General features: G+C 68.7%; 51 protein-coding genes and 1 pseudogene (2 of these 52 only partly in view). 26 read left to right on the forward strand and 26 right to left on the reverse strand.

Translation table 11 applies throughout. The features are described from left to right. Window positions 1-630, reverse strand: the 5' portion of a protein-coding gene (gene putA, locus WI697_RS12070; RefSeq protein WP_345958630.1) for a bifunctional proline dehydrogenase/L-glutamate gamma-semialdehyde dehydrogenase PutA. It extends 2,553 nt beyond the left edge of the window; 630 of the gene's 3,183 nt are visible here — the first part of the coding sequence; it begins with the start codon at window positions 628-630; its stop codon lies off the left edge, out of view. Between the two features lie 181 nt (window positions 631-811). On the opposite strand from putA, the gene WI697_RS12075 reads away from it, so the two are divergent. The 19 genes from WI697_RS12075 (at window position 812) to WI697_RS12165 (ending at window position 21,968) form a co-directional block, all read left to right on the forward strand. After that, window positions 812-1,294, forward strand: a complete 483-nt coding sequence (locus tag WI697_RS12075; RefSeq protein ID WP_062770337.1) for an Lrp/AsnC ligand binding domain-containing protein — start codon at window positions 812-814, stop codon at window positions 1,292-1,294. A gap of 196 nt (window positions 1,295-1,490) precedes the next feature. Next, window positions 1,491-2,606: an alkene reductase gene (locus tag WI697_RS12080; RefSeq protein ID WP_082828905.1), complete on the forward strand. Its 1,116-nt coding sequence runs from the start codon at window positions 1,491-1,493 to the stop codon at window positions 2,604-2,606. A gap of 321 nt (window positions 2,607-2,927) precedes the next feature. Beyond that, a complete protein-coding gene (locus WI697_RS12085; RefSeq protein WP_345958631.1) occupies window positions 2,928-4,406 on the forward strand; it encodes an aldehyde dehydrogenase family protein in 1,479 nt (492 codons plus the stop codon). A 45-nt stretch (window positions 4,407-4,451) separates the two neighbouring features. Beyond that, complete coding sequence (locus tag WI697_RS12090; protein WP_298644224.1) at window positions 4,452-4,919, forward strand: RidA family protein; 468 nt, start codon at window positions 4,452-4,454, stop codon at window positions 4,917-4,919. 74 nt (window positions 4,920-4,993) lie between these two features. Further along, window positions 4,994-6,718, forward strand: coding sequence for a thiamine pyrophosphate-dependent enzyme (locus WI697_RS12095; RefSeq protein WP_345958632.1), 1,725 nt, complete (start codon window positions 4,994-4,996; stop codon window positions 6,716-6,718). Window positions 6,719-6,841: 123 nt separating this feature from the next. Then, window positions 6,842-7,978, forward strand: a complete 1,137-nt coding sequence (locus WI697_RS12100) for a DUF898 family protein (RefSeq protein ID WP_345958633.1) — start codon at window positions 6,842-6,844, stop codon at window positions 7,976-7,978. A 2-nt stretch (window positions 7,979-7,980) separates the two neighbouring features. Beyond that, window positions 7,981-9,159 carry a M48 family metallopeptidase gene (locus WI697_RS12105; RefSeq protein WP_345958634.1) on the forward strand — a complete coding sequence of 393 codons (1,179 nt, stop codon included), beginning with the start codon at window positions 7,981-7,983 and terminating at the stop codon, window positions 9,157-9,159. Window positions 9,160-9,383: 224 nt separating this feature from the next. After that, entirely contained in the window at window positions 9,384-10,223 is an 840-nt protein-coding gene (locus tag WI697_RS12110; protein WP_345958635.1) for an SDR family NAD(P)-dependent oxidoreductase, read from the forward strand. Next, a complete protein-coding gene (locus WI697_RS12115) occupies window positions 10,220-11,596 on the forward strand; it encodes an ANL family adenylate-forming protein (RefSeq protein WP_345958636.1) in 1,377 nt (458 codons plus the stop codon). The genes WI697_RS12110 and WI697_RS12115 overlap by 4 nt, the downstream gene beginning before the upstream one ends. Beyond that, window positions 11,593-12,273 (forward strand): acetyltransferase, encoded by a 681-nt coding sequence (locus WI697_RS12120; protein WP_345958637.1) that lies wholly within the window; start codon window positions 11,593-11,595, stop codon window positions 12,271-12,273. Before WI697_RS12115 ends, WI697_RS12120 begins: the two co-directional genes overlap by 4 nt. Beyond that, complete coding sequence (locus tag WI697_RS12125) at window positions 12,270-13,994, forward strand: NAD(P)/FAD-dependent oxidoreductase (RefSeq protein WP_345958638.1); 1,725 nt, start codon at window positions 12,270-12,272, stop codon at window positions 13,992-13,994. Before WI697_RS12120 ends, WI697_RS12125 begins: the two co-directional genes overlap by 4 nt. Window positions 13,995-14,014: 20 nt before the next feature. Then, complete coding sequence (locus tag WI697_RS12130) at window positions 14,015-14,563, forward strand: RBBP9/YdeN family alpha/beta hydrolase (RefSeq protein ID WP_062770313.1); 549 nt, start codon at window positions 14,015-14,017, stop codon at window positions 14,561-14,563. Window positions 14,564-14,673: 110 nt separating this feature from the next. Continuing rightward, on the forward strand, window positions 14,674-18,528 hold the full coding sequence (locus WI697_RS12135; protein ID WP_345958639.1) for a non-ribosomal peptide synthetase: 3,855 nt from the start codon (window positions 14,674-14,676) through the stop codon (window positions 18,526-18,528). A 42-nt stretch (window positions 18,529-18,570) separates the two neighbouring features. Next, the gene (locus tag WI697_RS12140; RefSeq protein WP_062770307.1) at window positions 18,571-18,906 is read left to right on the forward strand and encodes a hypothetical protein; all 336 of its coding nucleotides are present in this window, start codon (window positions 18,571-18,573) and stop codon (window positions 18,904-18,906) included. Further along, window positions 18,903-19,301, forward strand: coding sequence for a hypothetical protein (locus WI697_RS12145; protein ID WP_062770304.1), 399 nt, complete (start codon window positions 18,903-18,905; stop codon window positions 19,299-19,301). The genes WI697_RS12140 and WI697_RS12145 overlap by 4 nt, the downstream gene beginning before the upstream one ends. 39 nt (window positions 19,302-19,340) lie before the next feature. Continuing rightward, the gene (locus tag WI697_RS12150) at window positions 19,341-20,537 is read left to right on the forward strand and encodes a GNAT family N-acetyltransferase (protein WP_345958640.1); all 1,197 of its coding nucleotides are present in this window, start codon (window positions 19,341-19,343) and stop codon (window positions 20,535-20,537) included. A gap of 121 nt (window positions 20,538-20,658) precedes the next feature. After that, on the forward strand, window positions 20,659-20,937 hold the full coding sequence (locus WI697_RS12155; protein WP_345958641.1) for a hypothetical protein: 279 nt from the start codon (window positions 20,659-20,661) through the stop codon (window positions 20,935-20,937). Between the two features lie 16 nt (window positions 20,938-20,953). Beyond that, window positions 20,954-21,223 carry a hypothetical protein gene (locus WI697_RS12160; RefSeq protein ID WP_014744109.1) on the forward strand — a complete coding sequence of 90 codons (270 nt, stop codon included), beginning with the start codon at window positions 20,954-20,956 and terminating at the stop codon, window positions 21,221-21,223. A 73-nt stretch (window positions 21,224-21,296) separates the two neighbouring features. Beyond that, complete coding sequence (locus WI697_RS12165; RefSeq protein ID WP_298648332.1) at window positions 21,297-21,968, forward strand: DUF6445 family protein; 672 nt, start codon at window positions 21,297-21,299, stop codon at window positions 21,966-21,968. Here the strand turns inward: WI697_RS12165 and WI697_RS12170 are convergent. The 5 genes from WI697_RS12170 to WI697_RS12190 form a co-directional block, all read right to left on the reverse strand. Beyond that, window positions 21,898-22,542, reverse strand: coding sequence for a hypothetical protein (locus WI697_RS12170; protein ID WP_345958642.1), 645 nt, complete (start codon window positions 22,540-22,542; stop codon window positions 21,898-21,900). The genes WI697_RS12165 and WI697_RS12170 overlap by 71 nt on opposite strands. A 249-nt stretch (window positions 22,543-22,791) precedes the next feature. Beyond that, on the reverse strand, window positions 22,792-25,197 hold the full coding sequence (clpA, locus tag WI697_RS12175; RefSeq protein WP_082828902.1) for an ATP-dependent Clp protease ATP-binding subunit ClpA: 2,406 nt from the start codon (window positions 25,195-25,197) through the stop codon (window positions 22,792-22,794). Continuing rightward, window positions 25,197-25,541 carry an ATP-dependent Clp protease adapter ClpS gene (gene clpS / locus WI697_RS12180; RefSeq protein WP_014744106.1) on the reverse strand — a complete coding sequence of 115 codons (345 nt, stop codon included), beginning with the start codon at window positions 25,539-25,541 and terminating at the stop codon, window positions 25,197-25,199. Before clpS ends, clpA begins: the two co-directional genes overlap by 1 nt. Window positions 25,542-25,819: 278 nt before the next feature. Beyond that, a complete protein-coding gene (locus WI697_RS12185) occupies window positions 25,820-26,710 on the reverse strand; it encodes a phasin family protein (protein WP_345958643.1) in 891 nt (296 codons plus the stop codon). 234 nt (window positions 26,711-26,944) lie between these two features. Then, on the reverse strand, window positions 26,945-27,688 hold the full coding sequence (locus WI697_RS12190; protein WP_345958644.1) for a hypothetical protein: 744 nt from the start codon (window positions 27,686-27,688) through the stop codon (window positions 26,945-26,947). A 391-nt stretch (window positions 27,689-28,079) separates the two neighbouring features. On the opposite strand from WI697_RS12190, the gene WI697_RS12195 reads away from it, so the two are divergent. From WI697_RS12195 to WI697_RS12205, 3 genes are all read left to right on the forward strand, one after another. Beyond that, complete coding sequence (locus tag WI697_RS12195) at window positions 28,080-29,654, forward strand: D-alanyl-D-alanine carboxypeptidase (RefSeq protein ID WP_345958645.1); 1,575 nt, start codon at window positions 28,080-28,082, stop codon at window positions 29,652-29,654. Between the two features lie 184 nt (window positions 29,655-29,838). Further along, window positions 29,839-29,994 carry a hypothetical protein gene (locus WI697_RS12200; protein WP_345958646.1) on the forward strand — a complete coding sequence of 52 codons (156 nt, stop codon included), beginning with the start codon at window positions 29,839-29,841 and terminating at the stop codon, window positions 29,992-29,994. 33 nt (window positions 29,995-30,027) lie between these two features. Beyond that, window positions 30,028-31,047: a PfkB family carbohydrate kinase gene (locus tag WI697_RS12205; protein ID WP_345958647.1), complete on the forward strand. Its 1,020-nt coding sequence runs from the start codon at window positions 30,028-30,030 to the stop codon at window positions 31,045-31,047. Here the strand turns inward: WI697_RS12205 and WI697_RS12210 are convergent, their stop codons facing one another. After that, window positions 31,048-32,472, reverse strand: coding sequence for a methyl-accepting chemotaxis protein (locus WI697_RS12210; RefSeq protein ID WP_345958648.1), 1,425 nt, complete (start codon window positions 32,470-32,472; stop codon window positions 31,048-31,050). A gap of 300 nt (window positions 32,473-32,772) precedes the next feature. On the opposite strand from WI697_RS12210, the gene WI697_RS12215 reads away from it, so the two are divergent. Next, window positions 32,773-33,453, forward strand: a complete 681-nt coding sequence (locus WI697_RS12215; RefSeq protein ID WP_345958649.1) for a TerC family protein — start codon at window positions 32,773-32,775, stop codon at window positions 33,451-33,453. A gap of 106 nt (window positions 33,454-33,559) precedes the next feature. Here WI697_RS12215 and pgmG read toward each other — a convergent pair whose 3' ends face one another. The 13 genes from pgmG to WI697_RS12280 all read right to left on the reverse strand — a co-directional run bounded on the left by pgmG (window position 33,560) and on the right by WI697_RS12280 (window position 47,296). Beyond that, complete coding sequence (gene pgmG, locus WI697_RS12220) at window positions 33,560-34,969, reverse strand: phosphoglucomutase/phosphomannomutase PgmG (RefSeq protein ID WP_345958650.1); 1,410 nt, start codon at window positions 34,967-34,969, stop codon at window positions 33,560-33,562. Between the two features lie 65 nt (window positions 34,970-35,034). Beyond that, window positions 35,035-36,354, reverse strand: coding sequence for a UDP-glucose dehydrogenase family protein (locus tag WI697_RS12225; RefSeq protein WP_062770271.1), 1,320 nt, complete (start codon window positions 36,352-36,354; stop codon window positions 35,035-35,037). 101 nt (window positions 36,355-36,455) lie between these two features. Then, the gene (gene galU / locus WI697_RS12230; protein ID WP_296715957.1) at window positions 36,456-37,355 is read right to left on the reverse strand and encodes a UTP--glucose-1-phosphate uridylyltransferase GalU; all 900 of its coding nucleotides are present in this window, start codon (window positions 37,353-37,355) and stop codon (window positions 36,456-36,458) included. Between the two features lie 349 nt (window positions 37,356-37,704). Next, window positions 37,705-38,481: a molecular chaperone DnaJ gene (locus WI697_RS12235; RefSeq protein ID WP_345958651.1), complete on the reverse strand. Its 777-nt coding sequence runs from the start codon at window positions 38,479-38,481 to the stop codon at window positions 37,705-37,707. A gap of 16 nt (window positions 38,482-38,497) precedes the next feature. Continuing rightward, window positions 38,498-39,226 carry a VWA domain-containing protein gene (locus tag WI697_RS12240; RefSeq protein ID WP_345958652.1) on the reverse strand — a complete coding sequence of 243 codons (729 nt, stop codon included), beginning with the start codon at window positions 39,224-39,226 and terminating at the stop codon, window positions 38,498-38,500. A 93-nt stretch (window positions 39,227-39,319) separates the two neighbouring features. Continuing rightward, window positions 39,320-40,156, reverse strand: a complete 837-nt coding sequence (locus WI697_RS12245) for a division plane positioning ATPase MipZ (RefSeq protein WP_014744093.1) — start codon at window positions 40,154-40,156, stop codon at window positions 39,320-39,322. Window positions 40,157-41,015: 859 nt separating this feature from the next. After that, window positions 41,016-41,771, reverse strand: a complete 756-nt coding sequence (locus WI697_RS12250) for a Phenylacetic acid catabolic protein (protein WP_062770262.1) — start codon at window positions 41,769-41,771, stop codon at window positions 41,016-41,018. A 94-nt stretch (window positions 41,772-41,865) separates the two neighbouring features. Beyond that, window positions 41,866-42,306 carry a PaaI family thioesterase gene (locus tag WI697_RS12255; RefSeq protein WP_062770260.1) on the reverse strand — a complete coding sequence of 147 codons (441 nt, stop codon included), beginning with the start codon at window positions 42,304-42,306 and terminating at the stop codon, window positions 41,866-41,868. A gap of 40 nt (window positions 42,307-42,346) precedes the next feature. Continuing rightward, on the reverse strand, window positions 42,347-43,573 hold the full coding sequence (locus WI697_RS12260) for a radical SAM protein (RefSeq protein ID WP_296715952.1): 1,227 nt from the start codon (window positions 43,571-43,573) through the stop codon (window positions 42,347-42,349). A 467-nt stretch (window positions 43,574-44,040) separates the two neighbouring features. Beyond that, window positions 44,041-45,480, reverse strand: a complete 1,440-nt coding sequence (locus WI697_RS12265) for an amidase (protein ID WP_231889523.1) — start codon at window positions 45,478-45,480, stop codon at window positions 44,041-44,043. Window positions 45,481-45,527: 47 nt separating this feature from the next. Further along, complete coding sequence (locus WI697_RS12270; protein WP_345958653.1) at window positions 45,528-45,914, reverse strand: OsmC family protein; 387 nt, start codon at window positions 45,912-45,914, stop codon at window positions 45,528-45,530. Window positions 45,915-46,036: 122 nt separating this feature from the next. Next, entirely contained in the window at window positions 46,037-46,828 is a 792-nt protein-coding gene (locus tag WI697_RS12275) for an aldolase (protein WP_345958654.1), read from the reverse strand. A 36-nt stretch (window positions 46,829-46,864) separates the two neighbouring features. Further along, complete coding sequence (locus WI697_RS12280; protein WP_296715948.1) at window positions 46,865-47,296, reverse strand: SufE family protein; 432 nt, start codon at window positions 47,294-47,296, stop codon at window positions 46,865-46,867. A gap of 201 nt (window positions 47,297-47,497) precedes the next feature. Between WI697_RS12280 and katG the strand changes: the two genes are divergently transcribed. After that, window positions 47,498-49,651: a catalase/peroxidase HPI gene (gene katG / locus WI697_RS12285; protein ID WP_345958746.1), complete on the forward strand. Its 2,154-nt coding sequence runs from the start codon at window positions 47,498-47,500 to the stop codon at window positions 49,649-49,651. A gap of 59 nt (window positions 49,652-49,710) precedes the next feature. On the opposite strand, the pseudogene WI697_RS12290 reads toward katG, so the two are convergent. Then, window positions 49,711-50,140: pseudogene (locus tag WI697_RS12290) on the reverse strand (DUF2442 domain-containing protein). A gap of 149 nt (window positions 50,141-50,289) precedes the next feature. Between WI697_RS12290 and WI697_RS12295 the strand changes: the two are divergent. Beyond that, window positions 50,290-51,108, forward strand: a complete 819-nt coding sequence (locus tag WI697_RS12295; RefSeq protein ID WP_345958655.1) for an alpha/beta family hydrolase — start codon at window positions 50,290-50,292, stop codon at window positions 51,106-51,108. A gap of 141 nt (window positions 51,109-51,249) precedes the next feature. After that, window positions 51,250-52,851, forward strand: coding sequence for a peptide chain release factor 3 (locus tag WI697_RS12300; RefSeq protein ID WP_156503342.1), 1,602 nt, complete (start codon window positions 51,250-51,252; stop codon window positions 52,849-52,851). Between the two features lie 116 nt (window positions 52,852-52,967). On the opposite strand, the gene WI697_RS12305 is transcribed toward WI697_RS12300, so the two are convergent. The 5 genes from WI697_RS12305 to WI697_RS12325 all read right to left on the reverse strand — a co-directional run. Then, complete coding sequence (locus tag WI697_RS12305; RefSeq protein WP_062768751.1) at window positions 52,968-53,555, reverse strand: AAA family ATPase; 588 nt, start codon at window positions 53,553-53,555, stop codon at window positions 52,968-52,970. Between the two features lie 99 nt (window positions 53,556-53,654). Continuing rightward, window positions 53,655-55,427: a thiamine pyrophosphate-binding protein gene (locus WI697_RS12310; RefSeq protein WP_345958656.1), complete on the reverse strand. Its 1,773-nt coding sequence runs from the start codon at window positions 55,425-55,427 to the stop codon at window positions 53,655-53,657. Window positions 55,428-55,580: 153 nt separating this feature from the next. After that, a complete protein-coding gene (locus WI697_RS12315) occupies window positions 55,581-56,885 on the reverse strand; it encodes a TRAP transporter large permease (RefSeq protein WP_345958747.1) in 1,305 nt (434 codons plus the stop codon). A 2-nt stretch (window positions 56,886-56,887) separates the two neighbouring features. Beyond that, window positions 56,888-57,499 (reverse strand): TRAP transporter small permease, encoded by a 612-nt coding sequence (locus WI697_RS12320; protein WP_345958657.1) that lies wholly within the window; start codon window positions 57,497-57,499, stop codon window positions 56,888-56,890. Between the two features lie 112 nt (window positions 57,500-57,611). Then, window positions 57,612-57,671 carry the final stretch of a DctP family TRAP transporter solute-binding subunit gene (locus WI697_RS12325; RefSeq protein ID WP_345958658.1) on the reverse strand. It continues 981 nt past the right edge of the window, so only the last 60 of its 1,041 coding nucleotides appear in the window; the start codon falls outside the window, past its right edge; its stop codon occupies window positions 57,612-57,614.

Here is a 57,671-nt window from a genome sequence, read left to right on the forward strand (position 1 = left end):
GAAAGAGTGGCGCCAGCCCTTCGCCCAGCCGGTGCGGGCGCGATCCAGCGCTTCCTGAATGTTTCGCCCCTGGACGAACTGCTTGCCCATCATGCGCATCGCGGCATGCAGGGCCTGGCGGATCACCGGCGCGCCCGACCGCGACACAAGCCGGCCGATGGCCGAAGAGGCACCGCCGGCCACGTCCTCGGGCGCCAGCCGGATCACCCGGCCGGTCAGCATCAACCCCCAGGTTGATGCATTCACGAACAGGCTGTCGGCGCGGCCCAGATGCGCATCCCAATCGGCCTCGCCCAACTTGTCGCGGATCAGCCGGTCGGCGGTCGCGGCATCGGGCACGCGCAGCAGGCTTTCGGCCAGGCACATCAGCACCACACCTTCGCGGGTGCCGAGCCCGTATTCCTTGAGGAAGGCCTCGACGCCGCGCGCCGGCTCGTCTCCGGCGCGGACCTTGGCGACCAGCGCCTCGGCGCGGCTGCGCACGGTCGCGGCCATGCCATCGGGCAGGCGGGCATCCTCGATCAGCCGGGCGGTGATCTCGGCCTCGGGGGCGAGGTTCAGCTCCGCGATCCGGCGGCGGCCGGCATCGGTGGTGAGAGCGAAGGGACGAGCGTCGGTATCGCGGATCATGATGTGTCGTCTCCGGAGGGGCGGCACGCGGTTGGGCGCCAGAGCCAGACCGGAAGAGATCGGGCGGATGGGGCGCAATCTCCGGAGATTACCCGTGAGCAGGCAGAATGTGCGGCTGTTCTGGCGGTTGCGGCGTTATATTCTTTGCCTGAACCCCGATCCGGCAGCATGAGATCCGCCAATGACCGATGACGCCACACAACGCCCGCTCGACCGCATCGACCGGCGCATCCTGACCGAGCTTCAGAGCGACGGCCGGCTGACCAATGTCGAGCTGTCGCGCCGGGTGCATCTCTCCCCCACACCCTGTCTCGAACGGGTCCGGCGGCTGGAGCGCGCGGGCTATATCCGCGGCTATCGCGCCGAACTCGACCCGGCCATGCTGGATCGCGCCCTGCTGGTCTATATCGAGGTCAGCCTGGACCGCACCGACGAGACGGTGTTCGAAGCCTTCAAGGCGGCGATCCGCCAGCAGCCGGATGTGCTGGAATGCCATATGGTCGCCGGTGGTTTCGACTATCTGGTCAAGGCGCGGCTGGCCGATATGGCGGCCTATCGCCGCTTCCTGGGCGACTGCCTGGTCAGCCTGCCGGGGGTGCGCACCACCCATACCTATGTGGTGATGGAAGAGGTGAAGACCGACGCGCGGTTGCCGGTGGATTGATCCCCGACCGCGAGATGTGACGTCTGTTATCACGCGCCGGAAACGGCCTGTTCACGAGAGCGGCCACTTCCGCACCGCAACAGGCCGCCCCATCTGGACGGATGCATGCCCGCGGCATCTGACGGGCCCACCCCGGCGCCTCGGCCGGCGGCCGGCCCGCCGCTCCGCATTTTTTCGTCCGAGGATACCTGACCCGATGACCGACCAGATTTCCGATGCCCGCCTGTTCCTGCCGGTGACGCTGGGCTCGCTGACGCTCGCCAATCGCATCGCCATGGCGCCGCTGACCCGCTCGCGCGCCGGCGCCGACGGCGTGCCCTCGCCGCTTGCCGCCACCTATTACGCCCAGCGCGCCGCGGCCGGCCTGCTGATCACCGAGGCGACCAATATCAGCGCCGAAGGCCGCGGCTATGCCTGGACCCCGGGCATCTTCACGCCCGCGCAGGTGGCCGGCTGGAAGGCGATCACCCAGGCCGTCCACGCCCAGGGTGGCCGGATCTTCATGCAGCTCTGGCATACCGGCCGGATCTCGCATCCCAGCCTGCAGCCGGGCGGCGTGCCGCCGGTGGCGCCCTCGGCCATCCGCCCGGAAGGCCAGGCCTTCACCGAAGCGGGCTTCGTGCCCTTCGAAACCCCGCGCGCCCTTTCCGCCGACGAGATGCCGCGGCTGATCGAGGATTATCGCAAGGCGGCGGAGAATGCCAAAGCCGCCGGGCTCGACGGCGTCGAGATCCACGGCGCCAACGGCTATCTGCTGGAACAGTTCCTGCGGGACGCCACCAACACCCGCACCGACGACTGGGGCGGCAGCATCGAGAACCGCGCCCGGCTGCTGCTGGCGGCGACCGATGCCGCGATCTCGGTGTTCGGCGCCGACCGGGTGGGCGTGCGGCTCTCGCCGGTGACCCCGGCCAATGATGCCGGCCAGGATTCCGACCCGGCCGCGCTTTATGGCCATGTCGCCACGGAACTCGGCCGGCGTGGCATCGCCTTCATCCATGTGATCGAAGGCGCGACCGGCGGCCCGCGCGACAATCAGCCCTTCGACTATGCCGCCCTGCGCAAGGCCTTCGGTCGCCATGGCTGGATCGTGAACAACGGCTATGACCGCGCGGCCGCGATCGCCGCGATCGACGAAGGCCGGGCCGATATGGTCGCCTTCGGCCGGCCGTTCATCTCCAACCCCGATCTGGTCGACCGGCTGCGCCGAAACGCGCCGCTGGCACCGCTCGATCGCGACACGCTCTATGGCGGCGGTGCCAGGGGCTATGTCGACTATCCGACCCTTGATGGCCGGGTCGCCGCCGCGTGACCTGAGGGACCGTCTCCGACGCCCCCTCCGGCGGGCCGGGTTCCGCCTGCAATTGCAGGCAGGGCCCGGCCCGTTCGCGTGTTGATGGCCGCCGGACGTCCCCCTTGATGGACGCGGGATTCCGCCCGGTGGACGGCAGTGGAAATCTGCCGGGGCCACGGCTTGCGGGAATTGTGCGGCCGCCCCGGGGCTGGCATGCTGCCCGGCGCGCCGGCCCCCGCAGTGACGACCCCCATGCTCACGACCCGCATCGTAACGAGCCGCATCGTTACGACCCGGGGGCCCGGATGGCGCAACGACCACCAGGGAGGCAAGGAACCCATGAGCGGCACGAACGAGATCAAGCGGAGCTGGCAGCACTATATCGACGGCCGCTTCGTCGACAGCCTGGACGGCACCCGCATCCCGGTGGTCAACCCGGCGACCGGAGAGGTCATCGCCGACATCGCCTGCGCCAAAGCCGCCGATGTCGACATGGCGGTGGCCGCCGCGCGCAAGGCCTTCAACGCCCGCCTGCTGCAGAACATGAAGCCGGTGGAACGGTCGCGGATGATGCACCGCATCGCCCGGATCCTGCTGGAGCGGACCGAGGAGATCGCGCTGGTCGAAACTCTCGACAACGGCAAGCGTATCTCGGCTGCACGTGGCGACGTCGCCGCGGCCGCGCGCTATTTCGAGTATTACGCCGGCATGGCCGACAAGCTGGAAGGCAAGTCGATCCCGCTCGGCCCCGACTATATCGACTACACCGTGCATGCGCCCTTCGGCGTGTCGGCCCAGATCGTGCCCTGGAATTTCCCGCTCCAGATCGGTGCCCGCTCCATCGCCTGTGCGCTCGCCACCTGCAACACCGTGGTGATGAAGACCCCGGAGCTTTCGGCCCTGTCGCTGGCAGCACTCGCCCAGGCGGTCCACGATGCCGGCGTGCCGGCCGGTGTCGTCAACATCCTGACCGGCTTCGGCCACGAGGCGGGTGCCGCCCTCGCCGGCCATGGCGATATCGACCATCTGGTCTTCACCGGCTCGGTCCAGACCGGCAGCCGGATCCTCCATGCCCTGGCCGACCGGGTCGTGCCGGCGGTGATGGAGCTGGGCGGCAAGTCGGCCGGCGTGGTGTTCAGGGATGCCGATATCGATCAGGTCATCACCTCGACCCGCGGCGGCATCTTCACCAATGCCGGCCAGGTCTGCTCGGCCTCGTCCAGGCTGGTGGTGGAACGGCCGGTCTATGACCAGGTGGTGGAGCGCATGGCCGCCGCCGCCTCGGCGCTGAAGATCGGCCCGGGCATCGAGGATGCCGAGCTGACCCCGGTGATCTCGGACGGCCAGCTCGACAAGATCGAGGCCATGTGCCTGCGCGCCGTTCAGGCCGGCGCCACCGCCGCCGCCGGCGGCCGCCGGGTCGACCGGCCGGGCTATTTCATGGCGCCGACCGTCATCGCCGGCACCACCCCCTCCTCCGAAATCGCCCAGAACGAAGTCTTCGGCCCGGTGTTGACCATCCTGCCCTTCGATGATGCCGAAGAAGCACTCGCCATCGCGAACGGCACCGATTACGGTCTCTGTGCGGGTGTCTACACCCGCGATCTGGCCCGGGCGCATCTGGTGGCGGACCGCCTGATCGCCGGCCAGGTCTTCGTGAACGAGTGGTTCGCCGGCGGCATCGAAACGCCGTTCGGCGGCATGAAGCGGTCGGGCTATGGCCGGGAGAAGGGCGTCGAAGCCCTGCTCGGCTATGTCCAGACCAAAAACGTCGCGATCCGGCTGACCGCCGGCGCGACCGGCCGTCCGGGCGCCTGACAGGGTCCGGGCGTCCTCCCCACGACCGAAGGAGCAAGCTGAGCCATGTCGGGCAAGATCGAGGCGCGTCTCGCAGAACTGGGCATCACCCTGCCGGTGCCCGCCGTCCCCGTCGCGAATTACGTGCCTTATGCCGTGACCGGCAATCTGGTCTACACCTCCGGCCAGGTCCCGGTCGCCGATGGTGCGGTCGTCTGGAAGGGCAAGGTCGGTGGCGAGCGCTCGATCGAAGACGGCGCCGCCGCGGCCCGGCTTTGCGCGCTCAACTGCATCGCACAGCTCAAGGCCGCCTGCGGCGGTGATCTCGACCGCGTGAAGCGGATCGTGAAAGTGGTGATCTTCGTGTCCTCCGCCGCCGGCTTCAACGGCCAGCCGCAGGTGGGCAACGGTGCCTCGGACGTGCTGGTCGACATCTTCGGCGATGCCGGCAAGCATGCCCGATCGGCGGTGGGGGTGAACGAACTGCCCCTGGATGTGACGACGGAAGTCGAGATCGTCGCCGAGATCGCCTGATCCGGATCCGAACCGCCGCAGCCCCCCGGGCTGCGGCGGTTTCGCTTGTGCCCCCCGCTGCAGGATCCCCGCCCATGACCGGAACCGACGCCTCCGCGACGACGCCGCCCTCGGGCGGCGAGGCCATCATCCGCACCCTGATCGCCCATGGCATCGACACCGCCTTCTGCGTGCCGGGCGAAAGCTACCTGGCCGTGCTGGAGGCGCTGCGCGTCCATGCCGACCGCATCCGCCTGCTGGTCCATCGCCACGAGACCGGCGCCGCCTGCGCCGCCGAAGCCTGGGCGCGCGCCCGCCGCCTGCCCGGCATCGCCATGGTCACCCGCGGCCCCGGCGCATCGAACGCCGCCCATGGCGTGCATGTCGCCGCCCAGGATTCCACGCCGCTGGTGCTGATGGTCGGCCAGGTCGCGACCCGCGAGCATGGGCTGGAGGCGTTTCAGGAAGTGGATTACGGCGCCATGTTCGGCCATGCGGTCAAGGCGGTGATCGAACCGCGCACCGCCGCCGATTGTGCCGGGGCCACCGCCCGCGCCCTGCGCATCGCCATGGCCGGCCGTCCCGGCCCGGTGATCCTGGTCCTGCCCGAGGACGTGACCGAAGGCGAGATCGCGGCGGATGCCCTGCCCGATATCGCCGGCGGCGTGCGCGCCAATGGTCCCGATCTCGGCCGGTTGCGGGCCGCGGCCGGCCTGCCCGGTGCCGCCCAGACCATCGCCGCCGCCGAGGCACTGGCCGCAGCCGCCCGCCCGATCGTGATCGCGGGCGAGATTGCGGCCTTCGACCGCGCCCATGCCGCCCTCGACCGGCTGGCCCGGGTCAGCGGCTGCGGCCTCGCCACCGCCTTCCGCCGCCAGGATCTGGTGCCAGCCGACCATCCGGCCTGGTTCGGCCATCTGGGGCTGGGCCGCAGCCCGGCACAGAAGCGTGCCTTTGCCGAGGCCGATCTGATCCTGGTCGCCGGCAGCCGGCTCGACGACGTGACCAGCGAGGGCTGGACGCTTCCCGCCCCGCATCAGACGGTCATCCATCTCTACCCCGATGCCGGGGAAATCGCCCGCGCCGCCGGCCGCAGCGCCCGCCTGCCGGACCATATGCTGGTGGCGGATGTGGCAGCCGGGCTCGACGCGCTCGCCGACCGGCTGGCAGAGCATCAACCGCCGGCCGACCGGATCAACTGGCGCGATGCGATCCACAAGGGCGTCGCCGATTTCGCCGCCCGGCCGGTCACGCCGGTGCTGGGTGCGGTCGACATGGCCGCGGTGGTGACGATGGCCGCAGAGATTGCCGGCCCCGAGGCCGCGGTCGCGATCGATGCCGGCAATTTCGCCGGCTTCGTGCACCGCTACTGGCCGTTCCGGCGGCCCGACACGCAATTCGCCACCCAGGCCGGCGCCATGGGCTATGGCCTGCCGGCGGGGCTTGGGGCCGCCACGGCCGATCCCGATCGCCCGGTGGTGGTCTTCGCCGGCGATGGCGGCTTTCTGATGACCGGTCAGGAACTGGCGACCGCCGTGCTCGAAGGCCTGCCGGTCAAGGTGGTGGTGGTCGATAACGGCGTCTACGGCACCATCCTGATGCACCAGACCCGGCGCATCGGTCGCGATCGCGGCCATGGGATCGCCCTGTCACGGCCCGATTTCGCCCTGCTCGCCCGGGCCTATGGCGCCGCCGGGTTCACGGTGGAGCGGACGGAGGATTTCGCCGAGGCCTTCCGCGCGGCCATGGCCCATGACGGCCCGGCGCTGGTGCATGTGAAAACCGACCCCAGGGACATCTCGGCCTACGGACCGCTCTGATCGCCCCCACCAAAAGGTGATGAGAACGGCTCGCATGAACACAGGGTTGCGCGGGGCGCCGTTGCCGGCTATCTGAGAAGACCGCCGCGTGCCGGCGCCCCCCAACTTTCCGAGCCGCGCCCCATGGACCAGACCCTGCCCGCCTCCGCCCCGTCCACCCGCTGGACCCGCTTCCACGGCGTGCGGCGGGTCTTCCGCAACCTGGTCCTGCGGGGGGCGCTGCTTGAACTCGTCACCTTCGGCTTCTACCGCTTCTGGCTGGCCACCGACATCCGCCGGCACCTGTGGTCCCATACCCTGGTCGATGGCGACCCGCTGGAATATGTCGGCCGCGCCCGCGAACTGCTGATCGGTTTCCTGATCGCGACCGCGATCCTGATGCCGGCCTATCTCGTGTATTTTCTGATCGGCATCGAGGCCGAGCGGGTGCAGGCCTTCGCCAGCCTGCCGCTTTCTCTGTTCCTCTATCTCTTTGCCCAGTTCGCGGTCTATCGGGCCCGCCGCTATCGGGTGACCCGGACCGTCTGGCGGGGGCTGCGCTTCACCATGACCGGGTCGGGCATCGGCTATGCCTGGCGGGCGGCACTCTGGGATCTGGCGGTGCTGCTGAGCCTGGGCGCCGCCCTGCCCTGGCGGCAGGCGGCGCTTGAGCGCTATCGCATGCGCCACACCGCCTATGGCGACCTTCAGGGCGGGTTCGACGGCACGGGGCGCGAGCTGTTCCGCCGCGGCTGGCATCTCTGGCTGCTGACCGTGCCGGCCCTGCTGACCATCATCCCCCTGCCCTTCCTGATCGCCGCCTGGCGGGCGACCATGCTGCAATGGTGGGTGTCAAATGTCCGCTTCGGCGAGGTCCGCTTCCACAGCTATCTTGAGCGCCGGGCGCTGTTCGGCACCTATTGGAAGGCGACCGGCTGGTGGGTGTTGCTGGGCATTCTGATGGGTCTTTGGGTGTCCGGCATCTTCGGCCTCGCCGCCGCCCTGGCACAGCCTGCCCCCGACGGCACGCCCGATTACGCCGCCGCCTTCGCCCATCCGCTGGCGCTGGGCGGCCTGGGGCTCGGCTATCTGCTGATGGCGCTCGCCGCAGGCGTGGTGGTGCGGATCTACCTGACCCGCGACATCTGGGCACGGATCGTCGAAACCACCGCGGTCTACGGGCTGGAGGCGGCCGACCACGCAACCGGTCAGGGCGAGGCGGTGGACGCGATCGGCGAAGGCTTCGCCGGCGGGCTCGATCTCAATATCGGGGGTCTCTGACCATGACCGAGGCGTCCGGAACCGATGCCCGCGCGATCTTCTTCGACGGCCGGAGCGCGCGCCGACGGCAGGTCACGATCATCATCGGCCCGGTGCTGGAGATCGTCGAAGAGGGCACGCCGCTCGCCCGCTGGGCCTGGGACGACATCCGCCGCGCCGACGGCCACGGCCGGCTGCGCCTGAAGACCCTGGCGGGGAGCAACCCGCTGGCACGGCTGGAGATCGCCGACCCCGGGCTTGCGCGCGCCGTCGAAACGCGCTGCCCCGCGCTCGATCATGGCCAGGGCCGCGGGCGCACCCGCCAGGTGCTCGGCTGGTCGGCGGCCGCCTGCGTCTCGATCGTGCTGCTGGCGCTTTATGGCATCCCTTTCGCGGCCGACCGGATCACGCCGCTGGTGCCGCGTTCGGTAGAGGCCCGGCTGGGAGAGGCCACCGACCGTCAGGTCCGGGCGCTGCTGGGTGGCGAGGCCTGTACCCGTCCCCAGGGTCAGGCCGCGCTGGGGCAGATGGTCCGGGCCCTGATCGATGCCGGCCTGCCGCCCGAGGACGACGAGACCGTCATCGACGTGGTGGTGCTGTCGTCCGACGTGGTCAACGCCATCGCCCTGCCGGGCGGGCGGATCTACGTCTTCGACGGCCTGTTGCAGAAGGCCGAAACCCCCGACGAACTGGCCGGGGTCATCGCCCACGAGATCGGCCATGTCCATCATCGCGACGGGCTCCGGATGGTGATCCGGGCCGGCAGCACCTCTTTCGTGATCGGGCTGCTGTTCGGCGATGTGGCAGGTGGCGCGGCGATCGTCACCGCCGCCGATGCCGTGCTGAATGCCGCCTATTCCCGCGATGCGGAAACCGCCGCCGACGACTTTTCGGCCGCGGCCATGACCAGGCTGGGCCGCTCTCCTGCGGCTTTCGGCGACCTGCTGGTGCGGGTGACCGGCGAGACCGAAGGCCATGGCACCCTGCTGGACAGCCACCCCTTCGGGGCCGACCGTCTGGCCCGCCTGGCCGCCGCCGGAACCGCCGCGGCCGGGACCGCCACCGAGGGCCCCGCCCTGCTGAGCGACACCGACTGGCAGGCGCTCAAGGGCATATGCGGCGGTTCTTCTGCATCCGGCCCGCCGGCCCCGGGGCCGGAACGTCAGCGGCTGAAGAACAGCGACAAGCCCTCCGGTTCGTGACCCGCCGCACCGGGTGCCATCCGCGTATCAGGGGATAATACGCGTATATCATTGAACATATCACAACCAAAAATAAGGTTGGATATTGCCAAAGCGCGGGTCTACCCTGAATTAAGCAACCCAGACGTTATGACCGCGGGCCGCCGCCGCCGATGGCGAGCGGGACGGAATGATGCTGGCGGACCATCAACCCCAGGGTAATTTCTTCTTCGAGGTTGCACCTCATGGATGAAGACGCCCCGCTTCCGGCCGAGGACGGCACCACAGAGACGACGCCAGGCGCCGGCCGGGCGGCATCTGTCGCCCGCGGGCCGGACGTATCCGGCCGGGTGGTGGTGGTGACCGGGGCGAGCAAAGGGATCGGCCGGCGGGCGGCGGCACATTTCCTGGAACGGGGTGATCTGGTGCATGGCTGTGCCCGCAGCCCCTCGCCCATCGAGCATCCGGCCTATGTCCACCACCGGCTGGACGTCGCCGACGAGGCGGCGGTCAAGACGATGATGTCGACCATCCGGCGCACCCATGGCCGGATCGACGTGCTGATCAATGCCGCCGGCGAAGCCTCGATGAACCATGCGCTGCTGACCCCGGCCGAAACGCTGGACGCCCTGCTGCGCACCAATGTGATCGGCAGCTTCGTCTGCGCCCGGGAAGCGGCGCGGCTGATGCGGCCCGAAGCCCGCCGCCGGGATCGGGACGCCCCGGCAGACGCGCCCCCGGCGGGCGGGCGTATCGTCAACCTGTCCAGCGTCGCCGTTCCCCTGAAGCTCGCCGGTGCGGCCGCCTATGCCGCCGCCAAGGCGGCGGTCGAAAGCCTGACCCAGACGCTGGCGCGGGAACTTGCCCCCATGGGCATCACCGTCAATGCCGTCGGCCCCGGGCCGGTGCGCACCCGCATGACCCGGACCGTGCCGCCCGAGACGATCGACCGGCTGCTTTCGGCCCAGACCGTGTCGCGGCTGGCCACCACCGACGAGGTGGTGCGGGTCATCGATTTCCTGGCCGACCCGGCGGCCGCGATGGTCACCGGCCAGATCATCTATCTGGGAGGGGTATCGCGATGACCGAAAGCCTGCTCGACCGGATCGCCGGCCTCGGCGCGGCGGTCGCCCTGATCGACGATGCAACCGGTATCGAGACCTCGTTCGCAGCCCTCGCCGATCAGGCCCGGGACGCGACGGAAGGGCTGCGGGCGGCCGGAGTTTCCGCCGGCGATGTGGTCAAGCTCGACGGCGAGGCCGGCGCCCGGACGCTCGCCCTGCTGCTGGCCCTGCAGGCGCTGGGCGCCGTCGTGGCGCTCGACACCTCGACCGTGCCGGCCGAACGCGGCGACAAGGCCGCCCTTGCCCGGGCGGTCTGGCAGCTGCGCCCCGAAACCGGCCACCGGCCGGAAGCGATCACCCCCGAAGGCGACGAGGCACCGCTGGTGGCACAACTGCGCGAGGCGGGCCATGCCGGGCTGATCCTGTTCAGCAGCGGCACCACCGGCCGGCCCAAGGCGATGCTGCACGATCTGGACCGGCTGAGCGCCAGCTATCTGGGCGGCGCCCCCCGCACCAAGCCCCTGCGCCTGCTGCTTTTCCTGATGTTCGACCATATCGGCGGCATCAACACCATCTTCTCGAGCCTGGCCCAGGGCACGACCCTGGTGCTGCCCGCGGAGCGCACGCCCCTGGCGGTTGCCGGCGCCATCGCCCGGCACCGGGTCCAGGTGCTGCCCGCCTCGCCCACCTTCCTCAATCTCATGCTGATGAGCGGCGCGATCGAGGCCCACGACCTCTCGACGCTGCGGATGATCACCTACGGCACCGAGCCGATGCCCGAAGGGCTGCTCGGCCTGCTGCGCAGCCGTCTGCCCCGCGCCCGGCTGCTCCAGACCTTCGGCACCTCTGAAACCGGCATCGTCTCCACCGTCAGCCGGGCTTCGACCAGCCTGGCCATGCGCTTCGACGACGAGGCGGTCGAGCATCGCATCGTCGATGGCGAGCTGTGGCTGCGCAGCCGGCGACGGATCGTCGGCTATCTCAACCACCCGATGGATGCCTTCACCGATGACGGCTGGTTCCGGACCGGCGATCTGGTCGAGGAAACGCCCGACGGCTTCCTGAAAGTGAAGGGGCGCGCCAAGGAGATCATCAATGTCGGCGGCGAGAAGGTGTTCCCGGCCGAGGTCGAAGGCGTGCTGATGGCCTCGGGCCTGGTCGCCGACTGCAAGGTTTTCGGCCAGCCCAACGCCATCACCGGTCAGGCGGTGATGGCCGAGATCGTGCCCGCCCCCGACGCGGTGCCCGCCGATCCCGCCGCCCTGGTGAAGGCGGTCAAGGCCCATGCCCGCGAGCGGCTCGACCCGTTCAAGGTGCCGGTCCGGGTGAAGATCGTGACCGACATCCCCTATTCGGCCCGGTTCAAGAAGCTCATCTCGCGGGAGGCGTCATGACGGATCTGGTCATCTTCGGGTCGGGCGGTTTCGCCCGGGAAGTCGCGGCCTATGCCGCCGATGCCGGCTTCACGCTGCGTGGCTTCCTCGACCTGTCCCGCACGGCCTGGGAAGAGCACGGTGCACCGGCCCCCGCCTGGCTGGGGCGGCCCGAGGATTATCAGCCGGCCCCGGGCGAGGTCTTCGCGCTCGGCATGGCCGAGATCGCGGTGCGCACCGAGCTGATCGCCCGCTGGTTCGACGACGCCGGCTGGCCCGCCGCCACCATCATCCATCCGACCGCAACCGTCATGCCGGGTGCGGAGATCGGCCCGGGCACGGTGCTCGGGCCCCGGGTCCATATCGGCGTCAACGCCCGGCCCGGGCCCTTCACGGTGATGAATTACGGCTGTTCCTTCGGCCATGACGGCGTCTCGGGCCGCAACAACGTGTTCTCGTCGGGGGTGCAGCTTGCGGGCTATGTCACGCTCGGCGCCAACAACTTCTTCGGCATCGCCGCCTCGGTTCAGCCGCGGCTGACGCTGGGCGACGGCAACCGCATCCAGGCCGGCGTATCGGTCGCGGCCAATGTTTCGTCCGGTGCCTTCGTCTTCCGCAAGGACCAGCCCAAGACCGCCTTCCTGTTCGCCCCCCAAGCTGCCACGCCCACCCCGTCCAACGAGGTCACGACCCCATGAGCGATCCCGTGCTGATCATCGGTGCCGGCCCGGCCGGCTGCGTTGCCGCCCTCACCCTGCGTCGCCGCGGTCGCGACGTCGTCCTGCTCGAACGTGCGACCGAACCCGCCTACAAGATCGGCGAAAGCCTGCTGCCCGGCACGCTGTCGCTGCTCGACCGGCTGGGGCTGATGGACCGGATCATGGAACGCGGCTTCGTGCGCAAGCCCTCGGCCACCTTCGTCTGGGGGCTGGGGCAGGCGCCCTGGACCTTCTCCTTCGCCACCCCGCGGCCCGAGCCCTGGATCTACGATCACGCGATCCAGGTCTACCGCCAGGAATTCGACGGCCTGCTGCTGGATGCCGCCCGCGATGCCGGCGTCGACATCCGCATGGGCCATGCGGTCGCCTCGGTCGATTACGACCATGGCGACGGCGTGCTGGTCCGCGCAAGGCGGGTGGCCGACGATGCCGAGGTGGTGCTGCCCGGATCCTATGTCGTCGATGCCACCGGTCAGAACGGGCTGATCGCCCGCGAGCTGGGGCTCAGGCGGTATGACGAGTTCTACCGCTCCCTCGCAGTCTGGAACTACTACCCCTCGATCCGCAAATTCACCGGCGACCTGGACGGCACCACCTTCTCGATCACCTTCGAAAAGGGCTGGGTGTGGATGATCCCGCTCAAGGACGGCACCTATTCCGTGGGCGCGGTGGTCGATGTCGACAATGCCGCCGAGATCAACGCCCGCGGCCGCCAGGCCTTCCTGGAAGACTGCCTGCGCGCCGCGCCGGAGGTTGCCTCCATCGTCGATCTGGACGATCCCCGCGCCGAGGCACGGATCATCCGCGAGTGGTCGTACAATGCCGAGCGCATGTCGATGGGCCGGGCCTTTCTGGCCGGCGACAGCGCCTGCTTCACCGACCCGCTGTTCTCGCAGGGCGTGCATCTCGCCACCCAGTCGGGTGTCTATGCCGGGGCTGCGATCGACTTCCTGATCGACCATCCCGACCGGGCCGATGATGTCCATGCCTGGTATGACGCCGCCTATCGCGAGAGCTATTCGCAGTATCACGAGTTCCTGGCCTCGTTCTACAGCTATGCCTCGGAAGTCATGCCGGCCTCGAGCTTCTGGTCGAAGCGCCGGGTGCAGGGGCTGGAAGACAAGCGCTTCTCGGACAAGACCTGGTTCGCCCGCCTGACCGGCCAGGCCGAAGAGACGGACGAGGACGAGCTGCTGCGCAAATTCGTCAACCGCTCCGGCAACATGATCAGCCTGGGCCAGCATCTGCGCACCGAACTCACAGACGACTTCACCGAAGAGGAACTCGCCGCCAAGCGGGTGCAGTGGATCGGGACGCTGACCCGCAATCTGAACGCGATCAAACGGTTCGAATGGACCGGCGGCGAGGTCTCGCTGGTGCCGACCTTCAAGGTCGACCCGATGGATTTCAGCCTGGTCGAGCGTCAGCTTGTCGCCGACGGACGCGGCCGCCGGATGATGAAATACGCCATGACCGAAGCCCATCGCGACGTGCTGGCGGGGCTCTCGCACGAGACGGTCGGCTATCGCGAACTGGTCAAGCGGCTGAAGCAGGCCGATGACGGCCCCGACCTGTCGTCACAGATCGTGATCCGCCTGATCGAGGCCGGGATGCTGAAAGGCTATGACCGCGACGACCAGCCGGTCGAGATCCAGCACCGGCTGCGCTTCGACGGTGTCGGCGCGGAATACGAGGTCTGAGCGTCGAGGCAGGAGACCCCATGGTGACCCCAACCGTTCTGATCGTGCCGGGGCTGGGCGGATCCGGCCCCGACCATTGGCAAAGCCTGTGGCTGGACGAAAACCCCGCCTGGCGGCGGGTGGAACAGCGCGACTGGGACCGCCCGGTCGCGTCGGAATGGCTTGCGGCGCTGGACGAGGCGGTGGCGCTGGCACCCGGCCCGGTGGTGCTGGTGGCGCACAGCCTGTCCTGTGCGCTGGTGGTGCGCTGGGCGGAAACCTCCGCCCGCGCCGGCCGGGTGACGGGCGCTCTGCTCGTCTCTCCGGCCGATGTCGACAGCCCCGACCACACGCCGGAAGAGGCCCGGGTCTTCGCCCCGATGCCGACCCTGGTCCTGCCCTTCCGCACCCTGGTGGTGGCGAGCGACGACGATCCTTACGTCGCGCCCGAGCGGGCCGCCGGCTTCGCAGCCGCCTGGGGCGCCGATCTCACCCTCATCCCCGGCGCCGGCCACATCAATGCCGATTCGGGCTTCGGCCCCTGGCCGCTTGGCCAGGATCTCTTGAGAGAATTGATGGAGGATTTCTGAGCGGCCCGGTACCTCACCCTCTTCCCCCGCCGCCCGCGGCGCCCCCGCAGATTCCGTCCCCCCGCGCATTCCCTCAACGGGCGCAGATGCCCCGTCCGGGAGGCAGCCCCATGCTGCATCACCTCAACCTCGCCCAGCGCGACATATTCTTCGATCGCACGCTCAACCCCGACCGGCTCTATCTGGTCGGGGGCGAGATGCAGGTGGACGGCGCCTTCGACGATCGGGCGGCGGCGGCCGCCTATCGGGCGGTCATGCGCGACGTGGCGGCCATGCGGGCGCGGCTGGTGCTGCAGGATCATCAGCCGATGCTGGCGGTGGCCCCGCCCGACGACGCCGGCCCCATCCCCGTGCGGCTGGAAGATTTCAGCACCGACGCCGAACCCGGGATGAGCGTCGCCGCCCGGGCAGCCGCCCTCTGGGCCGAGCCGATCCGTCCCGAGGACGGCCGGGTCATGCACGACATGTGGATCCTGAAGGCGGCCCACGACCGGCGGACCATTCTGTTCCGCTGCCATCATCTGATCGTCGACGGCTGGGCCGGGCTCGCGCTCTTCGATCGTTTCCGCCGGGCCTATGACACGATCCTGGCCGGCGGGACACCGCCGCCCGACCCCGCGCCGCTGCCCGATCCGGCCGCCGAACATGCCTGGGTCCAAGGCCCGAAAGCGGCCGAAGACAGCGCCTTCTGGGCGCGCGAGCTGGGCGATCTGCCCGCCCGGGCCTTTCTGCGCCGCCCGCCCTTCGGGCCGTCGCTCAAGGCCCGGATCACCCGCGACCGGGCGGCCTTTGCCCGGATCGAGGCGGTCGCCGCCGCGGCCGGCGTTCCCCTGCCGGCCCTGCTGCTCACCCTGTTCGCGACCCTGGTCCACGAATTGACCGGCCGGGCGACGATGATCGTCGCCACCCCGGTCCGCAACCGGATGATCGCGGCCGAACGCGCGGCCATCGCCCCCTTCGTTCGGCTGATGCCGCTTGGCCTGCAGATCGACCCGGCCGGACGGCTGGGCGAGGCCGCAGCCGCGGTTCAGGCGGCGATGCGCCGTGGCTTCCGCCATCAGCGCCTGCCCATGGGCGCGATCGGCAAGGCGCTCGGCCGCAGGCCCGGGGCCGGCGATGCCATGCTCGGCGATGTGCTGTTCTCCTTCGAGACCCGGCCGGCCACACAGGGCTTCGCCGGCTGCCGCACCCTGCTCCACCCGGTCAGTCACGAGGGCGACAAATACGCCCTCGCCCTGCATGTCCGCGATCTGGGCGGCGAGGGGCCGGTCGATTTCGATCTGGCACTGGATGCCGCGCATTGGGGCCCGCTGGGCGCGGCACCGGTGGTGGACCGGCTGGGGCCGATGCTGGAGGCGCTGGAGCGGGCGACCCCGGACACGCCGCTGGCACACCTGATCCCGCCCATGCCCGCGGCCGAACGGGCCCTGATCGCGCGGGTGAACGATACGGCCCGGCCATTGCCGGGGCGGGCCGGCGGCGCCGCGAGCGTCGTGGAGCTGATCCGCGACACCGCGCGTCTCAGATCTGCCGACCCCGCCCTGGTGACCGCGGCGGGAGAGGTCACGAGCTTCGCCGCCCTCGACCTCTGGTCCGACAGGGTCGCCCGGGCCCTGATCGCCCGCGGGGCCGGCCCCGGGCGGATCGTGGGCGTGATGATCGACCGACGGCCCGCGATGATTGCGGCGGTTCTGGGCGTTCTCAAATCCGGGGCGGCCTTCCTGCCGCTCGACCCCGCCCTGCCGGCGGCACGGCTGGCCGAACTGGCCGCGGATGGCGGGGCGATCACCGTGATCACCTGCCGGGACTTCGCGACCATCGCGACGGGCCGGCCGCTGCTGGTGATGGATGACGCAGGCGCGCTCGACGCACCCGAGGTGGCGCTGCCGGCCCCGGCTCCCGACCATCTGGCCTATCTGCTCTATACCTCCGGCACCACCGGGCGGCCGAAGGGGGTGATGGTCGACCATGCCGCCCTGCTCAACCGGCTGGTCTGGCAATGGCATGCCCTGGGCCACCGGCACCACGAGCCGATCCTGCACCGCACGACCGCCAGCTTCGACGTCTCGGTCTGGGAGATGCTGATGCCCCCGGCCATGGGCGCGCCCATGGTGCTCTGCCCGGCGGTGACCGCCCATGACCCGCAGGCGCTGGCCCGGTTGATCGAGGCGCGGGGCGTCGCCTGCCTGCATTTCGTGCCCGGCGCCCTGGATGCCATGCTGGCCGGCCTGCCCGCCACCGACGACGAGCGCCTGTCGCGGCTGCGGCTGATCGTGACCAGCGGCGAGGCCTTGAGGGCCGAAACGGTGCGCCGGGTCGCGGCCCGCTGGCCGGGTGTCCGGATCGTCAATCTCTACGGGCCGACCGAGGCCGCAATCGACGTCGCCCGCCATGATGCCGATCCCGAAGAGACGGTGGTGCCGATCGGCCGGCCGGTCTGGAACACGCAGCTGCTGGTGGTCGATCCCGACACCCTGCAACCGGTTGCGGTGGGCCGGCCCGGAGAGCTGGTGATCGGCGGCGTTCAGCTCGCCCGCGGCTATCTGGGCCGCCCGGAGCTGTCGGCCGAACGCTTTCCCGAAGATCCGGCAAGCCCGGGGGCGCGGCTCTATCGCACCGGCGACGAGGCGCTGCTGACGCCGGACGGCGTGTTTCTTTATCTGGGCCGCCGGGATGATCAGGTGAAGATCGATGGTGCGCGGGTGGAGCCGGGCGAGGTCGCGGCACGCCTGGCCGGCCATCCCGCCGTGCAGGAGGCGGCCGTCCGGGCCGTCGCCGGCCCCCGCGGCCCAAGGCTGGCCGGCTGGTATGTCGGCGAGGGCGTCTCCCCGGCCGAGCTGCGGAGCTGGGCCGCCGGGCGCCTGCCCGGCTGGATGGTCCCCGCCGTGCTCACCCGCCTGGACCAGCTGCCACGCCGGCCCAACGGCAAGCTGGATGCCGCAGCCCTGCCGGCGCCGGCCCTTGCCGAGGGGCCGGTCCGCACCGCCCCGGCGACAGCCCTTGAAGCCGCCATCGCCGGCGCCTTCGCCCGGGTGCTGGACGGGGTGACCGTGGACGCCGCCACCGACTTCTTCCTGGCCGGCGGGCATTCGCTGACCGCGCTCCGGCTCACCGGCGAGATCCGGGCGGCGACCGGTCTCGAGACGGACCTGAAGCAGCTGTTCCTCAACCCGACGCCGCGGCTGCTGGCAGCGGCGCTGGATCAGGCCCGCATCGCCGCCGGCGATCACGAGGATGACGGGCCGCTGCCGCTGTTCCGGCCAGCGACGGGGCAGCCAGGGACGGGGCGAACGGCACCGGTCTTCCTGATCCCGCCGGTCGCCGGAGAGCCGGCCATTTTCCTCGATCTTGCAGCGCGGCTCGGCCGGACCGCCTGGGGGCTGCGCTTTCCGGCGCATCCGGCCGCGGGTCTGCCGGAATTCGCCCGCCATCTTGCCCGCACGGTGCTGGAGATCGCGCCCGGCGGACCCTGGCGGCTGATCGGCTATTCGCTGGGCGGCATGGCCGCCTTCGATGCCGCCCGGCTGATCGAGGCCGAAACAGGCGGCCGGGTCGATCTGGTGCTGCTCGACACCTCGGCCGAGCCGGTGCCGATGCATCCCGATGCGGTCGCGGCCAAGTTCGACCGCGAATTCGCCCGGGCCGCGGCCGACGGCACGGATGCCATGGGCCGCCTTGCCGCCGGTCTCGGCCGGCCGGCGGTGGCACGGCTGAAGGCGCGGGTGCTGCGCAATGCCCGGGCCACCACCGGCTGGCGGGCACGCGGCGTCATCCATGGCGACATCACCATGATCACCGCCCGGCGCGACCCGGCAGAGCGCCGCCCCGAACGCTGGGCCGCCCATACCACCGGCCGCTTCCGGCTGATCGGGCTGGATGCCGGCCATTTCGATCTGCTGTCGGACCGGATGATGCCGGATCTGGTCCGGGCGCTGGCGCCAGCCCCCGAACCGGTCCCCGCCTGACCCTTCGCCACAGACCCCGCCCAAGACAGAGGAGGCCCGAAGATGGCCGATGAAGCAGCAATCCGCGACATGATCCTGGCCACCCTCGCCGAGGTGAACGAGGAACGCGAGGAACCCTTCGACCTTGCCCCGGGGCCCGCGCTCATCCTCTACGGCAGCGGCGGCGTGTTCGACAGCATGGGGCTGGTCAACTTCCTGACCACGGTCGAGGAAAAGCTCGAGGATGATTTCGGCGTCACCGTGTCACTGACCTCAGAAAAGGCCGTGTCGCGCAAGGTGAGCCCCTTTGCCAGCGTCGAGGCCCTGACCGGCTTCGTGATGGAAGAGATCGCCGAGGCCGACGGCGCCGATACCCCCCTGCAGGCGGCCGCATCTTGAACCGCCGGGCGCTCATCCTGGGCACCGCCTCCGGCCTGCTCTATGGCGGCTGGGCGTTCTTCGCCAATCACGGCGCGGGGATGCCTGCGGGGCTCAGGGCCGCTGCGGTTCAGTTCCTGCTGAGCTTCGGCGCAACCGCCGTGCTCACGCTCGCCATGGATGCGATCCTGGCGCGACGGCTGCGGGCCGGCGCGATCGTGGCGGCGGTGGTGCCGATCAGCCTGCTGGCGGTGGTCTTTGCCACGGCACATGCCCTGGCAGGCACGCCCCATGTGCTGGCCACCATCGCGCCCTCCTATGGCATCGGACTGGTGTTCTGTACCGTCTATGTCCGGGCCCGGCGGGCGGCGGTGGCGCGAGAGGCTTGTCCATCGCCGGCCGGGCGCCAAGTATAGGAGGGCCGCCGCCCACCCGATCCGCCGGAACCGGAGCCGATGACCGACCAGGACCAGCGCCTGACCCTGACCACCGCAGAAAGCATGGCAGACATCGCCCCCGAGGCGTGGAACGCTCTTGCCGGCCCGGACAACCCGTTCCTGTCGCATGCCTTCCTGCACGCCCTGGAAACCTCGGGATCGGTGTCGGAGCGCACCGGCTGGCTGCCGCGTCATCTGCTGCTCAGCACGGCGGACGGGCGGCTGATCGGCGCGGTGCCGCTCTACCTCAAGGCCCATTCCTGGGGCGAATACGTCTTCGATCAGGCCTGGGCGCGCGCCTATGAACAGGCCGGCGGCGCCTATTACCCCAAGCTCCAGGCCGCGGTGCCCTTCACGCCGGTGCCGGGACCGCGCCTGCTGGCCGGCAACGGCCCCGATGCCCCCGCCATCCGCCGCACCCTGGCCGAGGGGCTGTCGGCGGTGGCAGGCAGCCTCGACGTCTCGGGCGTGCATGTGACCTTCCTCGCCCCCGAAGACGTGGCCCCGCTCGCCATGGCCGGCTTCATGGCGCGGCATGACGTCCAGTTCCACTGGCACAATCGCGGCTATGGCAGTTTCGACGACTTCCTGGCGGCGCTGTCCGCCCGCAAGCGCAAGATGATCCGCAAGGAGCGCGAGAAGGTTCGCGACAGCGGCCTGGTCTTTCGGGCGCTGTCGGGCGAGGACCTCACCCCCGCGGCCTGGGATGCCTTCCATCGCTTCTACCGCGCCACGGTCGATCGCAAATGGGGCGAAGCCTATCTCACCCGCAGCTTTTTCAATCACCTGGGCGAGAGCATGGCCGACCGGGTGGTGCTGATCATGGCCTATGACGGCGACCGCCCGGTGGCCGGCGCGCTCAACCTGATCGGCAAGGACACGCTTTACGGTCGCAATTGGGGGGCGGTGGTCGACCTGCCCTTCCTGCATTTCGAAACCTGCTATTACCAGGCCATGGAGGTCGCCATCGACCGCGGCCTGGCGCGGGTCGAAGCCGGCGCGCAGGGCGGCCACAAGCTGCTGCGTGGCTACGAACCCGTCACCACCCGCTCGGCCCACTGGCTGGCCGATCCGCGGCTTGCCCATGCGGTTAAGGACTTCCTGGACCGTGAGCGCGCCGCGGTCGATGCCGAGGCCGAGGCGCTGGGCGAACATCTGCCCTTCCGCCGGGATCAGAGCGGGCCGGACCAGGACGCCGGGGGCGGGGCCGGATAAGTGGGCGGATAAGGGGGCGGATAAACGGCCGGTAACGCCGTGCGACGGAGGGGCTGGGCAGGAACGGGGTTCGCGGGCATGCTCGGCCTCACGATCCGCCACCGCCGATGGAGCCGCCGCCATGGTGCCCACCTCTCACCTGCTGATGCTGACCTCAGACCCGACCGTCGCCTGGGCACTCGCCTCTGCCATCTCTGCCGAAGAGGCGGCCAAGGTGCTGGGCGATGCCGGTGAAGCCAAGGGCTTCAAGTTCGACTGGCGCTCGCTGATCCCCCGGCTCAGGCGCCGGTCGGAAGATACCGAGATCGACGATACGGCGCTGGAAGGCGTGGCCGGCGGTGTCGCGGTGAACAGCGCCTATATGCCGCTGGGTGGCGGCTGGATGATTTCCGGCAACTGAGCGGCGGAGCCCGACGATGATCTCGACCTCGCAGCTGATGGCGCTTGCCAGCGACCCGGCCACCGCCGCAGCGCTGATCGCCGCCATGACCCCGGAAGAGGCCGCCCGCATCCTGGGCGAGACCGGCGAAGCCCGCGGCTTCAAATTCGACTGGCGCGCCCTGATCCCCCGGCTGAGGCGCCGGACGGATGATGCAGCGCTCGACGACGCCGCCCTGGAAGGCGTGGCCGGGGGCGCCGCCTCGGCCGCGATGATCCTGCCGGGCGGCTGGACGTTCGGTGGCTGAGCGAGCGGGTTGAAGCCGGTTCGCGGGCATGGTGGAATGCGCGCGGACCGGAAGCTTCAGCGGAGCGCATGCCATGCATCAGTCGATGATCGTCGTCGACGACTTTTACGAGAACCCGCTCGAAGTGCGGGCGCAGGCGCTCAAGCTCGACTATCCGCATCTGTCGGGGCCCGAGATCTATTACCCGGGCCGGAATTCGAAGCAGTTCATGCTGCCGCCCGACAGCGACCGCATGTTCAGCTACATCCTGCGCGAGCCGGTGATCGGCAATCGCGAGATGGCGCATGGCAAGTGCCGGCTGTCCTTTGCCTCGGATACCCGCGCCGGGGTGGTCCATATCGACCCGGGCTGCGCCTGGGCGGGGATCGTGTTTCTCAGCCTCGACGAGCATGCGCAGGGCGGGACGGAATTCTTCCGCCACAAGGCCAGCGGCAGCGACAGGGCCCCGTTGAGCGATCAGGAGGCGCAGGCAAAATTCGGCCTGCCGACCCGCGAGGCCGTGCTGGACACCGTGCTGAAGCAGGACGGCAGCGACCGGTCGAAATGGGAGCAGATCACGGTTCTGCCGATGAAGTTCAACCGGCTGATCCTGTTCCGCCCCTGGCTGTGGCACACCAGCGGGGTGGATTTCGGCGATGCCCCCGAAAACGGCCGGCTGGTCCAGATCCTGTTCTTCAAGCCCGGCCCGACGCCGGCCCCGGCAGCCGCCCGCCCGACCGTGATGCCGCCGTCGCAGCGGCGCTGACCGACCGCCGCCAGGCCGGGCTTCTGGCAGCGGTCAGGATTTCGCGGAGCACATTCTCGACAAAGGGGCCGAGCCCGCCTTCCATGGCAGGCCCGATGACCTGAAGTGTCAGCCCAAGCCCTGCCCGCAGGGTCTCGGACGCCATCGCAACCTCGGGCCCCGACATGCCTTCGAGGCGCAGCAGGATGCCCGTAATCGGCAGGCTGAGCCGGACCATGCCGGCGACGAGCAGCCCCTCGCTGCAGAGCGTGGGGGCCCCGGTCGGCGGCATCTGATCGACCCCCTCCGGATCCAGCACCGCCGAGCTCCGGTCGAATTCCGTCGCCATCCTTGCCAGTTTGAGATCCAGCGGGATCGGCGCACAAGGCAGCGCGGTGGCCCGGATCTGATGTGCCAGATACCGCACCTCCTCCCCCGCCCAGACGAGTGCGGCGGCGCGGCTGTCATGGGCCGGCACAAGCACCGGTGCGGGTGCCCCGGCCGCAATGGCCGCCCGGACGACGGCCCGGCGATAGGGCCCTGGGGGCAGCGGGTCGCCGAGACGCGGATCTTCGGCGGTGATCGCAGGAATCATGGGGTATGCCGATCTGACGACGGTCCCGGCGGTCTGGCCCGGTATGCCCCGCCGGCGATCGGGCACACCGCTGTCACACGTTCATCCGTGCAGACATTTTTCTACTATAGGTTATTGGACAAATGACCGCCGGGTCAAGTCTTTCCCCGCGATCCGGCGTCGGCAACTGGCGGGCTATGGCCCTGAACGCAAACACGGCCGCATGCGTCGCATGCGGCCGTGCAGCTGTTTAGAGAGGCGCCGGAGATGTCAGGCCACGGGCTCCGGCATCTCGTCCCGGCTGGGATCCAGTTTGTGCCCGTCATCCGGCCCGGCATCGGGGCCGGAACCGCCGCCGCCCTTGCGGCCGCCGCGCGGCTTCGGCTCGTTGGCCTCGAAGCGGAAGACCGGCTTGTCCTCTTCGATATCGATGACGACATGGCCGCCATCGACCAGATGGCCGAACAGAACCTCTTCGGCCAGCGGCTGCTTGATCTTCTCCTGGATGACCCGGGCCAGCGGCCGGGCGCCCATCGCCTCGTCATAGCCGGCATTGGCCAGCCAGCGCCGCGCCTCTTCGGTGAGCGAGATCGTGATCTTGCGATCGGCGAGCTGCGCCTCCAGCTGGTTGACGAATTTGTCGACCACCAGCTCCACCACCTCGATCGGCAGGCGGCCGAAGGGAATGGTGGCATCCAGACGGTTGCGGAATTCAGGCGTGAACATCCGCTTCACCACATCCTGATCCTCACCCGCCCGGTCGACACGGCCGAAGCCGATCGGTGCCTTGGCGATTTCAGCCGCACCGGCATTGGAGGTCATGATCAGCACGACATTGCGAAAATCGACCGTCTTGCCGTTGTGGTCGGTGAGCTTGCCGTAATCCATGACCTGCAGCAGCACGTTGAACAGGTCGGGATGGGCCTTCTCGATCTCGTCCAGCAGCAGCACCGCATGCGGGTTCTGGTCGATGGCGTCGGTCAGCATGCCGCCCTGGTCAAAACCGACATAGCCCGGGGGCGCACCGATCAGCCGCGACACCGAATGCCGCTCCATGTATTCCGACATGTCGAAGCGGATCAGCTTGATGCCCAGGATCTCGGCCAGACGCTTGGCCACCTCGGTCTTGCCGACACCGGTCGGGCCGGTGAAGAGATACGAGCCGATCGGCTTCTCAGGGTCGCGCAGGCCGGCCCGGGCCAGCTTGATCGCATTCGCCAGCGCCCCGATCGCCTGATCCTGGCCATAGACCACGGTCTTCAGATTGTCGGCCAGGTTGCGCAGGCTGTCCTTGTCGCGCGCCGAGACGCTCTTCTCGGGGATCCGCGCGATCCGGGCGACGATGCCCTCGATCTCCTTGACGCTGATCTGCTTGCGCCGGCGCGAGGGCGGCAGCAGCCGCTGGGCGGCGCCCACCTCGTCGATCAGGTCGATCGCCTTGTCGGGCAGCTTGCGCTCGTGGATATAGCGCACCGACAGGTCGACCGCGGCCTTCAGCGCCGCCTCGGTATACTGGACGTCGTGGAACTTCTCGTAATAGGGCTTCAGGCCCTTCAGGATCTTGACCGCATCCTCAGGGGTCGGCTCCGACACGTCGATCTTCTGGAACCGGCGCAGCAGCGCGCGGTCCTTTTCGATGTAGTTGCGGAATTCCTTGTAGGTGGTCGACCCCATGCAGCGGATGGTGCCGGCCTGCAGGGCGGGCTTCAGCAGGTTCGACGCATCCATGGCCCCGCCCGAGGTGGCGCCGGCACCGATGACGGTGTGGATCTCGTCGATGAACAGGACCGCATGATCCTGGGCCTCAAGCTCGGTCACCACCGCCTTCAGCCGCTCTTCGAAGTCGCCGCGATAGCGGGTGCCGGCCAGCAACGCGCCCATGTCGAGCGCGTAGATGGTGGCATCCTTCAGCACCTCGGGGACGTCGCCGGTCACGATCCGGCGCGCAAGGCCTTCGGCGATCGCGGTCTTGCCGACGCCGGGGTCGCCCACCAGCAGCGGGTTGTTCTTGGTCCGGCGGCACAGCACCTGGATCGCGCGCTCGACCTCGCCGTCACGGCCGACCAGCACGTCGATCTTGCCGGCCCTGGCCTTGTCGTTCAGGTTCACGCAATAGCTGGTCAACGCCTTGGCGGCGCCCTTCTGGGCACCCTTCTGCGCCTCGCGCTGGGCCTCTTCCTCCTGGGCGGAGCCGGTCACCGGCGCGCCGCGGACGCTGCGGTTCTCGGTCATGCCCGGCGCCTTGGCGATGCCGTGGCTGATATAGTTGACCGCATCCAGCCGCGACATGTCCTGGGTCTGCAGGAAATAGACCGCATGGCTCTCGCGCTCCGAGAACAGCGCGACCAGCACGTTGGCACCGGTCACTTCGGCCCGGCCCGAACTCTGCACATGGATGGCCGCGCGCTGGATGACGCGCTGGAAGCTGATCGTGGGCTTCGCCTCGACACCGCTGTCGGTGACAAGGCTCGCCAGCTCGTTGTCCAGGAAATCGTTCAGGTCGACACGCAGGCGGTCGACATCGACGTCGCAGGCCTTGAGCACGGCCACGGCGTCCTGATCGTCCAGCATCGCGAGCAGCAGGTGTTCGAGCGTCGCGTATTCATGACGCCGCGCATTCGCGATGGCGAAGGCGCGGTGCAGGCTCTGCTCGAGGTTCTTGGAAAGAATCGACATCAGTCCTTTTCCATCGTGCACTGGAGCGGATGCTGGTTGCGGCGGGCGTAATCCATCACCTGGTTGACCTTGGTTTCGGCCACCTCGAACGGAAACACGCCGCAGACACCGACGCCGTGGTTGTGAACGTGCAGCATGATGCGGGTCGCTTCCTCCGCACCCTTGCTGAAGAAGCGCTGCAGAACGTCGATCACGAACTCCATCGGCGTGTAATCGTCGTTCAGCAGCAAAACCTTGTACATCGACGGCTTTCGGGTCGCCGCCTTCGGTCGGGTCGCGACCTCCGTCACCGTCCCGAAGCCGGGACGGTCGTCATCGGATCTGCGTTCGCCGCTCATGCCCATTCCGTCGTGTTCGGCCATTCCGTCGCAATCGATCAGGTTCCTGGCACCCTTCCTCGGAATGAGGATATTGGATTCGCCCCGGGCAGGAAAAGACCTTGAAAACAGTGATGCGTCGCCCTATCGGCGCAAGCCCTGCCCGAGAAATTTTCACCACGCCCGCCGGTGTCGCTTGCCTGCAACGACGAAGACCCGCAACCGGCATGCCGGCTGCGGGTCTGGACGACGGCACACCGGGACCCTGGGGCCCCGGCATCCGGTCTTCGAAGGCTGTGACGCGATCAGACCCGCGGCCGGGCAGACGGCGGAGTAAACGCGTTCTGCCACTGCCGGTTCAGGGGGGCGAGTGCCGCGCCCGCCAGACGAATGCCGACCTCGGACATCTTAGCCGCGTGCTCGACATAAAGATCGACCAGGCCGCGGGCATAGCGCTCCTGCACCGCCGCCATCTCTTCGAAGGACTGCGCGGCAAAGGCCTCGCGCGCCGTGTTGACGCCGAAATCGATCCGGGCCTGGGTGAAGGCGATGATGCCGTCGGTGGCGTCGCTCAGCGCCTTGGCGGTCTCGTTCGAGGCCTCCATCAGATCCTCGACCGCCCGCTCACGAAGCCGGTTGGCCTCGTCGAGCATCACGGTGCCGTCGGCCATGCCGTCGGACGAGACCGACTTCTTCACGCCGTCGAACACCTCCATGGCCGCCTTGGCCGAGCGTTCGGCAATGGCGCTGGCGGTGCGCACCGCCTCGGCGGCGATGTCGGCTGCGGTGGTGGCGGCGGCCATCGCCGCCATCTCTTCCATCAGCTCGGCGCCGCTCTTCATCGCGGGGACGGCCGGGGTCGCAGGTGCCGGAGTCGCGGGGGCCGGGCTTGCAGGGGTCGGGGTGGCGGCGGCAGCCTCGGTCACGGCCGGTGCTGCCTCTGCCGCCGCCTCAGTGGTGGCCTTCACGGTCCGGGCAGCGGTGTCGGTTGCCGCCTGCACGGTTTCGGTCACGGTTTCAGCCGCGGCCGTGGTCGCCTCGGCGGCAGTCTCGGCCGCGGTTTCGGCGGGTGCCGCCTTGGCAGGGGCCGTCTTGGTTGCGGCGACCTTGGGCGTTGCGGTACCGGTCGCGTCGGACGCGGTGCCGCGGGTGGTCCGGCCACGGGTGCCGGTGCCGGGAGTCTTGCGGGTGGTCATGCGTCTCTCTCCGTTCGGTTCCGCGTGGAGCGGGCTGCCGATCCTGGGCGGCAAAGCGCGGGTCCCTGTGTCCGATCGGCCCCGGGCAAACGGCCGGGGCGGTGGGGCTGCGGAACAATGAAACCGGACAGCGAGGCCGGGGCATGCAGTCGCCCTGGCCATGCTGCGCTGCAACATAACTTAACGCCTTCATACCACTCAGGTCAAGCCGGTGCGGTTCTCGCGGTGCAGCCGTCAGCGGCCGTAATCGACCCCGGCAAGACCGTTTTCCACCACGGTCAGGGTGAAGGGCGAATGCCCATCGACCATACCGCCGTCCCGCGACCGCGTCGGCGGGTTGGTCACCGTCGGCCGCGGTTCCCGGGGCGGCACCGGGTTGCCGTCCACAGAGAACAGGATCTGGGGATGAAAAGCCTGGAACGCCGGGTCCGGATATTCGGCCGCCCAGAAACCGAACCGGCCGTCCACGCAGCGCGCCACCGTCCAGTAGAAGCCCAGCGAATGCAGCCGTTCCCCCGCCGGGGCCGGCGCGAAGGCGCCGCCTGCCGCAAACCGGTCCAGGATCGCGGCAGTCTGTGCGGCATCCAGACGCACCCGCGCCTCCACCGGCGCCCAGGGTGCCCCCAGCTGCGGCACCCGGATCCGCGTCAGATCCGCCCGCTGCCAGACATTGGTCGTGAGCTCAGACCCCGAGATGCGGGCCCGGCCGTCGCGAAGGACGACCAGATCATAGGTGCGAACCTGTTCGGAGAAGACGGCATTATAGACCAGCCGATAGCGGTCGGGCGCCCCGATCATGCAGCTGCGCGCCAGTTCGCCGCCGCCGACATAGTCGAACCAGGTGAAGCTGCGGGTGATGGGATCGCCCGCGGGCCCGGTGGCTGCACAACCGGAGGTGACAAGCGCCACCACCACCGCCGCGAACCAGGCGAACCGCCGGGGCCGCAAGTCGCGGCGGGCGGCGGGCTTCGGGGGCATCTTTCCTGACATGCGCGCTCCTTCGGTTACACCCTGGGCGAGGAAACAGAATTAAGCCCATACACAACAAGAATTTTCAGGTTGCCGCAACCACCCGGGCATGGCTAGGATGCGAGTCCACGGATTAACAGCCGTTCATCTACCGCATCATGCCGGATTGCACCCTTCCGCCAACGGAACGGATCCGGATGCGGCGGATGCGGACGGGTTGCGCGCGGATGTTCCACCATTCGCGTGAAACCTGCGGTCGTGCCTTCGTGCAGACCGGCCGGCCCACGGGAGGCCGGGCGGTCTGCCCCAGGGGACAAGGTCGGGATCCGGGACGCGGAGATCAATGGTTCCAGCCCGGCCGGGACGCACGGTCCGGGCGAAAACGACGGGGACGGACGCTATGACATTCGGTCGCAACAGCCGGCTGCGGATTGCCCTGCCCGACGGATGCGCCCGGCCTGGCGCCGCCGACCGCGGGTTCGCAGCCCTGCCCGCACGCACGCTCGTCCGGCTGATGATGGTGCTGCTGGTGGCGCTGATCGCCGGCACCGGCTTCGCCCGCACGGCTGCCGCCGGCTATGCCGCATTGATCGTGGAGGCCGAAACCGGCCGCGTGCTCTATGCGAAGAATGCCGACGTGCGCAACTACCCGGCGTCGCTCACCAAGATGATGACGCTGTACATGACCTTCGAGGCGCTGAAGGCAAAGCGGCTGACCATGGATCAGGCGCTGCCGGTTTCGGCCCGTGCCGCCGGCATGGCGCCCACCAAGCTGGGCCTGCGCGCCGGCCAGACCATCAGGGTCGAGGATGCGATCTACGGCCTGATCACCAAATCGGCCAATGACGCGGCCGTGGTGCTGGCCGAGGCGCTGGGCGGCAGTGAAATCGCTTTCGCGCGGATGATGACCGCCAAGGCCCGCAAGCTTGGCATGGACAAGACCACCTTCCAGAACGCCAACGGCCTGCCCAACCGGCATCAGTTCTCCACCGCCCGCGACATGGCGACGCTGGCCGTGCATCTGATGAACGACTTCCCGCGGGAATACGCGATGTTCTCGACCAAGTCGTACAGCTACAAGGGCCAGGCCCTGCGCAACCACAACCGGATGCTCAGCTCTTACACCGGCACCGACGGGATCAAGACCGGCTATACCCGCGCTTCGGGCTTCAACATCGTGGTCTCGGCGGTGCGCGACGATCACCGGCTGATCGGCGTGATCTTCGGCGGCTCCAGCGCCGCCACCCGCGATCAGGCGGTGGCGGGACTTCTGGACAAGGCCTTCGTCCGTCTGGCCGCGGAAAGCCCGGCCGAGCGCCAGCGCGCCATCGCCCAGGCCCGTGCCCGCGGCGAACTGCAGATCGCGAAGCTGGAGCGTGACCTCGACGAGATCGGCGGGGCCTCGGTCAAGGTCGCCTCGATCAGCGATGCCCAGGTGAAGGCGGCCGAGCGCGAGATGACCGGCGAAGCCGCGATCGCCGCCGTCGATGAAGACGATGCCGAGTTCGGCAGCGATGCCGCCCCCCAGGCGACCGTCCAGACCGCAGCGCTCGAGGTTCCGGCGGCAGCCCCGGTTGCAGCAGCCCCGGTTGCCGCGACGCCGGTTGCGGCCGTGGCCGCGGCCCCTGCGCCGCAGCCGGTCGCCCAGGGCGACACCCAGTATGCCGCCATCGCCCCCAAGCCGCGGGTCTTCGACACCCAGGGCCGCTGGGGCATCCAGTTCGGCGCCTTCGGCCGGGTCGATGCCGCCCAGGGGCTGGTGACCCGCGCCCAGGATCTGCTGCCGGCCGATCTGCGGGGTGGTGCCCAGACCGCGGTGGAGCCGCACGCGATCGGCGGCCGCTATATCTACCGCGCCCGCATGATGGGTTTCGAGGGCGAGCGTCCGGCCCGCCAGGCCTGCGCCCTGCTCGACAAGCGCGGCATCGCCTGCATCCTGGTGCCGCCGATCACGGCGCTGTCCGCGGCCGGCTGATCCGTCTGCATCGCGATATCAAAAGGCGCCCGGCTTCCGGCCGGGCGCCTTTTTTGTGGAGCATGCCCGGCCGGTCAAGGGGTGGCTCCCGCCCCTTGACCGGCGCTGCGGCCGACGCCACCCTTGACCCTCCCTTCACGCCAACCGGTTCCCCGGGGCGCCGGCCGACAGGATGCACACCCGCATGAAAACCTATCTGATCGTCATGGCCCCGGTGCTGCTCGGCATCCTGTTGCTCGGGCTTTCGGTGGGCGCGGTCGACTGGCTGTCGGTCGTGGTGGTGGTGGCGATCATGACCGTGCTCTTCGCCTTCACCATGTGGTACCAGCCCCGACGCTGACATCCGATCACTGACCTGCGGGGCCCCCCGACCATGAACACCCCCTCCGCGACGCCGAGAGCCCCCGAACCGGATGGGCGCGTGCTGGTCTTCGGCTCGGTCAATCAGGATCTGGTGCTCGCCTGCCGGCATCTGCCGACGGCGGGAGAGACGGTCGCCGCCCGCGACCCGCTGCATCTGCCGGGCGGCAAGGGCGGCAACCAGGCCTTCGCCGCCGCCCGTGCCGGTGCCCGCGTCTCTCTGATTGCCGCGGTCGGCGACGATGCAGCGGCAGATATCGCCCTGGGCGGCCTTGCCGCCGCCGGTTGCGACATGTCCAGCGTGATCCGCACGCATCGCCCCACCGGCCTCGCAATCGTCGCCGTCGGGCCGCGCCGGGCGGGGGATGATCGCACCGACAACCAGATCATCGTATCCCCCGGTGCCAATGACGATCTGAACGATACGGCGGTGGCCGATGCGCTGCTCACAAACGCCGTGCTGGTCACCCAGAACGAAACGCCCGCGGCCGGCATCGGCCGTCTGCACGCCCGGGCAGCGGCATCGGGGGCCGTGGTCGTCCACAATGCCGCCCCGGCCCGTGGGGCAGATGAACTGCCGCTGGCACCGATAACCCATCTGGTGGTCAACGAAACCGAATGGGCGGCCTTCGCCGGTGCGACGCTCGATCCCGACGCGCCCGATACGACCCTGGCCGCCGCCATCCGGTCCGGCCGCAGCGCCGCCGGGCTGCGGCCGGATCAGCTGGTGGTGATGACGCTGGGGGCTGCCGGTGCGCTGGTCGCAGACGCCGCCGGCCTGATCCGCCAGCCATCGGCCCCGGTTCCCGTTGTGGACAGCACCGGGGCCGGCGATGCCTTCGTCGGCGCCTATGCCGCCGCCCTGGCCCGTGGCGCGGAGGCAGCCCGGGCCCTGGCCGAAGGGGTGGCAGCCGGCGGGCTCGCCTGTGCCGCCCTGGGCGCGCGCGCCGCCACCCCCGATGCCGCAGCGATCCGCAGGGCGGCGGCGGCCCTGCCGGCCGCACGCCGCATCCCCCTCGCCCCGATCAGCTGATCATTCCGCCCGATAGGCCAGGCGGATCGCCCCCCAATGGCGGCCACGAACCGTGACCGGCACCGCCAGATCCTTCATCAGCGCGAACTGCCCGCCGCCCATGTCGCGACGATAGGTCTGCAGCAGAAAGCGTTTGGTGCTGCGTGCGGCGCGCAACCCCGTGCGGTCGTCGAACTTGCGACGATTGCGGGCATTGGCCGCATTCCAGACCGGATCACGGCCCTGGGGCTTCGAGAACTTCGCGTTGTGGGTGGGCAGGTAGCCGTTGCGGTCCACCGCCGCACAGAACACGATCCCGGGATCGATCGTCAGAACCGGCTCTTGAATCGCGGGCAGAACCCGGTCGCACAGCTCGGTGAAGCGGGTGGTGTACTGCACCGGATCCGATCCCTGGATCGGCCGATAGCTTTCGTCGAACAGGCCGGACATGTCGATCCGCCCGGCCGCAAGCGCCGCCTCGAAGGCTTCCGCCGCCTGTGCGGCCGCCCGGGTTGCGGCCGCGATGAACGGCGTGTCGACCGTCTCCGCCCCGGCCCCGGCCGTCAGCTCGATCAGGTTCTCGGACAGATCGAGCAGTTCCACCAGGCGCGCATCCGCCTCGTCGAGGCGGGTACGCGACTGGGCGACGCCGGTGTTCAGCTCCCGCATTTCGGCGCTGACCTGGTTGCAGACCGTGGTGTTGGACGCGGCCTGGCCGGCAATGCGTCCGACCTCGCCGCCGATCATGCCCACCGCATCGGCCAGCCCGTCGATGACGCCGCCGATCCGCCCGGTGCCCTCGCGCACATGCTCCGCCTTACCCAGTGTCCGGCCGCTGGCATCGACCAGGGCCCGCACCTCCAGGCCCAGCTCGCCCAGGGTCTGGGAGATCTGGGCGGTGGCTTCCTGTGTGGACCGGGCAAGGCTTTTGACCTCTCCGGCCACGACGGCGAAGCCCCGGCCGGCCTCTCCCGCCCGCGCCGCCTCGATCGTGGCATTGAGCGCAAGCAGGTTGGTCTGTTTGGCGATGCCGTCGATCTGGCTCGAGACCTTGCCCACCCGGTCCAGCGCCTGGGCAAGCACATCCAGCCGGCGGGCGATATCGGCCACGCTGCCGGTCAGTTCACGGATCTCGTCCAGCGTCTGTGCCGCTTCGGCGCGAGAGCTCGCGGCCTGTCGGGCCGCCTCCGCCGCCCGCTCGTCGGCGGTCCGGGCCGCCTGATCGATCGCCCGGTTGTCTTCGGCCATGCGGTCGACCAGGCCGGTCAGCCCGCCCAGACCGTCAGACTGGCCACGCAGGGCGCGGGCAACCTCGTCCACCTTGCCGACGATGTCGGCAATCCGCACCCCCAGCCCTCCGGCCCGGTCGGCCAGCCGGGCGATCGTATCGCTCATCGACAGGCCGTCACCATGGGCAGAGTGATCCTTCATGGTCATTGCGGTCATCTATCCTCCCCAGGATTCGGCGCCCCCATACGGCTTGATGCGCTTTGCACGCATTCTTTCCGCCATGATGTCGCAACTATACCGTTCGTGCCAGTCTGCCACTCCCGATGACGAAGCCCCAGGGACCAAGGTCGGGGGTGACAGAGGGGCCGGGCCGGGCGCCGGGCTGCGGGGCGGGGCTTGTGAAGGCGGTTGGGCAGGCATAGAACAAGGGGCGCGCCCCCTGCACCCGAGGGACGCCCGTCTCCCGCGGCCCCTCCCCCCTCTCATCATCCGGGCCGCTGCACGAAGGTTGGGATCTTGCCCGAATTCCTCGTCTCCGCCGACGGCCTCGGCGCGCTTCTGACCGTCATCATGATCGACGTCGTGATGTCGGGCGACAATGCGGTGATCATCGGCATGGCCGCAGCCGGCCTGCCGGCAACCCTTCGCCGCAAGGCGATCATCTACGGCATCCTGGCGGCCACGGTTCTGCGCATCACCTTCGCCGCCGTGACCGTCGAACTGCTCGAAATCATCGGCCTGACGCTGGCCGGCGGCATTCTGCTGCTCTGGGTCGCCTGGAAGATGTGGCAGGAACTGCGCCAGGCCCGCAAGGCCGCAGCCGCCGAGGCGGCGGCCGCGGCATCCGCACCGGGCACCGCACCTGCCGACGGCGTCGACGAACTGCCTGAAGAAAAGGCGGCGGCGCCCAAGACCATGCGTCAGGCGCTGACCGCCATCATCATCGCCGACGTGTCGATGTCGCTCGACAACGTGCTGGCGGTGGCCGGCGCCGCGCGTCATCACATGGAGGTGCTGATCATCGGTCTGGTGCTGTCGATCGCGCTGATGGGCCTGGCGGCGAACTATGTGGCCAAGCTGCTGGAACGCCATCACTGGCTGGCCTATGTCGGCCTGGCCATCATCAGCTATGTGGCGCTCGACATGATCTGGCGCGGCAGCAACGAGGTCATGCACGCGGCCGGCGCCGGCTTCTGACCGCCGCCCTCCCTGCCGCCGACGCAAAGAAAAGGGCCGCCCCCAACCGGGAGCGGCCCTTTTCATACAGGAAGGCGGCAGGCCATACAGGAAGGCGGCAGGCGGATCAGACTGCGAGGGCCGCCGGCACCTCGACGCCGGCCGCCGTCAGCACCCGGGCCAGTTCGCCCTTCAGCGCCGCCAGCCGGGCGTCATCGGCCGCCTCTGCACGGGCCACCAGCACCGCCTGGGTATTGGAGGCGCGCAGCAGCCACCAGCCGCCATCGACCTTCACCCGCACGCCGTCGGTCCGGTCGACCTGGGCGCCCTCGGCCGCCAGCGTCGCTGCAATATCGGCGACCACCTGGAACTTGCGGTCGTCGGCGCAGGGGATGCGGATCTCGGGCGTGTTGACCATGTCGGGCAGGCCGTCGCGGATGGCGGTGATGCTCTCACCCGTGGTCGCCAGCTGGTCCAGCAGGCGGACGGCGGCATAGAGCGCGTCGTCATAGCCGTAATAGCCGTCGGCGAAGAAGACATGACCGCTCATCTCGCCGGCGAGCGGGCTTGCCGTCTCCTTCATCTTGGTCTTGATCAGCGAATGGCCGGTCTTCCACATCACCGGCGTGCCGCCCAGGCGGGCGATCTCGTCGAACAGCGCCTGGCTTGCCTTCACGTCGGCGATGATGGTGGCGCCGGGGATGCGGTCGATGATCGGGCGGGCCAGAATCATCAGCAGCTGATCACCCCAGAGGATCCGCCCCTTGCCGTCGACCACACCGATGCGGTCGCCGTCGCCGTCGAAGGCGATGCCCAGATCCGCACCTTCCTCGGCCACCTTGGCGATCAGGTCGACCAGGGTGTGCGGCTCGGTCGGGTCGGGGTGATGGTTGGGGAAGGTGCCGTCGATATCGGCATAGAGCAGCACATGGCGGCCGGGAAGGTTGCGCGCCACCATGGTCAGCGCCTCACCCGCCGCACCATTGCCGGCATCCCAGACCACCACGGGTTCGCGGGCGACCGTCTTGAACAGCCCCTCGGTCAGCCGGGCGACATAGGCCGACAGCACGTCGGGCGCGTCGTTGTCGGCCCCCGTCGCCGGTGCCGGCAGAAGCTCGCCTTCGGCGGCGATGCGGCCCATCTCGCGGATGTCCTCGCCGAAGAAGGGTTTGCCGAGCATGACCATCTTGAAGCCGTTCTGGTCCGGCGGGTTGTGCGAGCCGGTGACCATGATGCCGCCATCCACGCCGCGGGTCTGGGCGGCGTAATAGAGCATCGGGGTGGGACCAAGGCCCACGCGGATCACATCGACGCCGCCTTCGGTCAGCCCGCGCACCAGCGCCGCTTCCAGATCGGGCGAGCTCACCCGGCCATCGCGACCGACGGCGGCGGACGCGCCGCCGCGGGCCTTCAGCATATAGGCGAAGACCCGCCCGATGGCATAGGCGTCCTCGGTCCCCAGGGTCTCGCCGATGATGCCGCGGATGTCGTATTCGCGCAGCACGGTCGGATGGAAGCGGTGGACGAGCTTGGTCACGAACGGCCTCTCAGGGTCGGTTTTGAAGAACGGCTCGGGGGTAGAGAATGGCAGCGGCCACCGGTTCAGCCAAGTCCTGCGGCCGGGCGGCCGATCGAGCTGTAGGCGAAGCCGCGGGCGGCCATCTCTTCCGGCTTGTAGACATTGCGCAGATCGACCATGACCGGGGTCTTCATCGCCGCCTTCACCCGATCGAGGTCGAGCGCCCGGAACTGGTTCCACTCGGTGACGAGCACCGCGACATCGGCGCCGGTGACGGCATCATAGGCATCCTCGGCCCAGACCACACGGTCCAGCAGGCGGCGCGCCTCGGCCATGCCTTCGGGATCATAGGCCCGGACGGTGGCGCCGGCGCGGATCAGCGCCGGCACGATGTCCAGGCTCGGTGCCTCGCGCATGTCGTCGGTGTTGGGCTTGAAGGTCAGGCCCAGCACGCCCACGGTCTTGCCGGCAAGGCTGCCGCCGGCGGCAGCGATCACCCGGTCGGCCATGCGGCGCTTGCGGGCCTCGTTCGACGCCACGACCTGCTCCACCAGCGAGAGAGGCGCGTTGTATTCCTGGGCCGACGAGACCAGGGCGCGGGTGTCCTTGGGGAAGCAGGATCCGCCGAAGCCCGGGCCGGCATGCAGGAATTTGCGACCGATGCGGCCGTCCAGGCCGATGCCGCGGGCGATGTCCTGCACATTCGCGCCCACCTTCTCGCACAGATCCGCCACTTCGTTGATGAAGGTGATCTTGGTGGCGAGGAAGGCGTTGGCGGCATATTTGATCAGCTCGGCGCTCTCGATCGTCGTGTGGACGATCGGCGTCTCCATCAGGAAGAGCGGCCGGTAGAGTTCGGTCATCAACTCGCGCGCCCGCGCGGTTTCGGTGCCGACCACCACGCGATCGGGGCGCATGAAGTCTTCGATCGCCGAGCCTTCCCGCAGGAATTCGGGGTTCGAGGCGACGTCGAAGGGAAGATCCGGGCGGGTTTCGGCCAGAAGCGCCTTCACCTTGGCACCGGTGCCGACCGGCACGGTGGACTTGGTGACCACCAGCCGGTAGCCGTCGGCGGCCATCGCCACCTGGCGCACGGCCTCGAAGACATAGCTGAGGTCGGCATGGCCGTCGCCGCGGCGGCTGGGCGTGCCGACCGCGATGAACACCACCTCGGCATCGCGCACGGCCTGGGCCAGATCGGTGGTGAAACCCAGATGGCCCGAGCGCACATTGCGGGCGACCAGATCGTCGAGGCCGGGCTCGTAAATCGGGATCTCGCCGCCGAGCAGCCGCTCGATCTTCGACCGGTCATTGTCGACACAGACGACCGAATGGCCGAATTCGGAGAAGCAGGTGCCCGACACAAGGCCGACATAGCCCGTGCCGATCATCGCGACGCGCATGGAAGCCAATTCCTTTGCCAGTGAGCGCGAACGGCGCGCAAAGCCCCCGATCCTGCCCCTTGAAGGACAGGATCGCGGGCACTGCGCGCCGAACTATAGCCTTACTGGGCGGCGTCGCGGTAGGTCGAAAGGCGCTCGGCCAGGAAGTCCTTCACCTGGTCGCGCAGATCGACGCGGGCCAGCGAGAAGGCGATATTCGCCTGGATGAAGCCGGCCTTGTCGCCGCAATCGAAGCGCTCGCCATCGAAGCGCACCGCATGGAAGGGGTGGCTTTCGACCATGGCGCGGATCGCGTCGGTCAGCTGGATCTCGCCGCCCGAACCGCGCTCGTGGCGGCCCAGATGATCGAAGATTTCGGGCTGCAGGATGTAGCGGCCGATCACTGCGGTGCGCGAGGGCGCCTCGTCGGATTTCGGCTTCTCGACCATGCCGCGGGCGGTGACCAGACGGCCGTCGTCCTCAGCGATGTCGATGATGCCGTAGCGCGAGGTGTGCTCAGGGGCGACATCCATAGCGGCCACGACATTGCCACCCTTCTGCTCGTAGACCTCGACCATCTGGCTGAGGCACGGGCGGTCGGCAAGGACCAGGTCGTCGGCCAGCAGCACGGCGAAGGGCTCGTTACCGACCAGATGCCGGGCACACCACACGGCATGGCCCAGGCCCATCGGCTCCTGCTGACGGGTGTAGGACACGTTGCCGGCCTTCGGCAGCCAGCGGCGCAGCTGGGTCAGCTGGTCGTGCTTGCCGCGCTCCTGCAGCGTCCATTCCAGTTCGAACGACTGGTCGAAATGGTCTTCGATGGCGGTCTTGTTCCGGCCGGTAACGAAGATCAGCTCTTCGATGCCGGCGGCACGCGCCTCTTCCACGGCGTACTGGATCAGCGGCTTGTCGACGACCGGCAGCATTTCCTTGGGCATGGCCTTGGTGGCGGGAAGGAAACGCGTGCCCAGGCCACCGACGGGGAAGACGGCTTTGCGAACGGGCTTGGTGTTGCTCATGGACCTAATCGCTGGATCGAATTCTTGAGGCGTTCTTCGGAACGATCGTCCGACCGGTCACGTGTCATTCGATATCGCGGCCCATGCTGCCCACATGGTCCGCAGCGGATGCACGGCACTTCCTCGCCTCGGGCAGGCGTGCCGTCGATCCGCCGATCGACCCTACATATATTGCATCGCAACAGAACACGATGCGACGCCTATTTTGACCTGCCCCCAATTTGTCACCAGAGGCGGTCTCATGGCATCGATGGTCACATGTCTGACCGACGAACGGCACAACTTATAGCCTTGAACGGCCGCAGACGCAAATCGGACCCCTTTGACCGAAGGGGCGACCGCATTCGGATCACGCGCGCGAACGGGCGCCCAGAAGGCGATCGCGGGCGGCATTTACCCGCGCCGCAAGAGCTGCACTGCCCCCATGATCCGGGTGCACCCGGGCCATCATCCGCCGCCACGCGGCGGTGATCTCGGCGGCCCCGGCACCGGCTTCCACCCCCAGGATGGCGCGCGCCTCGGCCTCGGACATCTCGTCCGCACCGGCGGGATCTGTTCCGGCACCGCCGCTGCCCGCAGACGGGTCGGACCAGCCCGGCCCATAGGTCCGCTCCCCCCAGTTTTCCAGCAGGCGGGCGCCGTCCGGATCCTCCACCCGCAACCGCCGCAGCAGCGCGATCAGCGTCTCGACGCTCAGCTCCTCAAGGCCCTGCCCGCGCTCCGGCCCGTCCAGGACCACGCCCGACATGGCGCCGGTATCTGTGTCCAGCGTCATGCGCAGGCTGCGGGTCTCGATCGTGCGCGGGCGGCTGCGGGCCGTGCCGGCCGTCCCGAGCCCCGCCCCACCCTGGGGCCGGGCCCGGCGAAACAGGTGCCAGACCGGCACAAGCCCAAGGGCGGTGCGCGCCAGCCGCATCACCACCGGCAGGGCCGCCGCCGCCACGGCGGCAACGGCCGGCCATTTGCCGGTCACCGCAAGCAGAATGGCAGCCACCGCCGCCAGCACCACCAGCCCCCACAGGCCGATGCGTTTCAGCACCGCCCGATCCACCCGCCCCAGGCGTCCGCCCAGGGTCAGCACGGCAATCAGGCTGACGAAACCGGCAAGCAGGGCCCAGATCACCACCTCACCCCCATAACGCTCACCTCTCGCCCATGCGCCCGATCAGCAGGCTGAGCGCCTTGGGATCGGCCCGGCCCGGCCGCTCCAGGGCCGCCGGCCCCCGGGTTGCGACCGCAGCGACGGCACCCAGCAGGGCCCGCAGCCGGTCGGGGGCGGCGGGATCGAAGGGCAGCAGGGCCCCGCCGGTGATCCGGGCGATCCGCCCGAAGGCGGCGGCAACCTCGGGATGGGCCCCTTCCTGAAACATGAAGGCCCGCACCCCCAGCATGGCCAGATCCGCCGCCCCCGCCTCCAGCGGCGCCACCGGTTCCTCCAGCGCATCGCCGACGAAGATCAGCCCGTGGACCGGGGCGGCCCGCGCCTCGGCCACGGCATGGGACAGGACGCGGGCCAGCTGGGTTCGCCCGGCCCGGCAGTCGATCCGCGACATCACGCGCGCCAGGGCCAGGGCATCGCCGGCCCAGCGGCTGGCACGGCATTCATCGAACCCGCGGTAATAGACCAGCTGGACCGCAAGCCCGCCATCGCCGGCCACGCGGAACATCTCCCCCTGCAGCCCCTGGGCAAGATCCCAGCCGGGCTGCCGGCTCTGGGTCGCATCCATCGCCAGGATCAGGCGTGCGGCGGCGCCGCCGTGGGTGGGCGGTCGGGCCGGCACGCTTCGGCGCGCCTCGGCCAGAAAGCCCTCGACCTCGGCAGAGCTGGCCGGCGGGCGCGCGGGTCGGCCGGGGCGAAGGTCACGGGTCATGCCGGTCTCCCACAGGTCTGACGGCGCATGAAGCGGATGTTCACACACTCGTTTCCTACATGGGGGCTTGCGGCGTCGTGGAAAGGGGGCCGATCAGAGGATCAGATCGCGGCCGTCCAGCATCGGCAGGCGCAGGGCCTCGATCAGGCCGCGCACCTCGTGCCGGGCGGCAATATGCGACATCGACAGCGAGATGTTCGCATCCACGTCGCGCAGGTCGAGCATGGTGAGCCCGCGCAGGAACAGCTCGCGATAGATCACCCGGTCGCCGAACCCCGGCGCGACGCGGAAGCCCACCCGCCGCGACAGCTGCTCCACCACCCGGCTCATATCGCGCTTGTTGCGGCTTTCGGTCGACGACAGGCGGTTGCGCATCACCACCCAGTCGATGGTGCCGCGATCACGGATCGCCCGGGTCTTCTTCTCGTTCCAGACCATCTCGGCATAGACGCTGGGGCCCAGCACCTTCAGCGTCTCGGGATCGACGCGGGCCAGCACGTCCAGATCGATGAAGCTGTCGTTGATCGGGGTGATCAGCGTGTCGGCGAAGGAATGGGCCAGGCGGGCGAGAAAATGGTCACTGCCGGGGCTGTCGATGATGACGACGTCGTTGTCGCGGGCAAGCCGTGCAAGCGCGCCCACGAAGGCCTCGCGCTCATCCGCCTCCATCTCCGCCCGGCTCGGCTTGTCGGAGCGCGGGATGACCGCGCTTTCCGGCACCGGCATCCAGGCCTGCTGTTCGCGGGCAAAGGCGGCACGGTTCTCGATATAGCGGCTGATGGTGCGCTGACGGCTGTCGATATCGATCACGCCGACCTTCTGGCCAAGCTTCATCAGCCCCACCGCCAGATGCATCGCCGTGGTCGACTTGCCCGAGCCACCCTTCTCGTTGCCCAGCACGATGATATGCGCAGGGATCTGACCGCCCATGCCTCGCTTCCCCTCAGCCCGCGCGAACCCGGTCCTTCCGGCCGCCTCCGCCCCGTCCGGACGTCATCATGACCTGAAACGCCCCGCCCCAGAAGAGGCCGCCGCACGATAGCCGGGTGAGACAGCGGGTCAAGCACCCGTTGCCCGGGGGCCTCAGGAAAATCCCTGGCGGGACAGAGGAATATGCCCACCCCGGCGCCCGGAACCGACGGTGAAGGACGCCGGAAAAAGAAACGGCCGGCGGATCCTGAGATCCGGCCGGCCGTAAAGTCGACAGTGTGGAGAGGTAACCGAAGAGCCTAAGCAGAAGATGGATGAAGAGGCACCAAAACTTCGAGAGGCGATCCGGGTTGAGGGTCGAGCGGAAAGCACTCACCCCCGCTTCAAGCACTCCGTCCGTGCCCTCAACCCGGCCAGTCCTGCCTTTCGGAAGGACATTCAGTCTCGTGAAGCCGTCCCTTCGAGGTGATTAGACCAACTTTACTTCCGTCGGTCAAATCTTTTTTTCGCCCTCTTGGTTTCGATACCAGTTCGTCTTCATAAGACCAGCAGGCGACACATCGAATACTGATGACGCGCTGTGCATCACCAGGATCCGACCGGGGCGCTCCCCGCCCCGTCACCTGCGTCCACAGGATTATTAGCAATGCCCGTGCCAAACCTCCCAAGCCGCGGAATCACAGGGGTTTGGAGGCCACATGCCGCCCCTCGCTCAGCTGTCGGCCGGGTTTCTGCACATTTTTAAGGCGGCATCCCCGTATCCGGGGACGCAGCGCCCATTCATTGTGCAATGCACCCTCGCAAAAGCGAAGGGGCGCCGCCCTCGCAGGCGACGCCCCTTCCGATGCAGACGGACGGATCAGAGGAACTTGCGGCCCCGGGTCCAGTCGTCCGGCACGTCGAGGCCCAGTTCACGCAGCTGCGGCACGATATGGGCGCAGTAGCGCTGGCGGGCTTCCTCGTTGGTGTACTTGCGCAGGCCCCACTTCACGTAGAGCTTCGAGCGCTCGCTCTCGGAGCGGCCGAAGAGGTCGAGCATGGTCGACCACCACACACCCTCCAGTTCGGCCTGCACCAGGGCGCGACCTTCGGGCGTGGCACAGAACTGCTTCACGATGCGGCGGCCCTGGGCGACGTGGTTGTACTCGTCCATGACGATCGAGACGCACATGTCGGCGATCGGCTTGTACGAGGACTGGGCCATTTCCTCGATCATCGCGAGCACGGCGCCCTCGCCGATCATCGAGAACAGGCCACGCTGCACCCAGTTGTCGATCTTGCGCACCGCATCGGTGCGATAGTGCTGCCGCTCCTGGAAGTGCTGATCCATCATGTAGTAGACGTCGATGCCCAGATCCTTGAGCACCTCGGCACCGCGGATGAAGTGGTCGACCTCTTCGGCGGCGCGCTCGCAGCACATCTTGCGCTCATACGGATCCGGCGCCATCGGATAGAGCAGCTGGGTGTAGTCGTCGGCGCCGGTCAGCTCGCCCTCGGTATGGGCGCGGAGCTGATGGATGACCAGATCCTGGTATTCCTTGGGCATCTTGTAGAACTGCTCGGGCCCCTCGACGACCAGGGGGGCTTCGGCGGCGCTCGCAACGGACTCGTTCATGTCCTGTCTCCGGATTTACCTGTGATTGAAAACATGGCCACAGTATCCCCCTGAGGCCGATTGGCTGGCGGTGCATGGCCGCCGGCTCGTTGGATCAGATCCGGGCGACCAGCCCTGTGGCGGTCGCACCGATCCGGCCCTGATCATCGACGACCGTCACCTCGACCGTGAACAGGTCGCCCTGCCGGCCGACCACCCGTCCCCGCCCCTCGAAAGGGCCGGGTCTGAGTGGTTCCGCCAGCTTGATGGCGCTTTCGAGCGTGGCGCATCGCGCCCCGCCGGCCGCCAGAATGGCGGGCACGGCCAGGGCGCAATCGGCCAGCCCCATGATCATGACCACGTTGATCACCGCCCCCGCCGCCCCCTGCTCGACATGCTCGGGGCCCGGATCCGCCACCCGCGCGACCACTGCCCCATCGGGGCCTGCGGTCACACGGATGCCGGAATGGACCAGCACATCGAGCGCGTTCAGGCGGCCGAGCACGGCATCCAGGGTTCCCCCCTCCGGACCCGTGGCCAGATCTGCAGCCGTCATACCCTCCCCTCCCTGCAAGATGCGTCCCGCAGGATGGCGATCAGTGTCCGACACCCTGGAACTGAGCGGAGACGGGGACCGCCGGTGCATGCGGCACACGCGCCGGCACATCACCGTTGTCCTCGACCTCTTCCATCGGCCCGGCCCGCTCCGCCTTCATCGCCTGATGGGCGGCGGCATAGGGGTTGAAGGGCGTCCAGATGAACTGATTCCAGTAGCCCTCGGCAATGCCGATCCAGGTCTCCAGCATCTCGCGGCTGTCCAGGAAGCGGTCCATGCTGACCATCAGCCAGGAATTCACCGCCTGGCTGTCGCGGCAGCCGTCGCAATGGCCCGAGGTGCAGCAGAACTTCACCGTCTTCAGGTCCGCCGCCCAGGTGTTGAAGAAGGGCAGCACCGGGTTGCCGTTCTCCAGCCGTTCGGCGTGATCCGGATGATCGATGCTGATCGACGGGCAGACGTCGTAACCGAAATCGGCGCCCCAATGGGTCCGGCCGGTGATCATCGCCTCGATGTAGTAGGGATGGCTCAGCACCACATCCGGATAGAGCGCCTTGACCCTCAGCGCCTCGGCCAGCAGGGCATCCTGATGGGCCTGGGCAGTGGGATCGTCGGTGCCGTATTTGCTGTAGAAGTTGAACGACAGACGGTTGCCGTTCGCCGCGATGCGCCGGACGGTCTCCTCGATGTATTCGATGCCGTCCTCGGTCAGCGCATAGACGAAGTTCGCCCGCGGATCCTGGTGGTAGTTCTCGAGCACCGTCTCGAACAGCCCGGTGAACTGCCGGCCGCTCGGCTTGATCGCGCGCAGCTCGTCGTCGAGCTTGCCGCCGCCGAACAGGGTCAGCATCACGTTCACGTCTTCGAACCCGTCCCAGGGCAGACGCCTGAGACCGTTCGACGAGACCGTCACATAGCGCAGGTGCTTCACGAACAGCCGCAGACGATCCGGGAACAGCGTCGGCTCACCGCCGATGACCAGCGCGGCGTTCACCCGCCGACGCTTCGTCTCATCGATGAGGAAACTCTCCAGCGTCGCCAGATCCTTGACCTCGCGGGTCGCGGTGTCGTGGCCGTATTCGAAGAACCAGCAGCCCTTGCAGCGGATATTGCAGGCATTGGTCAGATGGTATTCGGTGACCCTGACGTTCCGGGCATGGGTCAGGATGCGGTTGAGGCGGGCCCCGAGGACGGGGTCGTCCGCCGTCAGTGCCTGGACGCGCGCCACACGCTCACGCGACCGGGCCTTTCGCAGCTCGGATTTCATCGTCGTCCCCCTTATCTCCGCCGTCGCCGGCAATGGCCGTGCCGGCCGTACCGATGCAGCGGTTCATGTCGCCCCGATCAAAAAGGGTCGGGTGGCCCCGCGCGGGTTGGGTCCGGTATCGGCCCGCTGTCGCTTTCATTGAGGGCGTCTACATCCCTGGCGTGTATTAGAGCAACTTCCAGGATGTATTCTCAACACAAAAAGCGATCGGATTTCGCATCATGAACGCAGAAGGGGAGTTGTATCCACGCACAGGCCACGTCGTTTCGCATCGCGCAACCCAGCCATTCTGGAAATCCAGCGCGGGAAATATTCTGCAACCCTTTGTTTTTCATATAAAAAAGACGAGGCGCCGCATGCTGGGGCGGGCCTCGTCCGACAGTCCACGACATGGACTTTCTACATGCCTATGAATTCAATTATCACGCATAGGCATGACAATCGATCGCCTGCTCACGCATGCGTCTTCAAGCCGGAATCCGAGGATCCACGGGCACTTCCCGCACGGGTGTGAACACCGTTTCCATCCAGGCGGCATGGGTCAGCAATGCTGCCTCATCCGCCGGCCGGCCGACAAGTTGCAGACCGAAGGGCAGATCGCCGGCCATGCGCCCCGCCGGCAGCGACATCGCCGGCGTGCCGGTCAACGTGATCGCGAAGGTAAGCGCCAGCCACGAGACATAGGTCTCGAACCGATGGCCCTCGATTTCCTCCAGCGCCCGGATGGTGTGCGGGAAGGGCGGGGTCAGCACGGTTGGCGTCAGCACCAGATCGACGCGGGAAAGTTCGTCGATCAGATCCAGCGTCATCTTCGCCCGCGCCCGCTCGGCCCGGCCGAGGGTTGCGGCATCCAGCCCCAGCCCGTGTTCGATGTTCCAGACCAGATCCGGCTTCAGCCGGTCGCGATGGGCCTGCAGCATATCCTCGTGCAGGGTGGCCATCAGCCCGGCGCGCAGGGCCTTGAAGGCGCTCTCGGCCTCGGCGAAGCTGGTCTCCAGCGGCACGATCTCGACGCCTTCGGCCGCCAGCCGGTCGACCGCGCGGCCGAAAGCGGCGCGCACGTCCGCCGCCACCGGCACGATCCCCAGATCCACCGAAACCGCCACCCGCCGCGGCTTGCGCGGCGCGGTCGCCGCAGCTTCGAACAGCCCCGCCTCCGCCTCGCGCGACAGGGGATCGCGCGGATGAAGGCCGGCCATGGCATCGAGCATCAGCCCCAGATCGGCCACATCGCGTGCCATCGGCCCCTCGACCGACAGCGTCGAGAAGGGCGAGACCGAGGGGCCGTGCGGCACGCGCCCCGGGGTCGGCCGCAGGCCCACCACCCCGGTGAAGGCGGCGGGAATGCGCAGCGAGCCGCCCAGATCCGACCCCTGCGCCAGCCAGGCCGTGCCGCTGGCCAGCGCCACCGCCGAGCCGCCCGACGAGCCGCCGGGGGTGAGGCTGGTATTCCACGGATTGGTGGTGGTGCCGAAGACCTCATTGAAGGTCTGGGCGCCGGCGCCGAATTCGGGCGTGTTGGTCTTGGCGTAGATGATGCCGCCGCGCTCTTCCAGCCGGGCGGCGACGTTGTCGGACCGGGCCGGCACATTGTCGGCGAAGAGCGGCGAGCCATAGGTGGTGCGGATGCCGGCGGTCGCGGTCAGGTCCTTGATCGCCACCGGCAGACCGTGCAGCCGGCCGGGCTGGCGGCGGCGGTCGGTCGTCGGCATCCAGTGCCGGGCGGCGGCGCGGGCCTGATCGAAGGCGCGGGTGACGACGGCATTGACGGCACCATCCACCGCCTCGACCCGTCGTTCCAGCGCATCCAGCAGGTCGTTCGGGGTCACCTCGCCGCGCGCCAGCCGCGCGACCAGATCGCGGGCGGTCGCCCTGATCAGCTCGTCCATGGGGATTTCCTCGGGCATCGGTTGCAGATCCCGGCCTCTGGCGGGCCGGGTATCGGGCTTGTCGGTCAAGACAGGCGGGTCGAGATCGCAAGGCCGGATTTGAGCGTCAGCGTCACCGGCGTGCGCTCGGCGATGTCGGCCAGGCGCGCGCGCTGATCATCGTCGAGCGGGCCATCCAGCGTCAGCACCCGCTCGATCCGGCCGGTGCCGTTCTCGACCAGGTAATGCAGCGCGACCTTCGCCTCGCTGAGCGGCCACTGTTTTCGCTCGGCATACATCTTAAGCGTGATCGCGGTGCAGGCGCCCAGGCTCGCCAGCAGCAGGTCATAGGGCGCCGGGCCGGCATCGCCGCCGCCCAGTTTCTGCGGTTCGTCGGCGACGAGTTGATGATTGCCGGTCCGGATCGAGACGGCATAGCGTGCGGCACCGATTGCCGCCTCTGCTCTGGCCATGGGTCGGGGTCTCCTGCACGTCGGTCGGTGCCCCCATCAGACCCCCACATGCGCCCGGCTGCAAGCCGGACGGAGGGCGCGCGCCGGCGCCCCCTCCCCCGGGTGCCTCCGGTGGGTCCGGCTCAACCGGCGTAGTCGGGCTCGCTCCGCGCCAGGATCCGCTTCACGCTTTCCAGATGCAGCCGGGCGCTTTCGGCATCCTCGCTGCGCATCTGGGCGGCGGTCATGGCCGCCACATCCGCCGGCACCGGGATCAGCGGCCGTCCGGTCTGCAGCGCCCGGATCTGCACCTCGGCGGCACGTTCCAGATAATAGAGATCGTCCCAGGCCTCGGCGATCGAGGGGGCGGTGACCATCACGCCATGGCTGCGCATGAACAGGATGTCGGCATCGCCCATCGCCGCGGCGATCCGGTCGCCTTCGGCCGCATCCAGCGCCAGGCCGTTATAGACCGGGTCGACCGCGGTCCGGCCGAGGAATTTGAGCGCGGTCTGCCCGGCATGAGAGAGCGGTTCGCCCTCGATCATGGTCAGGGCCGTGGCATTGGGCATATGGGTGTGGAAGGCGGCCCGCGCGCCGGGCTTCTTCATGTGCAGCCGGGCATGGATATAGAACGCCGTCGCCTCGGGCCGGCCCTCGCCCTCGATGACATTGCCGTGGAAATCGCAGACCAGCAGGCTGGACGCGGTCACCTCGGCGAAGGCCAGACCATAGGGGTTGACCAGGAACAGATCGTCCCGCCCCGGGACCAGCGCCGAGAAATGGTTGCAGATCCCCTCGGCGAAGCCCAGACGCGCCGCCATGCGCAGGCTGGCGGCCAGATCGATACGCGCCTGGGCCAGCGCCGCCCGGTCGATGGAGGAATTGCGCAGCACCGCGGGTGCTTCGCCGGTGGCGGTCAGTTCATGGGCCATGATCGGGCAGCACTCCGCAAAGGGGCTTGGCGGGTATCAGGACGAGGCCTTCATGGCCTGGGCGGCGGTGTCCGAGATCCGCTGCACCATGGCATAGAAGCCGTTGCGGCGGTTGGGGCTCAGATGCCGGTCCAGGCCGATGCGGTTGAAGATGTCGTTGATGTCGGTGGCGATGATCCGGTCGGCGGTCTCGCCGGAATAGGCGGTCATCAGCACCGCGATCAGCCCGCGGACGATCTGGCTGTCGCTGTCGGCGCGATAGCGGATCACCGGCGGATTGCCCGGCTCCACCTCGCTCAACAGCCAGACCTGGCTCATGCAGCCTTCGACCTTGCTCTCGGGCGTGCGTTCCGCCTCGGGCAGATCCGGCAGTTTGCGGCCCAGATCGATCAGATAGGCGTAGCGCTCTTCCCAGTCGTCGAACAGGGAGAAGTTCTCGATCAGCTCTTCCGTCGCGGCATTGGCCATGGGGCACAGGTCTCCGGACCGGTCTCGGGTGAGGTGCGGTGGGCAACATATCGAGCCGGGCGGGAGAAGCGCAAGGCAGCGGTCGCCCCTGTCACGAATTCGGCTCGAACATCTCCCCCCCGACGCCATATCCATCTTCATCTTCTTCATTAACAAGACCAGCCCGACAGCGGAGCCCGGCAGGAGGACGACGTGAACGAGATGAACCCCCAGGGTGGTAAATGCCCCGTCATGCATGGCGGCAACACCACCGCCGACAGTTCGGTAACGGCCTGGTGGCCGAAATCGCTGAAGCTTGAGATCCTGTCCCAGCACGACAGCAAGACCAACCCGCTCGGCCGCGGCTACAGCTATCGCGAGGCGCTGAAGACGCTGGATTTCGAGGCGCTGAAGCAGGATATGCGGGCGCTGATGACCGACAGCCAGCCCTGGTGGCCGGCCGATTGGGGCCATTACGGCGGGCTGATGATCCGCCTGTCCTGGCATGCCGCCGGCAGCTATCGCATCTCCGACGGCCGCGGCGGCGGCGGCACCGGCAATCAGCGCTTTGCGCCGCTGAACAGCTGGCCGGACAATGTCAGCCTCGACAAGGCGCGGCGCCTGCTCTGGCCGATCAAGAAGAAATACGGCAACCGGGTCAGCTGGGCCGATCTGATCGTGCTGGCCGGCACCATCGCCTACGAGACCATGGGGCTTAAAACCTTCGGCTTCGCCTTCGGCCGCGAGGACATCTGGCATCCGGAACTCGATGTCTACTGGGGCCCCGAGACCACCTGGCTCGGGCGGGAGCGCTATGCGAGCGAGGCCGAAACCTCGCTCGAGAACCCGCTCGCGGCGGTCCAGATGGGGCTGATCTATGTGAACCCGGAAGGGGTCGCCGGCCAGCCCGATCCGCTGAAGACCGCCCAGGCGATCCGCGAGACCTTCGCCCGCATGGCGATGAACGACGAAGAGACCGTGGCGCTGACCGCCGGCGGCCATACCGTCGGCAAGACCCATGGCAATGGCGATGCCGGCCTGCTCGGCCCCGAGCCCGAGGGCGCACCGGTCGAGGCGCAGGGCCTGGGCTGGGCCAACCCCACCGGCCGCGGCATGGGCCGCGACACGATCACCAGCGGCATCGAGGGTGCCTGGACCACCCATCCGACCCGCTGGGACAACGGCTATTTCCACATGCTGTTCAACCACGAGTGGGAGCTGCGCAAGAGCCCGGCCGGCGCCTGGCAGTGGGAGCCGGTCAATATCCGCGAGGAAGACAAGCCGGTCGATGTCGAGGATCCCTCGATCCGCTGCATGCCGATCATGACCGATGCCGACATGGCGATGATCAAAGACCCGGCCTATCGCGCGATTTCCGAGAAGTTCTATGCCGATCAGGCGTATTTCTCCGAGGTCTTCGCCCGCGCCTGGTTCAAGCTCACCCATCGCGACATGGGCCCCAAAATCCGCTATGTCGGCCCCGACGTGCCGGCGGAAGACCTGATCTGGCAGGACCCGGTGCCGGCCGGCCCGACCGGCTGGGATGTCGACGCCGTGAAGGCCAAGATCGCCGCCGCCGGGCTTTCGGTTGCCGAGATGGTCAGCACCGCCTGGGACAGCGCCCGCACCTATCGCGGCTCCGACATGCGCGGCGGCGCCAATGGCGCGCGCATCCGGCTGGCCCCGCAGAAGGATTGGGAGGGCAACGAGCCGGCCCGCCTCGCCCGGGTGCTGGGCGTGCTGGGCCCGATCGCGGCGGAAAGCGGCGCGAGCCTCGCCGATGTCATCGTGCTCGCCGGCAATCTCGGCGTCGAACAGGCGGCCAAGGCGGCCGGGTTCGTCATCACCGTCCCCTTCCACCCCGGCCGCGGCGATGCCACCGACGAGATGACCGACGCCGACAGCTTCGCCCCGCTGGAGCCGATCCACGACGGCTACCGCAACTGGCTGAAGGCCGACTACGCCGTCAGCCCGGCCGAGCTGATGCTCGACCGCACCCAGCTCATGGGCCTGACCGCCCCTGAAATGACCGTGCTGGTCGGCGGCATGCGCGTGCTCGGCACCAATCACGGCGGCACGAAACACGGCGTCTTCACCAGCCGCGAAGGCGTGCTCTCCACCGACTTCTTCGTCACCCTGACCGACATGTCCCTGACCTGGACCCCGACCGGCGGCGGCCTCTACGACCTCCGCGACCGCGCCACCGGCACCACCAGATGGACCGCCACCGAACTGGACCTGACCTTCGGCTCGAACTCGATCCTGCGGGCCTATGCGGAACTCTATGCGCAGGACGACGCGCAGGAGAAATTCGTCACGGATTTCGTGGCGGCCTGGGCGAAGGTGATGGACGCGGATCGGTTTGATCTGATGTGAGGTGAAATGGGCGGCCGTGGCGCGGGAGCGCCACGGCCGCATTCACCTTCCCCTGCCGCCTACCCCCCCGCCGCCTTGCGGGGCCGACCACCTTTGGCCCCGTTGGCGCAGGCGGCAGCCGCCTTGGCGGCGGATGTCGCCTGCCCGGCACGGCGCGCCATCCAGGTCCGTCTGCCAGTCCGGTCAGATCCCGGGACCGAAGCGCCCCGCCATCAGCCCGGGCAGCGACAGATCCACATCCAGTTCTTCCCAATGCAGGCCATAACCCCTGCCGAGGATCCGGACCGCGGCAAGCTGATCAGCGGTTGCCCCATCCAGCCCCGCAACCAGCCGCGGCGGAAAGGCGAAGACGCAGCCATTCTCCAGATCGACGATGACCAGGCCCGCGGTGCGGTCATAGCGTGCCGCCGCGGCGCGCGGTTCCTGCGCATGGGCAAGGCGGCCGCGCTCCAGGGCGGCATCGATTGCGGCATCGGTCAGGTCGGCCATGGATCGGTCTCCCGAAGGTCGGAACACGCCTCGGGCTCTCATGCACCTGCCCCCGCACGGAATTGGCGCACGCCCGCTTGTGAGGCAATCATCACCCGCTTACACTAAAACAGGCTGCCAGATGCAGTAACGCACAGAGTGAACCACCGATGCCGATCTCCCACTTTTTCGCGAGTCCGGGCATCGGGCCGGTTCGCCATATGGGGTCGCCCGACGCCGACACCCTGCTGATCGTCATGGGCCGGAACAATTATCGGCAGGCCTCGTCGATGATCGACCGGATCATTGGCGTGATCCACGACCGGGGCATCCCGGTCTGCTGGCTGGAGACGCGCACCACCCGGACCTTCAAGCTGCTCGACCGCCGGTTCGAGGCCCTGGCCGGCCCGCAGGTCAGGGCGCTGCGCCGCCGGTGGCCTGCCCTCGGGTGGACCGTCGAACGGCTGATCAAATCGATGATCCTGCTCACCCGTCCCGACCGCTGGGACTATGCCGTCCGGCCGCGGAAGCGCGCGCATGTCGTTGCCGCGCGCGATCTTCGCGGCTACCTGGACACGCTGCCGGCAAGGCGGATCTGGTGCCTCGCCCATTCCGCGGGCGGGATCGTGACCTCGCTGGCCGGCGCGGATCCCAGGATCACGCGGCTCGTCTGCTTCGGCTATCCCTTCAGGCACCCGTCGCAGGATGAAGACCCGGCCCGCACCGATCACCTCGCCCGGCTCGACACGCCCTTCCTGATCATCCAGGGGGATCGGGATGCCTATGGCACGGCGGTGGATGCCGGGCGCTATGCCCTCTCCGGAACCATCCGCATTCTGCCGGTGCCGGGCGGGCATGATTACGCCGATCTGCCGGACCAGGACGAGGCCGCCGTCCTCTCGGCCATCCTCGCCTTCCTCGACCTTGCCCCGGACATGGCGGCCGGGGCATCCGCGGCACCGGCCCGGGGCGTGGCGGTCGGGGGGTGATGCGACGCGGTTTCCGACCGAAGTCCCTGGAAAATCGCGCCCGGACGCGCTACCTATCGCCCCGGGAAACCGAGACCTTTCCCCAAACGAAGCCCGTTCCCGAAACCAAGCCCTTCCCTTCCTCCGAACCCGTCCGAGCGCATGACCGACATCACCGACATCGGCGCCGAGATCGCGCGTCGCCGCACCTTCGCGATCATCTCGCATCCCGACGCCGGCAAGACCACGCTGACCGAGAAGCTGCTGCTGTTCTCCGGCGCCATCCAGATGGCCGGTGCGGTGAAGGCGCGCGGCGAGCAGCGGCGGGCGCGGTCGGACTGGCTGAAGGTGGAGCGCGAGCGCGGCATTTCGGTGTCGGCCTCGGTGATGAGCTTCGAGCATGACGGCTTCGCCTTCAACCTGCTCGACACGCCGGGCCACGAGGACTTCTCGGAAGACACCTACCGCACGCTGACCGCGGTCGACAGCGCGATCATGGTCATCGACGCCGCGAAGGGCATCGAGGAACAGACCCGCAAGCTGTTCGAGGTCTGCCGCCTGCGCGACGTGCCGATCATCACCTTCGTCAACAAGATGGACCGCGAGGCCCGCGACCCGCTGGAGCTGATCGACGAGATCGAACAGACCCTGGCGCTGGACGTGACCCCGGCCGCCTGGCCGATCGGCATGGGCCGCCATTTCCGCGGCTGCTATCACGTGCTGGACGACCGCATGGTGCTGATGGATCGCGGCGACCGGTCGAGCATCAACGACGCCTCGTTCTCGGTCACCGGCCTCGACGACCCGACCATCGGCGAGCACCTGCCCCGCGACCAGTGGCAGGAGTTGAAGGACCAGGTGACCATGGTCCGCGAGCTGTGCCCGGCCTTCGACCTGCAGGCCTATCGCGAAGGCCATATGACCCCGGTCTTCTTCGGCAGCGCGCTCAACAATTTCGGCGTGCGCGAACTGCTGGAAGGCGTCGGCCGGCTCGCCCCCTCGCCGCGCCGCCAGCCGGCGACGCCACGCGACGTGGCGCCCGACGAGGACAAGGTCACCGGCTTCGTGTTCAAGATCCAGGCGAATATGGATCTGAAGCACCGCGACCGCATCGCCTTCGTGCGGCTGTGCTCGGGCCATTTCAAGCGCGGCATGCGCCTGCTGCCGGTGGGATCGACAAAGGCGGTCAATGTCAGCGCGCCGGTCATGTTCCTGGCCCAGGATCGCGAGATCGCCGACGAGGCGGTTGCCGGCGACATCATCGGCATCCCCAACCACGGCACGCTGCGCATCGGCGACAGCCTGACCGAGGGCGAGGAGATCCGCTTCACCGGCATCCCCTCTTTCGCGCCGGAACTGCTGCGCCGCATCCGCCCGGAAGACCCGATGAAGGCCAAGCATCTGGGCCGGGCGCTGGAACAGCTGGCCGAGGAAGGCGTCGCCGCGGTCATGAAGCCGCGCATCACCTCCTCCGCCTGGGTGGTGGGCGTGGTGGGCTCTCTGCAGTTCGACGTGCTGGCCGACCGCATCCGCACCGAATACGGCATCCCGGTGTCGTATGAAACGGTCGAGGCCTATGCGGCGCGCTGGGTGTCGGGCGATCCGGCCGAGATGAAGCGCTTCGCCGAGAACAACGTCTCGGCACTCTCCGACGACCATACCGGCCGGCCGGTCTTCCTGGCCCGCAACGCCTGGCACCTGAACCGCACGGTCGAAGACTGGCCGAAGCTGAAGTTCGACAAGGTCAAAAACCAGGTGAATTGAAGGCAGGTCTCCTGCCCGAAACAGGGGGAACCCCGCTTGCGCGGGGCTAACCCTCTGTTAAAAAAGAGGAAGCCGTCATCCCCGCGCAGGCGGGGATCCACCTTCTTCTTCTCCCCTCACCGCACCCCTTCGGGCAGAGCCGCCAGCACCGCGTCGATGCGGGCCTGGGGGTCGAGCACGTCGGCTGGCATGCGCAGCACAGGCACGTCGGGGGCAAAGCGTTCCAGCAGGCCCTCGATCAGGATCTGGAACTTGATCTGCAGCCAGTGATTGGGCGAGCGGACGCCGTCGGCGACGAAGGGTATGGCGCCCGCGGGCAGGATCACCACCAGATCGAGCGGCGCCATCTGGGCGACGGCATCCGCCGCCAGCGCATCGGTTTCCGCCTCGTCGGAGCCGAAGCCGTAATGCAGCCAGAAGCCCAGCGTGTCCAGCGGGCAGCGATCGGTGACGGCGCCGCCGGTTTCGGCGATCGCGGCATCGCGTGCCGCCAGATGTTCGTCGTAAAGCTCGCGGATCAGCGCGCGGAATTGCGGCCATTCCAGCTTGTGCAGGTCGAGCCCGGCCTCGATCCGGCTGCGCATATGCTCGGGCACCACCGGCAGGCCGAAATGGCGGCCAAGCGCATCGACCAGCGTGGTCTTGCCCGTGCCGGCACTGCCGGTAACGGCGATCCGCGGGCGCCGGGGCGTGGTCTCGGTCATGATGGGGGCTCCGTACACGTGACGATGGGATGACACCACGTCAGACTAGCACGGAGCCCCCTTCGGGATCAGGTATTCTGCTGATCCGGCCGCGGCCGATCAGGCGACGCGGTCACCCTTCTTCGCCTTCACCGCCCGGCTGTCGACGCCCGGCAGCATATTGGCCGGATCGCGGGTCACCACGACGTCGAGCACCGTCGGGCGGCCGCGTTCGGCCATCGCCGCCGCCAATGCCCCCGGCAGATCGTCCGGATTCTCGACCCGGATGCCCCTGGCGCCCATGGTCTCGGCGATCTTCGCGTAGTTCATCTCGCGCAGATCGCTCGACTGGTAATTGCCGGTGCCGTACATCAGGTGCTGCAGCGCCTTCACATAGCCGGACGCCGCGTTGTTGACGATGATCAGGGTGAAGGCGAGGTTCATGCGCAGCGCGGTCTCAAGCTCGCCCAGCGTCATGTTGAAGCCGCCGTCACCGGTCAGCGCCATCACCGGCCGGCCGGGGGCCGCCAGCGCGCAGCCCATCGCACCGGGCAGGCCATAGCCGATCGAGGCGAAGCCGCGATCGGGCACGAAGCCGCGACCGGCACGCTTGGTGTCGAACAAGAGCCCACCCCAATGGGCCGCGAAACCGCCATCGGCGACCAGCAGACCATCGGCCGGCAGGGCCTTGGTCACCTCGGTCATCAGCCGGGCCATGGTGATCGGCCGCTCGTCGGAGCTGAGCTTCGGCGCCACCTCGGCCCGCCATTTGGCCATGCGCTCACCGATTTCGGTGGCATAGCCCGCACGCGCCGCCCGGGCCGCCTCGGCGGTGGGCGCGAGCTTTTCCGTCAGCGCCTCGATGCCTTCGCGCGCATCGCCCCAGAGCCGGACGGTCGCGGGATAGCAGCGGTCGAATTCCTCGGCCAGGATGTCGAGATGGATCAGCGTCTTGCCCGCGGGCGGCACGCTGTAGCGCTTGGTCGCGATCTCGCCCAGCTTGCAGCCGATGGCGAGGATCACGTCGGCGGTTTCGATCACGTCGTTGGCGATGCGGCTGTAGCGGCCGAAGATGCCGAGCGACAGCGGATCGGTGCAGGCGATCGCGCCCTTGCCCGAAAGCGTGTGGGCGACCGGAATGCCGAAGGCATGGGCGAAGGCTTCCAGCGCCGGTGCCGCCTGCGACAGATGCACGCCGCCGCCGGCCAGGATCACCGGGCGCTCGGCCTTGGCCAGCAGATCGGCCGCACGGGCCAGATCGGCCGAAGCCGGGCGGCAGCGCAGCGAGGGCGCCGCCTCGGCGGCCGGATCGGCATAGAAGTCCGAGGCCTGGAAGACGATCTCGTCATGGGCGACGTCTTCCGGCACGTCGAGCAGCACCGGGCCGGGGCGGCCCGAGGTCGCGACGGCGAAGGCGCGGCGGACGAGTTCGGGGATGCGGTGGGTGCGCTCCACCCGGATCACTTCCTTGACCACCGGCCGCAGAATGTCGAGCTGGCGGGTCTCCTGGGTCATGTTCTTCCAGGAGTGGTCGCGATGGGTGTCACCGACGATGGCGACGATCGGCACGCCGGCATTGTAGCTCTCGACCAGCGCCGTCACCAGATTGGTGGCGCCCGGCCCGAGCGTCGCATCGCAGACGCCGACCCGGCCGGTGACGCGGGCATAGGCGTCGGCCGCGAAGGCGCCGCAGCGCTCGTCATTGATCAGGGCATGCGAGAGGCCCAGCCGCCGGCAGGCATCGTAGAACGGCAGCAGCTGAAAGCCGCCCATGCCGAAGAGCGGGCCGATGCCATGGGCAAGCAGCATGCGGGCGAGCGCTTCACCGCCGGTGATCGGGCCGTCGGGCAGTGCATTGGCACCGGCTGCGGTGCCTGCGTCGCGCGTCGTCATTGTCGGGTCATCCTTATGGATCAGGGAAGGTCGGGAAAAACCGATGGGAATCGGTGGGGATCAGAGCACACCCCACCCGTCGGGCCGCGCCTGGGGGAGGCGCAGCCCGTGGGCCGGAGGTGTCGGAAGGGTTCGTGGTTCAGGCGGGCTGTGTCAGACGACGTAGCCCAGGGTCTTCGGCAGCCAGAGGGCGAGGTCCGGCACCGCCATCAGCAGGGCGAGCAGCAGCACCATGGCCAGCACCATCCAGATCACCCAGGGCACCGTCTCTTCGATCGGCACCTTGGCGATGCGGGCGGTCACGATCAGGTTCACGGCAACCGGCGGCGTGAACTGGCCGATCGCGATGTTCATCGCCATCAGCACGCCCAGCCAGGTGAGGTTCCAGTCATAGGTCTGGGCGATCGGCACGATCAGCGGCAGGGTGATCAGATAGATCGACACCCCGTCGAGCACCATGCCGGCGAAGAGCAGGATCACCATGATCATGCCCAGAATGACCCAGCCGTTGTCGGTGAGGTCCAGCAGGCCGCGGGCTGCGCTGTCGAAGGCGCCGAGCGTGCCGCCGGCCCAGGCGAAGATGCCGGCCAGCGCGATGATCAGCATGATCACCGCCGAGGTTTCGGCACTTTCGGCGAGCGCCTTGTAGATGTCGCGGAACCTGAGTTCCCGGTAGACGAAGAGGCCGATGAAGATGCCGTAGAACACGGCGACGACCGCGGTTTCGGTGGGCGTGAACAGGCCGGTGCGCAGGCCGCCCAGGATGATCACCGGCGCCATCAGCCCCGGCAGCGCCTGGATGAACACGTCCAGGAAGCGACGGCGCGGCCCCTGTTCGCCGGCTTCGGCGGCACCGAAGCCCTGGCGGCGCGAGATGATCAGGGTGGGGATGGCGATGAACAGCCCCGACAGGATGCCCGGGATCAGGCCGGCCGCGAAGAGCGCGCGGATATCGGTTCCCGGCACCATCACGCCATAGACGATCAGCGCGATCGAGGGCGGGATGAGGATGGCGGTAGAGGCGGCAGATGCGATGACACTGGCCGAGAAGGCGGCCGGATAGCCGACACGCCGCATGCTGGGGATCATCACCGTCGCAACCGCAGCCGCATCCGCGGGACCCGACCCCGCCATGCCGCCCATGATCATGCAGACCAGAATGGCGACGACCGCGAGACCCCCCCGGCGGGGGCCGACGAAATAGGCGGCGAATTCGACCAGGCGCCGGGCGACGCCCGAGCGTTCAAAGATCACCCCCGTCAGCACGAAGAGCGGGATCGCGATCAGCGGGTATTTCGCGATGCTGTTATAGGTATTGGTACCGACGGTGCCGAGCGCGTACTGGTCGAGCCCGGTCAGGATGCCGGCGACCCCCGAGAGGCCGAGCGCCACGGCGATCGGCGTGCCCAGCAGCAGGAGCAGCAGAAAGGCGCCGATAAGGAAGACGTTTGCGGTCAGCATCAGAGGCTCGTCCCCCGCTTGGGCCCGGTAAGATCCGCCGCATCCCCCGGCAGCACATCATCGCCGGTGGCGATGTCGACGGCGGTCTCGTGGGTGCGGAAGGCCCGCCATTCCCTGTGGGCACGGCCGATGACACGCAGGATGATCGCGATCGAAACCAGCGGCAGCCAGATGGTGTAGATCCAGCTCGGATAGCCCAGGGCCGGCGAGGTTTCGCCGTATTCCATCTCGTCCAGGGTCAGCAGCCAGCCATACCAGGCGACCAGGGCGAACATGATCATGGTCAGCAGATGGGTGACCATGATCAGGCCCATGCGCGGCCGGCGGGGCAGGCGGTCGACGATGGCGGTGATCCGGATATGCCCGCCGCGGATGAAGGCGAGCGAGGCCCCCACCATGGTCATCACCACCAGCAGGAAGATCGAGAGTTCCTCGGTGGCGGCGAACGAGGCGTTGGTGACGTAGCGCACCACGACATTGCCGAAACTGATCACGCAGATTCCGGCCATCGCGAGGGCGGCAATGAATTCTTCGATACGACCGCTGACGACCGGGCGGTCGACCTCGCGGACCGCTTCCGGCACGTCGTCATGCTCGGGGCTGGAGGCCACGGCAGTCGTTCCCCGGTTGAAGGCTGTGAGGGGCGGGCATCCAGGACGCCCGCTTCGGCAGAAGGCCGCCGGGTGAGGCCCGGGGCGGCAGCAGGGCCGCCCCGGCAGAGGCTCACTTCTTGCGGTTGGCGACCGATTCTTCCGCCGTCTTCACCAGCTCGGGGCCGATCTC

Origin of the sequence: Tistrella mobilis (genome assembly GCF_039634785.1) — a bacterium.
GTDB lineage: Bacteria > Pseudomonadota > Alphaproteobacteria > Tistrellales > Tistrellaceae > Tistrella > Tistrella mobilis.

Bases quoted from the DNA above. Each gene is read 5' to 3' on its own strand.
- WI697_RS12075 (WP_062770337.1), top strand. From the start codon at position 812: ATGACCGATGACGCCACACAACGCCCGCTCGACCGCATCGACCGGCGC.
- WI697_RS12080 (WP_082828905.1), top strand. From the start codon at position 1,491: ATGACCGACCAGATTTCCGATGCCCGCCTGTTCCTGCCGGTGACGCTG.
- WI697_RS12085 (WP_345958631.1), top strand. From the start codon at position 2,928: ATGAGCGGCACGAACGAGATCAAGCGGAGCTGGCAGCACTATATCGAC.
- WI697_RS12090 (WP_298644224.1), top strand. From the start codon at position 4,452: ATGTCGGGCAAGATCGAGGCGCGTCTCGCAGAACTGGGCATCACCCTG.
- WI697_RS12095 (WP_345958632.1), top strand. From the start codon at position 4,994: ATGACCGGAACCGACGCCTCCGCGACGACGCCGCCCTCGGGCGGCGAG.
- WI697_RS12100 (WP_345958633.1), top strand. From the start codon at position 6,842: ATGGACCAGACCCTGCCCGCCTCCGCCCCGTCCACCCGCTGGACCCGC.
- WI697_RS12105 (WP_345958634.1), top strand. From the start codon at position 7,981: ATGACCGAGGCGTCCGGAACCGATGCCCGCGCGATCTTCTTCGACGGC.
- WI697_RS12110 (WP_345958635.1), top strand. From the start codon at position 9,384: ATGGATGAAGACGCCCCGCTTCCGGCCGAGGACGGCACCACAGAGACG.
- WI697_RS12115 (WP_345958636.1), top strand. From the start codon at position 10,220: ATGACCGAAAGCCTGCTCGACCGGATCGCCGGCCTCGGCGCGGCGGTC.
- WI697_RS12120 (WP_345958637.1), top strand. From the start codon at position 11,593: ATGACGGATCTGGTCATCTTCGGGTCGGGCGGTTTCGCCCGGGAAGTC.
- WI697_RS12125 (WP_345958638.1), top strand. From the start codon at position 12,270: ATGAGCGATCCCGTGCTGATCATCGGTGCCGGCCCGGCCGGCTGCGTT.
- WI697_RS12130 (WP_062770313.1), top strand. From the start codon at position 14,015: ATGGTGACCCCAACCGTTCTGATCGTGCCGGGGCTGGGCGGATCCGGC.
- WI697_RS12135 (WP_345958639.1), top strand. From the start codon at position 14,674: ATGCTGCATCACCTCAACCTCGCCCAGCGCGACATATTCTTCGATCGC.
- WI697_RS12140 (WP_062770307.1), top strand. From the start codon at position 18,571: ATGGCCGATGAAGCAGCAATCCGCGACATGATCCTGGCCACCCTCGCC.
- WI697_RS12150 (WP_345958640.1), top strand. From the start codon at position 19,341: ATGACCGACCAGGACCAGCGCCTGACCCTGACCACCGCAGAAAGCATG.
- WI697_RS12155 (WP_345958641.1), top strand. From the start codon at position 20,659: ATGGTGCCCACCTCTCACCTGCTGATGCTGACCTCAGACCCGACCGTC.
- WI697_RS12160 (WP_014744109.1), top strand. From the start codon at position 20,954: ATGATCTCGACCTCGCAGCTGATGGCGCTTGCCAGCGACCCGGCCACC.
- WI697_RS12165 (WP_298648332.1), top strand. From the start codon at position 21,297: ATGCATCAGTCGATGATCGTCGTCGACGACTTTTACGAGAACCCGCTC.
- WI697_RS12170 (WP_345958642.1), bottom strand. From the start codon at position 22,542: ATGATTCCTGCGATCACCGCCGAAGATCCGCGTCTCGGCGACCCGCTG.
- clpA (WP_082828902.1), bottom strand. From the start codon at position 25,197: ATGTCGATTCTTTCCAAGAACCTCGAGCAGAGCCTGCACCGCGCCTTC.
- clpS (WP_014744106.1), bottom strand. From the start codon at position 25,541: ATGGGCATGAGCGGCGAACGCAGATCCGATGACGACCGTCCCGGCTTC.
- WI697_RS12185 (WP_345958643.1), bottom strand. From the start codon at position 26,710: ATGACCACCCGCAAGACTCCCGGCACCGGCACCCGTGGCCGGACCACC.
- WI697_RS12190 (WP_345958644.1), bottom strand. From the start codon at position 27,688: ATGCCCCCGAAGCCCGCCGCCCGCCGCGACTTGCGGCCCCGGCGGTTC.
- WI697_RS12195 (WP_345958645.1), top strand. From the start codon at position 28,080: ATGACATTCGGTCGCAACAGCCGGCTGCGGATTGCCCTGCCCGACGGA.
- WI697_RS12200 (WP_345958646.1), top strand. From the start codon at position 29,839: ATGAAAACCTATCTGATCGTCATGGCCCCGGTGCTGCTCGGCATCCTG.
- WI697_RS12205 (WP_345958647.1), top strand. From the start codon at position 30,028: ATGAACACCCCCTCCGCGACGCCGAGAGCCCCCGAACCGGATGGGCGC.
- WI697_RS12210 (WP_345958648.1), bottom strand. From the start codon at position 32,472: ATGACCGCAATGACCATGAAGGATCACTCTGCCCATGGTGACGGCCTG.
- WI697_RS12225 (WP_062770271.1), bottom strand. From the start codon at position 36,354: ATGCGCGTCGCGATGATCGGCACGGGCTATGTCGGCCTTGTGTCGGGC.
- galU (WP_296715957.1), bottom strand. From the start codon at position 37,355: ATGAGCAACACCAAGCCCGTTCGCAAAGCCGTCTTCCCCGTCGGTGGC.
- WI697_RS12240 (WP_345958652.1), bottom strand. From the start codon at position 39,226: ATGACCCGTGACCTTCGCCCCGGCCGACCCGCGCGCCCGCCGGCCAGC.
- WI697_RS12245 (WP_014744093.1), bottom strand. From the start codon at position 40,156: ATGGGCGGTCAGATCCCTGCGCATATCATCGTGCTGGGCAACGAGAAG.
- WI697_RS12250 (WP_062770262.1), bottom strand. From the start codon at position 41,771: ATGAACGAGTCCGTTGCGAGCGCCGCCGAAGCCCCCCTGGTCGTCGAG.
- WI697_RS12255 (WP_062770260.1), bottom strand. From the start codon at position 42,306: ATGACGGCTGCAGATCTGGCCACGGGTCCGGAGGGGGGAACCCTGGAT.
- WI697_RS12260 (WP_296715952.1), bottom strand. From the start codon at position 43,573: ATGAAATCCGAGCTGCGAAAGGCCCGGTCGCGTGAGCGTGTGGCGCGC.
- WI697_RS12265 (WP_231889523.1), bottom strand. From the start codon at position 45,480: ATGCCCGAGGAAATCCCCATGGACGAGCTGATCAGGGCGACCGCCCGC.
- WI697_RS12270 (WP_345958653.1), bottom strand. From the start codon at position 45,914: ATGGCCAGAGCAGAGGCGGCAATCGGTGCCGCACGCTATGCCGTCTCG.
- WI697_RS12275 (WP_345958654.1), bottom strand. From the start codon at position 46,828: ATGGCCCATGAACTGACCGCCACCGGCGAAGCACCCGCGGTGCTGCGC.
- WI697_RS12280 (WP_296715948.1), bottom strand. From the start codon at position 47,296: ATGGCCAATGCCGCGACGGAAGAGCTGATCGAGAACTTCTCCCTGTTC.
- katG (WP_345958746.1), top strand. From the start codon at position 47,498: ATGAACCCCCAGGGTGGTAAATGCCCCGTCATGCATGGCGGCAACACC.
- WI697_RS12295 (WP_345958655.1), top strand. From the start codon at position 50,290: ATGCCGATCTCCCACTTTTTCGCGAGTCCGGGCATCGGGCCGGTTCGC.
- WI697_RS12300 (WP_156503342.1), top strand. From the start codon at position 51,250: ATGACCGACATCACCGACATCGGCGCCGAGATCGCGCGTCGCCGCACC.
- WI697_RS12305 (WP_062768751.1), bottom strand. From the start codon at position 53,555: ATGACCGAGACCACGCCCCGGCGCCCGCGGATCGCCGTTACCGGCAGT.
- WI697_RS12310 (WP_345958656.1), bottom strand. From the start codon at position 55,427: ATGACGACGCGCGACGCAGGCACCGCAGCCGGTGCCAATGCACTGCCC.